Source organism: Synechococcus sp. PCC 6717 (assembly GCF_022698185.1).
Taxonomy (GTDB): domain Bacteria; phylum Cyanobacteriota; class Cyanobacteriia; order Thermosynechococcales; family Thermosynechococcaceae; genus Thermosynechococcus; species Thermosynechococcus lividus.
On the sequence record NZ_JAKLTV010000003.1, the window covers coordinates 114962 to 171138 of the forward strand.

Below are 56177 nucleotides of genomic sequence, written 5' to 3' on the forward strand. Positions count from 1 at the left end.
CCTCTAGGCCAAGTTTGCGAAAGATTGCGACGGAGCGGGGCATGTGGTAGGCCGAGGTCACCAGCAGTAGTTTGCCGGTGATGTTCTGCGCCGCTAGTAACTTTTTCACGTTCACAACGGGTAAGGCTGGAAGCCTCGTACTTCAGTACGGGGAAGAAAGCTCCTTTAGCAACTTTAGTTGCCTTAGGGTATAATAATACTGCGGACACCAGAAACGGTTGGTCAAGGCACTGGTAACGGTCGATTGGGGGTGTTGTAAACCACCCCAGAGGCTCGCGGTTGGCTTGCTAACTGCAGGGCTACTGAAAGCTCCCTGCTTTAGCTGGGAGTAGTTTACAGCATTCTCATAGGTGTTCAGTGAGGTGGAGTCGAGCAGAATTTGGCTGGCAGGTACCCCACAGGTCTGGGCAATTTCCGCCATGTCGGCGGCTTCTCCCCGTTGTGAGGTTTCCCCTAACCAGCCAATGCGGCCACCGCTCAAGATTAGATAGGGAGCATAGCCCTGTTGCTGTAAACGCGCACCATAGAGAATGCGATCGCCCTCTTCGGTCACTTCAACCCAAGGACGGGGGGTGGTTTGGGGCACAACAGCTCCCCCTAACACCACGATCGCCGCTGCTTGAGGCATCGGTTCCGGGGGCAGATGTTGCTGCTCTAGAGATTTCATCAGGGCAGCGGCCACATAGTCATTGCCACTCAGCACCAGAATCAAAAAGCCAATGGCGAGGGCGATCGCCGCCTGTTGAGGGGCACGCCAAAAGCACACCATTGTAAAGATTAATGCCCAACAGACCAGTGACAGCGGGTAAAAAAGGGGGGGCAAGAGCTTTGAAAGTAAAAGTAATAGATCGACCAAGCGCACCTGTCACAATCGAGCACAGCGGAAAAGCAGTCAATGCTAGCCATTGTACACCCCTCTCTTTTCAAGCAGCGTTAACTGCACCGCTCTCGGAGGTTTTTGCTCCTTTTTTTTGTTGGCAACGTGGGCAAATCGCCTCGGTTGTCTTTGCTTCCACTATAAGAATCAATTCTCCCGCAACATCGGTATAATCTTCAACCTCAATTCCAGGTAGGTTGAGTAGATCAGTTAGAAGTAGCTGCATATCTCAGATTTCGTATAGCATGTTACATTAGCATACCAAGTCCGATAGACCCTGCCTTCTAGTAAGACTTCTGTAAGATTGTAGAGTGCAGGTGCGATTAGATTGCCGATAAATCGATGGGGGCGAGTCGCCGCTTGGCGCGTCAACCAGTATGCCTGTATTGTCGTCAGTTCTTCATATTCGTGGTACACCACCTCCCAGATTCCCGCTGCGGAAGTACCGATCTGCTGCAATTGTTGGTCAAATTGCTGTTGGCGATCGCGGGATACAAGGACGTAAATCACCGTTGCAAAAAAAACTAAAATTGCTGTAATGGCCAAAAAGTAAAACAGCAGCAAGCGGTTACGCAGGCGGTTAAACCGCAGATTGGAGAGTTGGGTTAAGTCGGTAGCCCAAGCCATACACTGTTTCAATTAAGTTGGGGGGTGCTCCTGCTAACTTCAGCTTCTGACGCAGACTGCGCAAGTGCGCTTTGACCGTGTCTTCCCCAGGCAGGTCATCAAATGTCCAGACTCGTTCTAGAATGAGCTGGCGTGACAAAATGCGGCTGCCGTTCTTCAAAAAAAGCTCAAGTAAAGCATATTCTTTAGGGGTTAAGCGCAGAATGATACCATCATAAAAGGTTTCGCAGGAGTCTACCCTGAGCAGGAGCTTTTCCCAAGTCAGTGTCTCTGCAAAGGGGAATGTACCCCGATCCGGCAAAGGCTCCCACCGCGGCTGCACACCAGATGGTGGCGGCAGTGTTCAGGCCACGGACGCTGGCTCCTTCCTTGAGGATCACGCCACCGGCCAAAAAGCCAATCCCCGATACCACTTGGGCCGCAATACGGGTCGGGCTGCTTTCATCAGGGGTGAGAACCGAGAGCATGACAAACAAAGCTGCACCCGTGGCCACCAAGGTGTTGGTGCGTAAGCCGGCCATACGCTGCCGCCACTGTCGCTCCAGGCCAATGAGGGATCCCAGGACAAAGGCAACGGCCAAACGCAAGGTGAAGTCAATCCAGGTCATGCTCCGGTTCTCGTGAAAGGATAAAGTTTAGCCATCCTCATCTGGGATCCCAAGGGCAGTGGCTTCCTGTTGCAAGGTTTGCCAGAGGGCTTCCAGTTGAGCAAAGGCGGATTCTGGGGCCAGCTTACCACCTGTTTCTAAAGCACAGGTTATGCCCACCCGATAGGCATACTGCTGCAGCCGTGACCGAAATTGAGCAGCAGCCAAGGGAGATAGAACTTTCAAGGTCATGGCACACCTCCTCAATAAGATATAGATTTGGACAAATTGAATGGAATGAGAATCTGAGAGACTTCCCTAGCTCGCTGCTTTCGTGGCCCCCCCGGAGGATCCCCTGAGGTCAGGGAAGCCCGGAATGGATTTGCACTGCCCACGGGAATAGCTATAGAGATGGTGGCCTTAAAACTCGACTTCAACGCCCACCAACCAACCTACCAACATGAAATACACCCAGAGTCCGGTGAAGTCTTTAATGGTGGTGATAAAAGGATCCGCTCCCGGAGCGTGGTCAAAGCCCAGCTTTAACATCACCCAGGGCAAAATGGCGCCCAAGATAGCCCCCAACGTGATCACTACGGCCAGAGCCAAGCCCACCGCTAGACCCAATTGTGGGATCCCATTGGGTGCCCCCTGCCAGAAGTAGGCAATCACCCCAGCCGTGGCCCCCAGGATCACACCGATAATGCCACCAATGCTGGCTTCCCGCAGCAAATAGGGGAAAAACTGCCGCACGTTGATGTGGTTCCAGGCCAGGCCACGGGCAAAAATCGTGGTGGATTGGGTACCGACATTACCGCCCATATCCATGACCAAGGGGATGAAAATAGCCGCTGCCGTCACCGCCTCCAACACCTCCTCAAAGGTTTCGATCACTCCCCCCACCAACATGCCGCCAATCAAGGTGATGATTAAAAACGTGATGCGCAGGCGGACGGCATACCAACGGGAGCCTTTAACCAGGCGCTCGCTCCAAACCTTGTCTCGGCTGAGCAAGCTGCCCACCCCTGCTTGGGCCAGAGCGGCGTCGGTGGCTTCTTCTTCCACCAAGTTGATGACATCTTCAAAGGTGATATCTCCCACCAAGCGCCCTTCCGTATCCACCACCGGAATGGCCGGCAAGCCGGAATCTTTGAGCAAACGGGCTGCCTGGAGATCCCGGTCGGTAACCCGAGCAACACTATCCGATCCCTCAATCAGCTCCCGAATGGGCAAATCCGGATCTGCTTTCACGAGGCGCACGGTGCGAACCAAACCTTTGTAGAACCGCTGATCGTCCACCACAAAAATCACATCCAGCTCATCGTCTCCCAGTTGAGAGTCCCGCACGCTGGCCAGAGCAGCCCCGACGGTGAGGGTATCCCGTACCGACAAGTAGCGCAGGTTCATCAGCCGACCGGCACTGCGCTCTGGATAACCCAGCAAGATATTCACTGCTTCCCGAGCTTCTGGGCTGAGGTTGGCAATGAGGCGCTTGGTTACTTTGGCCGGCAACTCCTCAAACAGACGCACCCGCTCATCCGGAGGTAAGGCTTCTACCAGCCGGATCACTTCTGGGCTTTCCATGCTGCGAATGAGATCGGCCTGCTCTTCGGGCCGCAGATACTCAAACACTGCAATGGCTTTGTCTTTTTCCAGCAAGCGGAAAGCCAAAACCCGCTGCCGAGGTGAAATCTCCATCAACTGCTGCACCAGCTCGGCAATGGGAGCGCGGTTGGCCTCTCGCTTGGCGGCTTCCAAGGAAGCAGGGGTTAGGAGATCGCGAAGAATGTTGTGCCGCATGATAAACCTCCGAACGTTGGGGTCAGCCGGGATGAAGAGAACCAGGAGGTCAACAGCCAACCGGTGCTCCGAGGCTCACAGGGAAGCCCTGAAACCCTTGGATGGCCGCGCAGCAAGCCGTAGGTCTAGCGCCAAGCCTCCAAGCCCAGCTTGGATCGCAAGCGCCCAAGCCGATAAAAGGGACTCCAAGGGATCCCCAGGCCTGCGGAAACCCCAAAACCCACAACGGGAAAGTCAAGGGGAATCCCCTCGGAATTACTCCTGATCTCCCCTTTTCTGAACAGGGCTGCACAAACCCATTGCTCAGGTAAGGCTCTGCTCAGCTCATCTGTTCGTCGCCGACTGAGAGAGCCACCCAAGTCAAAAGCTAGCCGGGAAAACTCTCCCACCCCTTCGCGTTGGCGAAACGGGATCCTCTCAAGCGACGACAGAAGCTGTCAGCGGGGAAAAGGAAGACACCAGTAAGAGCCCAATCTTCAAGAACGTGCTCCTCGAAGACCATCCACTGGTGGCTGGCGCTACGACTACCGGAAGCGTCCATGCTGTTGAACGTTTTCCTCCAAAAAGGTTAACCGAAACAACCCGGACAGCCAGAAGAGGATCTCTTCAGCCTCCTTTAGGCTAGTTGCAGGAGTGGGATCCCGTCAACCCTTTTTCTCCAGCTCATCCGGTGAACAATCGGCGGAGCAGCTTGAGGGTAAGATCGGGGTGAGCAGCAATAGCCCCCTTGTGGTTCCTCTCGTCTCGACATTGCCCTCAGCCTGACTCAGCAGAGTCTACATCTCGGTGGCTTGCGACCTTGAGCAACCCACGCCCTTCGCCGCCTCTGTTTTGTTAGTGGTTTTTGTTAGTGGTTTGTTGGTGGCCTTGCTTCAATGAGCTGCGCTTCCCATCTCCTACAGGTGCCGATGTCCTTGAGCTTATGGCCTCTCTTCCCCTCGTTGCCGTGATCTTGGGCACACGGCCCGAAGCCATTAAGCTGGCCCCGGTGATTCAAGCCCTGCGTGCCAGTCCCCATCTGCGCACCGAGCTGATCTTGACCGGACAACATCGGGAAATGGTGGATCAGGTGATGCGGCTATTCGGTCTGCAAGCGGATCGGGATCTGGCGATCATGCGCCCCCGCCAAAGCTTGACGGACATCACCGAAGCCACCTTGCGGGGCCTAGAACTCTACTTTCAAGAGCAACATCCTCAACTGGTTTTGGTGCAGGGAGATACCACCACCGCCTTCGCTGCCGCCTTGGCAGCTTTTTACCACCGGATCCCGGTTGGGCATGTGGAAGCCGGACTGCGCACCGATGATCTCTACAATCCTTTCCCCGAAGAGGTCAATCGCCGCCTGATCTCCCAGTTGGCCAGCCTGCACTTTGCCCCTACCCCCCAAGCCGTTGACAACCTGAAGCGAAGCCACGTGGTGGGATCCATCCACTGCACCGGCAACACTGTCATCGACGCCCTACTGCAGGTGGCCTCCCAAGGGATCCCCTGCCCCATTCCCGGCCTGGACTGGCAGCGCTACCGTGTCCTGCTGGTTACCGTGCACCGACGCGAAAATTGGGGGGATCCCTTAACTGCCATCGGCAAGGCTCTGCTGCAGATTTTGGCCGAGTTTCCCGATACCGCCCTTCTTTTGCCCCTCCATCCCAACCCCTTGGTGCGGGATCCCCTGCAAGCCCTGTTGGGATCCCATGAGCGGGCTTTTCTCACTGAGCCTCTGGACTATCCCCTCTGGGTGAGCGCCATGCAGCGCTGTACCCTCATTCTCAGCGACTCCGGCGGCATTCAAGAAGAAGCCCCTGCCCTGGGCAAACCGGTGCTGGTGCTGAGGCAGACCACCGAACGTCCTGAAGCGATTGCCGCCGGCACCGCCCGCTTGGTGGGCACCCATCCCGAAGGGATCCTGAAGGCAGCCCGAGAATTGCTCACAGACCCGCAAGCTTATGCCCGCATGGCCCAAGCCCAAAACCCCTTTGGCGATGGCACCGCCGCCCGGCAGATTTGCCACATCATCGAGCGGTGGTTTAATCCGCAAAGCCGCTCTGAAAGACTACGCAACACTGGTCGCTTTAGCGGGACGGAGTCCCTACGAAGCTGAACTTTGCCCAGCATGGAGAGGAGAGAGCAAAGAGAAGAGATTTCTTCCTCTCACTCCTCCCTTCTCACTCCTCGCCCCTCGGTACTCAAAAGGCTGGTTGTGAAGGACTGCACGGCCAAGTTCAGTCAGTTCGAGACCCAGTACGTGCCCCCCGACCAGAGACTTGGAGCTTTTGCCCTTCACATAGCCGATTGCTCCGCCCACCAAAAGCAGTGCCCCGTAGACCAGCAAGGTGATTTGTGCGGTCAGCATGATGGGGAAAACCTTGTCCTCTCCGGGCTTAATCCACAAGGATATCGCGAATCAAGGGCAGGCGAATGCTGATGTAGCGGTTGAGAATCGAAGCATCGACACTGCTGAGGGCCTGTTTTTTTTGACAAGCGCTCAGAAGCAGATTCACCAAGTCATCGTCACGCTTTGTGAGCCAATCTGGCCTGCCAATCTCGCTGACCAAAGACCAAAACTGGCGTACCATTTCAGGAGTCATGGCATCCATTTTGTGGAGATAGGGGCTGAACTGCAAAAGAATGGTCTAGGCCATCGATCTGATTCTAGAAAAAAGACGTCATCCACGAGGACAATATTTCGGCTCCGTCACAACTTAGGATAAGATGTCACGCTTTCCCACAAAGCTCAGCAAGCAGTGCCCCTTCCGGCTTTGTGAGGATCTTAGGAGGGTAAACCGGCAACTCCTGACGTGTATCAACATTCATTAGGCGTTAAAAAACGATGATTCCTGTCAAAATCTCGACATCAGCACCAGAAGATCCGCAAGCCCCCTTATCCAAGCTTCCAGATAGGGAGCAGATGCTAGCGCAAGGTGTACTGTAACCCATAGGCTCCTTCCTCTCCCGGCTTATGGGTGTTGGCCCGCAGGGTGTAGGTGCCGGTGCGGGGCAGAAAGGCAATCATGAGAGCATCGGTTCCACCACCTTGGTCATCATCCCAAGCCATACACTGTTTCAATCAAGTTGGGGGGTGCTCCTGCTAACTTCAGCTTCTGACGCAGACTGCGCAAGTGCGCTTTGACCGTGTCTTCCCCAGGCAGGTCATCAAACGTCCAGACTCGTTCTAGAATGTACTGGCGCGTCAAGATGCGGCTGCCATTCTTCAAAAAAAGCTCAAGTAAAGCATATTCTTTAGGGGTTAAGCGCAAAATAATACCATCATAAAAGGTTTCGCAGGAGTCTACCCTGAGCAGGAGCTTTTCCCAAGTCAGTGTCTCTGCAAAGGGGAGTGAACGCCGACGCAACAAGGCGCGCACCCTTGCCAGTAGCTCAGACATCTCGAAGGGCTTGATGATATAGTCATCGGCTCCTGCATCCAGACCCACGATCTTATCGGCAGTTTTKACACTCCCMCCGACTAAAGTCGGGGGATTCTTACGTAGTCCACAAACGAACTCGTAAAGGCGKGAGCAAACCGCCCCTACACAGTTCCTAGAGGCAAAGCCCCAAGGTTCTGCTTACTTGTAGCAACTGTCGCCGATTGGGTTTTTCACCAAGGATGGCGACCAAGTATAGTCTAGCACAGAGCAACTAAAGTTGCTTTAGGGCTTTTCCTCTCCGTACTTTAGTACGGAGCTACCAAGCTAACCCTCTGTGTGGAGGGAACCGCTCCCCACTATACCGTCTTTGGCGGTAGGGTTCCCCCTTGACTCTCCAGTGGACTGGAGACTGAAGGATAGAACTAACAGTAGGTATAACATGCCATGGAACTCAAACTCTACGTCCCTGATATGGCCTGTAGCGCCTGTCGTGACACCATTACCGCTGCTATTCAGGCCATTGATCCGGCGGTCACCGTGCGTGCCGATTTGGAAACAAAATGGCTCCAGATTGAGACCACTGCGCCCGAGCCAAGGGTTCGGCAGGTCATCCAGCGGGCAGGCTATACCATCAAGGAGGTGTGATGGCTCAGATTGCCTTTACCCTGCGGGGGATGCGTTGTGCTGCCTGTGGGAATATCGTTGCTACAGCGGTGCGGCAAGTGCCCGGCGTGAGTCAGTGCGATGTTAGCTTTGGTGCAGCTCAAGCAATGGTGACCTACGATCCACAGCGGGTCAGTTGGCAGGCGATCCAGCAGGCGATCGCCCAAGCGGGCTATGGGGCAGAACCGCTAGTGAATACCGACCTGTTAGCTGAGGCCACGGCTGAAGACAACGCCCAAGCGGTAACGATGCAGGAACTGCAACACCGCTTGTTCTTGGCAGGGGGGGCAACCTTAGTGCTGGTGGTGGGCAGCCTTCCCATGATGCTGGGGGTGTCTATCCCATGGCTCCCGATGTGGCTGCATCACCCGTGGCTGCAACTGGCACTGACAACACCAATTCAGTTTTGGAGTGGGGAGTCATTCTATGGGGGGGCGTGGAAAGCACTGCGCTACCGCAGCGCCACCATGGATACCCTCGTGGCCTTGGGAACCAGTGCTGCCTATTTTTATTCCCTGTTTGCCACACTCTTTCCCTCAAGGGTTGAGCAGCACGGCCATGCTCCCGATGTGTATTACGAGGTGTCTGCCGTTGTGATCACGCTGATTTTACTGGGGCGATGGCTAGAGCACCGCGCTAAGGGGGAAACCACCACTGCCCTTCGCAAGTTGATGGGGCTGCAACCGAGCACCGCCCGTGTTCTGCGCGATGGTATGGAGCAAGAGGTGCCAGTCAGCGCCGTTGGAGTGGGGGAGATTGTGGTGGTGCGTCCTGGGGAGAAAATTCCGGTGGATGGTGAGGTGATTGCCGGTGCTTCGACCGTGGATGAGGCGATGGTGACGGGGGAAAGTTTGCCGGTGGCTAAGGGAGTGGGGGACGAGGTGATTGGGGCGACCCTCAATCAAACAGGCAGCTTGCAGATCCGTGCCACCCGGGTGGGGCAAGAGACGTTTTTGGCTCAAATTGTCCGCTTAGTACGGCAAGCCCAAGGTTCAAAAGCGCCGATTCAACGGCTGGCAGATCAAATCACGGCGTGGTTTGTGCCTGTGGTGATTGCGATCGCCATCGTGACCTTTATCCTCTGGTACAGCGTTGCGGGCAATGCCACCTTGGCACTCCTCACGACCATTGGAGTGCTCATTATTGCCTGTCCCTGTGCTTTGGGGTTAGCCACCCCCACCTCGATTATCGTGGCCACTGGCAAGGGGGCAGAGTATGGTGTTTTGTTTAAGACTGCTGCCAGCCTAGAGCAAGCCCAAGCCATCCAAGTCCTTGTCCTAGATAAAACCGGCACCCTGACCCAAGGCCATCCCACCGTTACGGACGTTATCACCCATGGGGCAGAACCACTAGAGGTGCTCACCCTTGTGGCCTCTGTGGAATGGCACTCCGAACATCCCTTGGCAGTGGCAGTGGTGACCTACGCCCAATCCCAAGGGGTAACGCTGAAGGAGGTGACTGACTTTCAGGCGATCCCCGGCAGTGGCGTGGTTGCCACCGTGGCCACACAAACTGTCCATATCGGCACCCAGCGTTGGCTAGAGGAACTGGGGATGGCAACCCACGAGTTCGCCGCCGCAGTGCACACCCTAGAGGCACAGGGCAAAACGGTGATTTGGCTGGCGATCGCCCAAGGGGTGGTGGGGGTGATGGCCATTGCAGATACGGTCAAACCGGAGGCGGCAGAGGTTGTGCGTACCTTACACGCCCTAGGGCTAAGGGTTGTCATGCTCACCGGCGATCATCCCACCACAGCTGCGGCCATTGCCCGGCAAGTGGGAATTGATCAGGTCTGTGCCGGTGTTCGCCCTGATCAAAAAGCAGCTACCATTGCGCAACTGCAAGCAGAGGGCAAGCGAGTCGCCATGGTCGGAGATGGCATTAATGATGCCCCCGCCTTAGCCCAAGCAGATGTCGGTATTGCCATTGGCACCGGCACGGATGTGGCGATCGCCACCAGTGACATCACCCTCATCTCCGGAGACCTCCACGGCATTGTCACTGCGATTCAACTGAGCCGTGCCACAATGCGCAATATCCGCCAAAATCTCTTTTTTGCCTTTGTCTATAACGTGGCCGGCATTCCCATTGCCGCAGGCATTCTCTATCCCCTTTGGGGCTGGCTCCTGAATCCAATGGTGGCGGGGGCAGCGATGGCCTTTAGTTCGGTGTCCGTTGTCCTGAATGCCCTGCGCTTACGCCACTTTCGTCCCCAAGTCGTTTCCCTCAGGCATCCCTTATGACCCAGACAATCACATTTTGGGCCACGCTAGTTGGGCTTGGCTTTCTCCTTGGGGTCACCTCTGGCCTCTTGCTGGGCAGTTGAGGAGGGCTAGCCCCTAGCGCAACCGTACATAACCTGCTTGTTCGATGGCAGATTGCCCTTGATTGGTCAACAGTAGGGCAGCATAGGCACGCCCCGCTTGGGCATCGGCACTGCCATCCGCCTTCACAATAACGAACAGTCGCCGCGTGATTGGGTAGCTGCCATCTTGAAAAGCACGAGCATTCAGACGATTCCGCTGAGCTGGGCAGCGCGCCGGTTCAACGTAAGGCAGTTGATAGGGAGGCACAAAGGTATTAGCTTGACGACCCAAGGGTAAGGGGCGAATACTACACTGACCAACAATTTCCGGTGCAGAGCCGTAGTAAATCCCCCCAAGAGTGCTTGCAACGCGGCGAAGGCCATCGGTAGTGTCCCGCACCATAACCACATTGGAGCCTAGGAGCCGTTCCCCCAGCACCTCCTTGATAAAAAACTCGACCGTGCCGCCGTCCTCTGGTCGGCGCGAAAAGGCAGTAATGGCTAAGTTAGGTCCCCCCACTTGGCTCCAGTTGTTCACTTTACCGGTGTAGATGTCTATCACTTGATTAACGGTGAGACCGGCAAGGGGAAGGTTGTGGTTGACGGCGATCGCCAAGCCATCGATCGCCACTGGAATAGCGTCAAGGGGAGTGCCTTGGCTCTGGGACTGCTGCCGTTCCTGATCATTGAGGGGGCGCGACGACTGAGAAAAGGCCAGTTGATTATTCAAGAGCATCCGAATACCGCTGCCAGACCCTGGCGTACCCGTGGGCGGATCCACGTACCGCAGCCGAAAGTTAGGCCATACCGTTTGAATTAAGGGATCCACATCGCGGCGAATGGGTGCCCACGTGGTACTGCCCCCATAGTTAAAAACACCACTGGGCACCTCCCGAACTTCAGCAAAGGTCTCAACCATGACGTCCGGCGTGCTGGGGGTTGAGCCGTCTTGAGTGAGTAGCTCCCCAAGAGGATTTCCCGTCTGAGAATTCAGTAACCGCATCACCAACACCCCTGCCACCCCCACAATAGCGATCGTAAAGATGAGGGAGATTAGCAGCGGCAGCACATTATTGTTATTACCTTGGGACATAGGTAGGATCGGCAAACACTCTGCCCTTAGACTATCCCAACTTCAGCTAAAAACCGCAGGAGCCCTGCCCTTTGTCTGTAGGACAAGGGTCAGGAGGAATGTGGCTCTTGACTTTGATGATGTATCATAGCGCTACGGCTCAAGTCCTGAGTATCTCTTGCAAACTCAAGGTATCGCAGTCACAAGCCGCTAAGCTGGATGCCACGTTGTACTGGCAGGGGTTAACCTTGTGGTTGTGCCGCCGGCCTACACATTGCAGACTTGCCACAAGTGCCTGCATATTCATCCTGACCGGAGCAAATCCTATCGGTTGGGCAAGATGTTTACGTGCGGTCATTGTGGCTGGCAAGGGGATGCAGACTTTAACGGTGCGAATCTAATTGCGCTTTTGGAGCTGCCTGTAAACCAGCCTAGAGGTATGGCTGACGCCACCTACGGAGCGTGGTTGGCGTGCCAACTGCAGGGCTACCGAAAGCCCACGCTCTGTTCGTAGGAGGAGCGTCGGGTAGTTTACCAAGTACACTGAAGAATAGTGCTTGTACAGCCTAGTATTTATCGCGTTGTTAGGAAAGCTATGTTATGTCAGTGATTCAGGAGCTTCATCGGCAATTGGTTAAAAAAGAACGCTCCGCCACTGAAATTACCCAAGCCTATCTGGAGCGGATTCAGGCATTGGAGCCAACTCTGCACAGTTTTTTGACGGTGACTGGCGATCGCGCCCTTGAGCAAGCAGCAGCCGTGGATCGGCAGATTGCTGCCGGTGAGACGATTGGCCTTTTGAGTGGTATTCCTTTGGCCATTAAGGACAACCTCTGCACCTACGGAGTTCGTACCACCTGTGCGTCAAAAATGCTGGCTGACTTTGTGCCGCCTTACGAATCGACGGTGACGGCAAAACTGCACCAAGCGGGAGCGGTGATGCTGGGCAAAACCAATCTGGATGAGTTTGCCATGGGGAGCTCCACGGAAAACTCTGCCTTTGGCTTGACCGCCAATCCGTGGAACGTTGAATGCGTCCCCGGTGGCTCCTCGGGAGGCTCCGCTGCTGCCGTGGCTGCTGGAGAATGTGCCGCAGCCTTGGGGTCGGATACCGGCGGATCCATTCGCCAGCCGGCATCCTTTTGTGGGGTCGTCGGTCTCAAGCCCACCTATGGGTTGGTGTCGCGCTACGGCTTGGTAGCCTACGCCTCCTCCTTGGATCAAATTGGGCCGTTGGCACCCACTGTCACCGATGCCGCGATTTTATTGGGGGCGATCGCTGGCCACGATCCTCGCGATGCCACCAGCTTAAAGGTACCGGTTCCAGACTATACCCAAGCGCTGCGGCCAGATCTCAAAGGACTGCGGGTTGGAGTGATTCAAGAAACCGTTAGCGAGGGGCTACAGCCAGAGGTGAAAACCGCCATTGAAGCGGCGCTGCAAACCCTCAAAGAATTAGGAGCCAGCCTTCAGGAACTCTCCTGTCCCCGTTTTGCCTACGGCTTACCCACCTATTACATCATTGCGCCGTCAGAAGCCTCTGCTAACCTAGCGCGCTACGATGGCGTTAACTTTGGCTTCCGGGTTGAGGGGGCAGCGGATTTGCTAGAGATGTACACCCAAACCCGTGCCCAAGGCTTTGGGGCAGAGGTGAAGCGGCGGATCATGATTGGCACCTACGCCCTCTCGGCAGGCTACTACGATGCGTACTACCTGCGCGCGCAAAAAGTTCGCACCCTCATTAAAGAGGATTTTGCCAACGCTTTTGAGCAGGTGGATGTGTTGATTTGTCCGACCTCACCTACCACCGCCTTCAAAGCAGGCGAGAAAACTGCTGACCCCCTGAGTATGTACCTGTCGGATTTGATGACCATTCCCATTAATCTCGCGGGACTACCCGGCCTCAGCTTACCCTGCGGGTTTGATGCCACCGGTTTACCCATTGGCCTGCAACTCATTGGCAATGTCCTGCAGGAAGAAACCCTTTTCCGCGTTGCTTATGCTTACGAGCAAGCCACACCGTGGCACCAGCAGCAGCCCAGCTTAGCGATTTAGATTTTTGGCCAGAGCTTGGCTAAAATGGGTCAGGTTGATCGGCAATACTAGTGTTAACGTTAACGGTAGACATCTGCAATGACCACCTACTACTACGTTCTTGCGAGTAAGAAATTTCTCACCGAAGAAGAACCCCTTGAAGAAGTCTTTCGCGAGCGGCAGCGCAACTACCGCGAGCAGGGCAAGGAAATTGACTTTTGGCTGGTGCCCCAGCCCGCCTTCTTAGAACAGCCCCAGTTTGCTGAGCACAAGAGCCGCTGTCCCCAGCCCGCCGCTGCCATTATTTCCACCAACCAGCAATTTATCCAGTGGTTGAAGTTACGTTTGGAGTACGTTTTGATGGGGCAGTTCACCAGTGAAGAGGTGCCTCATCCTCTAGCCTCTTTGGCCGAGGTCTAGGGGCACGAGCGAGCCACGGCGGGGTTTTGCGTGCGGTAATCCTGTAGCCAGTCACAGGCAGCAGTTATCAACTCTGGCAACGAGGCAAGGGGCGTAACAATGACTTCGTCATCTTCGGTGCCGACGGCAATGTAGAGATTGCTTTGTCCTTGGATGTCAACGCTGTAGGGAATGGCTCGAATATCGTCGAGTAGGGTAATGAGTTGCCCTGAGCGGTTCCAGACGCGAACGCTGCGATCAGGGGAGGCGGTGGCAATGATTTGACCATCGGGGCTAAGGCTGAGGCTGACAATGCTGCGCTGGTGAGCACGAAACGAGCGGCGATCGCCCCCCTGAGACGTCCAGATATACACCGAGCCACTTTCACCCGCTGCCACAAGAGACTGACCATCAGCGCTAAACAGAACGCTTGCCAACCACCCCTGTTGGGGATCAAGGCGATAGGCCAAGCGATCGCGACGGATATTCCAGACTTCGATGACGCCAGCTTGCCCAGCACTGGCGAGTAGTGGCCGCTCTGGATGAAAACTTAAGCTCCAGATTTCCCCTTCGGCTTGCCATTGACGGATGTGCTCTGGCTGTTGCAGGTCTAAAAGATAAATGATGCCCTTAGCGTCCCCCGCTGCGAAATACCGCTGCTGGGGGTCAAGGGCAATGGCGTACAGCGGGGCTTTGATGGGCAGTGTCCACGTTTGCAGTGAGTCCTCTTTAAGGTTCCAGAGCGCCAGTTTACCGCCCTTAGTGGCGATCGCCACCCGCTGCTGATCGGCAGTAAATCGCACCTGATTAATTCCCTCCGAATCGAGGACAGGGGTTTGGGCAAGGAGGTGGCCATCGCGCTGCCAATACTTAACCCGGCCATCTTTGCCACCGGTGACTAGGGTCTGTGCCTGAGGATCTAGGGCTAAAGTCCACACACTGTCCTGTTGCGCCAGCCATTGTACGAGGCGGTTATGGTTGAGGTACCACAGGGTCATCTGACCTCCGCGATCGCTACTCAAGAGGGTGCTGCCACTGGCATCAAAGCTGACAGTGTTCACCAACCGCTCATGGCCTTGCAACTCACCGAGGAGTTCCCCTGCGGCTGACCATAGGCGCATACTATTGTCGGTGCTGAGGGTGAGGAGTTCTTCGGGGTGGGGAGTGGTTCCCACAAAATAAACGGGGGCTGAACTCACCTGCCATTGGTTGACCTGCTGCCCATTGCGGTTCCAAAGGCGCAGAATCCCGTCTTTTCCGGCACTGGCCAGCTTGCCATTCCCTAGATAGGCTAAACTCGTCTGCGGAACGGGGACATCCGTTTGCACCCGCCATGCCTGCAATGGCTCTCCCGCCAGCGACCAGATGCGAATCCACCCAGCTTCATCGGCAGTGGCTAGGCGATCGTGACCATAGCTAAGGCTGTTGATCTGTTGACTGGGAGTCGCAATGACATCCAGCAACTCGCCACTGGTGCGCCAGCGAAAAATTTTGCCCGTTGTTGTGGTGGCGGCAATTTCGCGACTGTCGGGGCTGAAGCGCAAATTACCAATTTCAGCATCCACTGGCGTTAAGCGGTTCTCCAGCACAACCTGCTGCTTCTCAATTCGCCAGACAGAGAGTTGCCCCTGACGGTTAAGCACCGCGAGGCGATCGCCCCCAGGGTTGATGCGCACTAGAGCCACAGAGCCAATATTCAAGGAGTGACTGGCGGTTGCCTCCCCCYGCACCGTCCAAAACTGTACGGTGCCGTCTTCACTAATACTCAGCTGTTGGCCATCATGGCTGATCAGGGCGGCCACAAGGGGGGAGCGCTCACTCCGCCACTGATTGCGAGCTTGAATGCGATCCAACAGGGTATTCAGGACAAACAGGGGGCGCGTGGTGGGGTACTCGCTCAGCGGGCGATCGCCCACCAGTGTTTGCAACCGCCGTCCCGCCTCTATCGCCGCTAATAATGCCGCCAGTTCTTGGGTTTGGAACTGCTCCAAAATATCATCGCTGGTTTGTTCAAGGGCTAAACTCTGCTCTGTAGTTCGTAGCTCCCCATAGGTTTTAACCAGAATGGTTGCAACTCCAAGGGACATCACCGAGACCACCCCCAAGGCCAAAAGGGCACGTTGGGTAAGGCGACTGGCTTTGCGGCGAGCAGCGTCTAGAATGCGGTTAGCGGCACTGATGGCTTCCTTTTCCTGTCGCTCTAACAGGAGTGTATCTTGAATCGCCTTTTGGTTGGCCTCCTGACTAGCGGACAGGTATTGATAATCTAGATMACACTGCCCGTTGCTTTTGCCCTTGCCACAATAGTCTTAGAAATGCAGTGGTTCACCCATGCCTGAAAGCGTCTCTCCCTGCCAGATAGCCGTTTCACCAGTTCTAGGCGTAGATGTTGGGAACTGGTGAAACGGCTATCTGGCAGGGAGAGACGCTTTCAGGCATGGGTAAACCACTGCATTTCTAAGACTATTGTGGCAAGGGCAAAAGCAACGGGCAGTGTTATTGCTTTGGAAGACCTGACAGGGATATGGGAGCGCACTAATCAAGTACCTCGTTCTAAAACAGAGCGTAGGCGTGCCAACAGTTGGGCGTTTTACCAACTGCGTAGCTTCATTAGCTACAAGGCACTCAAAGCAGGTGTGGGAATAGTGCTAGTTAATCCTCGCTACAGTAGTCAAACTTGCCACAGATGCCTGCATATTTACCCCGACCCAAAGCAGTCCTATCGCACTGGGAAGCAGTTTAAGTGCAGGCATTGTGGCTGGACAGGAGACGCAGATTTCAATGGTGCTAGTGTAATTGCGCTTTTGGGGGCTGTTGTAAACCAGCCTAGAGGTTCGGGCTTGTCTTGTTCTCTTGCAGAACATAACAGGCTCAGGGCTACTGAAAGCCCCTGACTTCAGTCAGGGGAAGTTTACTGGCAATCTATGATGGAAGTATCTATAGATTGAAGCGCGAGATAAGTTGTAGCGATAGCCCATGGTACCATATCTTTTTCGCTGAAGCCTGAGCCATTCTGTTGCCAGCACCAAAGCGATATTGCCGTTTGTAGTGGCCGCATTTAGTGAGCCTCTAGCCGTAACAGAGCAGTTGGAGTGAGGGCTGATGCGATCGTTGACGGTCAAGGTGAATCTGATTGGTATTGAGCCGCTGTCTGATAGGGGCACGGGTTTTACGCTGCGTGTAGTGATTTTTCTCAATACAATACAGATCTAAATGGAGGCACTCAGCTATGGAACCTGAAGTTAAGGCTAAACCCACGTCACTATACGATGAAGATTACCAACGTTGGTTAGATCAAACGGTTGCTCAATTGAAAGCGCGCAACTTTAGTGATCTTGACTTGGAAAATTTAATTGAGGAGATTGAGAGCTTGGGCAGAAGTGAGAAACATGCAATTTCAAGCTATCTCATGCGCTTATGTGAGCATCTCCTCAAAATTAAGTATTGGGAATCTGAACGAGAGATGTGCTTGCGAGGTTGGAAACGTGAGGTCATCAACTTCAGATTGCAAATTCAGGAGGAGTTGGAAGTCAGTCCTAGCTTGAAGTCGTTTTTACAGGATGTTTTCCGTAAACAATATAAAAATGGTAGAAAGCTTTTTCTCAATGCAAGTGAGTTGAATGCCTACTTGATTCCTGAAGAGCCGGTATTTTCATTGGAGCAAGCCCTAGATGAAGACTGGCTCCCTTGGCCGCCAGAATCGTCTTCTCGTTCGTAGCGATCTCAACAACAAATAAAGGTGTTACTACAACCTTTTGCCTTAATCATGTCTCAACTCACATGCCCAACTGTCCAATGCGCACGGGGCAAGGATGGTGTCCACGAGATGGATATTGTGGGGTCTGCGATGCCGATCCAAGAGTGTCAGGGCAAGGTAGATTTGATTTATATCGACCCGCTGTTTGATGTAGGTGCAGATTTTTCGAGGCGTGTGATATTGGCAATCAATACAATGAAGCAACTGATGGAGGTGAGGCACTATGGAACCTCAAGTTAAAACTAAACTCACGTCACTATACGATGAAGATTATCAACGTTGGTTGGATGAAACGGTTGCTCAATTGAAAGCACAGGATTTTAGCAGTCTTGATCTGGAAAATTTAATTGAGGAGATTGAGAGCTTGGGGAGAAGTGATAAACGAGCCATTTCCAGCTACCTGATGCGATTATGTGAGCATTTTCTAAAGCTCCGGTATTGGAAATCCGAGCGAGAGATGTGTTTTAGAGGGTGGGATCTAGAGATTACTAATTTTCGTTTGCAGATTCAAGCCATTCTCGAAGATAGTCCCAGCCTCAAAAATTACCTCAATGACCAGTTTTTATCTGCCTATGGCAATGCTAGAAAGCTTTTTCTGAAAGCAAGCCAACTGGAGTCCCAAGAAGTTCCTGATGAGCCAGAATTTTCGTTGGAGCAAGCCCTAGATGAAGACTGGCTCCCTTGGTCACCAGAATCGTCTTCTCATTCGTAGCGATCTCAACAACGAAATTACAGGGTCTGCGTTGATGTTGAACTGAAGTAGTGGCCTCAAAGCAAGTTGCTAGGTCTCTAATTCCATCAGGCTATGTTAGGGGGAAGGCTCAACGTGCTGCGAACTTGAGCTAGCAGTGACTCACGACTGACTTCCCAACCCTGCTCGCCATTGGGAGGCTCTAACACAATCAGGCTATCTACGGGGTCGGCAGCTAAGAGTTGGAACAGCAGTGGAATAATGGGCATTTCGACAACAACGAGTTGGCGATCGCCCTCACTATGGGCATTTGCCATCTCAGCACTACCGTAGGCGTGAATGACCACCTTTTGGTGGTAGGGGGGATGGCGCTCTTCAAGGGTAATAATCTGCCACTGGCCATCCTCGGTTTGCAGCACATAGTACATGGTCTGCTGGTAGCGTTGGGCTTCCTCTAGGAGGATAGGGGCGATCGCCTGTACCGCCGCAATTGTTGCCGGGTCGTCTGGGGCGTTGGCAATTAATTGGTTAACTTGGGTGGCTAAATCCACACCGCCTCCTTGGATCGAGTGGCACGACCTACTTTTTCGCGTCAAGGGCATCAAGGTCAAGGGCTTGGGAGCCACCCGTACCCAAAATGGTCAGCAGCTTGCCCAGTTGGTACCACACTAAAATGGCCGTGGCAACCGTCAGCCCAAGGGCGATCGCTATGCTCAGCCGTGCAGGAAAGCCATAGGTCCATAGCCCTGCGCTCAAAAATAACCAAATTCCTAAACAAATACCTAAGTAAGGTACCTGTAGCTGGGAACCGCGAAGCTGACTGAGAATACGCGTTGAGCGACTACGGTTCCACTCCTGCACACTTTGTTTCAGGGTGGCCTCAAAAGCCTTGCCACTGGCCAACCCTATAAAAATTCCGGCAAGCAGCACTACAATGGGTGGATCAAACACAACAATAACCTGTCCTTACTGCATTAGCGAGCAACCGACAACCGCCCGAGCCCACGCTCTAGCGGGCAACCACTAAGGACTCCTCTTCTTTAGGAAGCGCTTGGGACACTGAAGCTTTGAGGGCTTCCCACGCCACATCAATGAAAAAGAGTGGCCGCAGGTCAGATTTCACCAAGTTCCAGAGCCGTTGCACCTCTTCGGTGTGGAGTCGGTCATCTTCGGTTAACGCTAGCACAATTTGCCGCCGTAAATACTGCCCCTCGTCTGAAAAGAGATACTGTAGGCCAAGGGTGGCTGTAGGTGCAAGGTTAAAATGACCATCTTGACGGGCGATCGTAATCAAGTTCTCAAGCCGCTGCCATTGCAGACGACCGTCTTTGAACAGTACATCCAATAATCGCCGCCGCAGTTGGGGCGATTCACCTTGCAGCAAGCGTCGCGCCACATAGGGATAGCTAACATCCACAATCCGAAACTCAGGGTTTAAGCAAAGGGCAATCCCTTCTTGGGTGACGAGGGAGCGAATAATCAAGGCAAACTTGGCTGGCACCCGAAATGGATAAGCATACATCAACTCTGAAAAGCGATCGGTAATAACCTTAAAGTTAAATTCTTGGACACTCGAGCCAATCACTTCCTCAAACACCGACTCAAGGGCAGGGATGATGGGCGTAATGTCGGTATCTGGGGTCAGGAAGCCTAGCTTGACAAAGTCTGCCGCTAATTGTGGGTAGTCCTTATTAACAAGGTGAACCACCGCATCTACCAAGGATTCTTTGGTGGTGTCTTCTAACTGATCCATCATGCCAAAGTCAATGTAGGCCATACGGCCATCCGCCATGGCAAACAGGTTGCCGGGGTGGGGATCCGCGTGGAAGAAGCCAAATTCCAGTAATTGGCGCAGACCAGAAATCACACCGACACGAATGAGATTGTCTGGATCAACCCCCGCCGCCACCATACAATCGGTACGGGTGAGCTTAATTCCGTGGATCCACTCCAGCGTTAGGACGTGCTGGCTGGTGAACTCCCAATAAATTTGCGGCACTTTTACCGTTGGGTCATCCCGGAAGTTGGCGGCAAATTTTTCAGCATTGCGCCCCTCATTTAAGTAGTCGATTTCCTCAAAGAGCTTCCGGCCAAACTCATCGACAATATCGCGCAGATCATGGCAAAGGTTAATGGGCAGCAAGGGCTTCACCCACTGCACTAACAGCCGAATTAAAAACAAGTCGCGGGTAATTACCGGCAACAAGTTGGGTCGCTGTACCTTCACTGCCACCTCTTCGCCGGTGTGCAGCTTGGCACGATACMCCTGACCAAGGCTGGCAGCCGCCACTGGCTGGGGTGAAAATTCTGCAAAGATATCCCCTAAGTTCAATCGCAAATCTCGTTCAATAATGGCGATCGCAATTTCGGTGGGGAAAGGAGGCAGCTTATCTTGCAGTAAGGTGAGCTGCTCAAGATAATCGGGACACACCAGATCGGGACGGGTGGACAGGGCTTGGCCTATTTTAATAAATGTTGGCCCCAAACGAATTAAGAGCTTGCGTAGCTGCATGGCTCGCAGTGGGATGTTAACCTCCTGTTGGCCGATCAATTTATCCCATTGCAACAGCAGCCAAAATGTAAAGAAGGATACAAAAATATTACAGAACCGCCCTATCACCTGCCATGGTCGAAACAGGAAGTAGCGGGCAATAGCCTCGGGATCGTAGCGACGATGACCAGCAGATGGAGCAGCGGGAACGAGGGGAGTCACAGTTTTTTCTCACCTTTTACCTGAACCCACGTTACTACAAGCATGTTGTCCTGCCATGAGTGCTTTTACGGATACGAAAAGGTACCAACGTAAGCAACCATCGCATTTATGAGGATTTTATTGATCCCCACTGAGTAAGCGCATGATTCTTTAGGGTTTGCTTAAATATACTATACTTATAGTATAGAAAACTACACATTATCCTTGCTAATTTCAGGAATTCTTAACAAAACTTTAATATTGGTGTGCTTGTGAGGCTCCTGTTAACGCAGCAGCTAGTCGAACATCCGCAGTGTCAGAGAGTATGTCAAAGTGAAAGTGTTGGTTTATGAGCAGGTAATGTCCACAGATTTGCAGCATCCCCAACACTCCTTTCAGCAATTTCTCAAAGACTGTAGCCGTTTAGGACTGCTACGCCTTGTTGTTACGAACGATACAGCAGTTCTTGAGGTGCGATCGCCCCTTGAAAAGGTGTTCTACGCTGAGCTACCCAAAGGTCGGTATGCCAATATGCACAGCGATGACTTTGAGTTTCATCTCAATATGGATCAGGTTGCCACCATTCGCTTTGAGGAAGGCCAAGCTAAGCGGGGGAACTTTACCACCTACGCGATTCGCTTTCTTGATGGCAATGACAAATCGGTGCTGAGTGCCTTTTTGCAGTGGGGCAACCCCGGGGAATACGCCAACGGCCAAGTGGAGGCTTGGTACGCCCTGCAAGAGCAGTACGGTCGCCAATGGCATCCCATTGTGGAGGCTGTATGAGAGTTGTTGTCACCGGTGCAACGGGCTTTGTTGGGCGGCAGGTAGTACGGGCACTTGTGGAGCGCGGCGATCAGGTGGTGGCCTTAGTCCGCAGGGTATCCAAGACGTTTGCCACTACCCCGCAGGTTACCGTGGTGCCCTACACCCCTAAAGCCCAGGGAGACTGGTATCAGGTGCTTGAGGGTGCGGATGCAGTGATTCATCTGGCGGGGGAACCCCTAGCCAATGGCCGCTGGACTCCCAGCCGCAAGCAAGAAATTTACGATAGTCGTGTTATTGGTACCCAGCAACTGGTGCAGGCGATCGCCGCAGCTCAGGCGCGTCCTAAAGTCCTGGTTTCCACCTCGGCGGTTGGCTACTATGGCACGAGTGAAACGGAAACCTTTATTGAAATAAACACTGCTGGCACAGATTTCCTCGCCCATGTTTGCCAAGACTGGGAAGCCGCTGCCCGCGCCGTCATTCCCCTTGGGGTACGGCTGGTGATTCTGCGGTTTGGGATTGTCCTAGGAGATCAAGGGGCACTGGCCAAACTTCTCCCGATGTTTAAGCTCTATCTGGGAGGGCCTTTAGGCTCAGGGCAACAGTGGTTTTCATGGATTCATCAGCAGGATTTAGTCCGGCTTATTCTGACCGCCCTCGATCAAGACACCCTGCAGGGAGTGTACAATGCCACTGCTCCGGAACCGCTGACCATGGCGGAATTCTGCCGCATCTTAGGAGAGGTACTGCAGCGTCCCTCTTGGTTGCCCGTGCCTGCCATTGCTCTGCAACTGTTACTGGGGGAAGCCGCAGAAGTTGTGCTGAAGGGGCAGCGAGTGTTGCCGGAGCGCACCTTAGCCAGTGGATTTGAGTTTGAGTACCCGAGTGCAAAAGCAGCCCTGACAGACCTTCTCAACAATACCGCTGTTCGTTCCTGTGGTGGCACGTTAGTGGATGGGGAGCAGCGGAGGTGGTATAGTCCAGATTAATTAACAAATGTTAAGGCTGCTATCGTGAATAGCCATAGCAGTGTGATAGAAAATGTGACTATCTGTGTGGCGTGAGGACTCCATGATGAGTGTGCAGCAACCGATTCGTTTTGGCACCGACGGTATTCGTGGGCGTGTAGGCCAATTACTCACCCCCAATCTGGCATTGCATTTAGGCTATTGGGTCGGTCAAGTGCTGCGCGAGGGAACAGATTTCCCCCATCCTGCCTTTGTTATTGGTCAAGATTCCCGCAATTCTAGTGATATGCTCGCCACTGCCCTAGCAGCAGGCTTGACCGCAGCCGGCGTTGATGTTTGGAATGTGGGGTTGTGCCCAACCCCCTGCATTGCTTACCTGACGGCCCATACCGAGGCCATCGGCGGAGCAATGATCTCGGCGAGCCATAACCCCCCCGCCGATAATGGCATTAAAATTTTTGGCAGCGATGGTAGCAAATTAGCACCAGCTCTGCAACAGCAGATTGAAGCTCGCCTCAATGAAGGATCGGTACTGTCACCAACGCACCAGTGGGGTCGCCTGCGCCATCGCCCCGAGCTGTTGCAGCGATATCGCCATGCCCTCCAAGCTCCCCTAGAGGAGCGTCAACCCTTGCGGGGGTTACGGGTGGTGCTGGACTTGGCATGGGGGGCTGCTGTATCGATCGCGCCGACGGTGTTCCATGCCCTAGGGGCTGAAGTGATTCCGCTACACGATCAACCCGATGGCGATCGCATCAATGTGGCGTGTGGCTCAACTCATCTAGAGCCATTGCGCCAAGCAGTGAGTGAAACGAAGGCTGCGATGGGCTTTGCCTTTGATGGGGATGCCGATCGCGTCCTTGCGGTGGACAATGAAGGCCGCACGGTCGATGGTGATCATATCCTTTACTTTTGGGGACAGACCCTACAGGCACAGGCGCAGTTGCCCAAGGATTTAATTGTGGCGACGGTGATGTCTAACCTTGGGTTTGAGCGGGCGTGGCAGGCACGAGGCGGCCAACTGGTACGGGCCGCTGTTGGGGATCGGTACGTCCATGCCGAAATGGTGCGCCATGGCGCAATGCTGGGGGGTGAACAATCGGGACATATTTTGTGTCGGCACTATGGCGTGGGGGGGGACGGCCTCCTAACCGCCATTCACCTCGCTACATTAGTACAGGATGCAGGCTGCCCCTTAGCCCAACTGCGGAATAACAGTTTTACGGCGTATCCACAGATTTTGCGTAATGTTCGGGTGGAGGATCGGCACCGCCGCCTCCAGTGGCACGAGTGTGAGCCACTGCAACAGATGATTGCTAAAGCACAGCAGGATATGGGCGATCGCGGTCGCGTCTTGGTGCGCGCGTCCGGTACTGAGCCTGTGATTCGGGTAATGGTTGAGGCCGAACAGCAGCCTGTTGCCGACTACTGGACTGAAACCCTTGTTAAAACCGTAGCCCACTATTTGGCAGCATGACATCACAGTGGCGGCTTCTCTACCCCCSACCCCCCTCAGCTAAGAGTTAGCATCCTCTCCGACCAAACCTTGAGCAACTGCGGATCTGCTACCTCAGTGCCGCCTAGGAGAGGATCACAATGGGCTGTACCATAGGTAGCTAAGGGCAATTAAAGATGGCTGAAACCGCTGTGGTGAACTCCCAACTGCCAACAACATCTGTTTCTACATGGCGGGCGATCGCCCAGTTGCTTCGCTGGCACAAACCCGCAGGCCGCCTTATTTTATTAATTCCAGCCCTGTGGTCGCTGGTGCTGGCCAGTAACGGGCTGCCCTCTGTCACGCTCCTCGGCATTATTATTGTCGGCACAATCACCACCAGTGCCGCAGGCTGTATCATTAATGACATTTGGGATCGCAATATTGATCCCCACGTCCAACGCACCCAGCACCGTCCTTTAGCCAGTCGGCGACTCTCGCTGAGTCTAGCGCTTGGCCTCATGGTGATTGCGTTTGGGTGTGCTTGGGGCTTAACCTTTTATCTCACACCTTTGGGCTATGGGCTGGCGATCGCTGCGGTGCCAGTCATTATCCTTTACCCTTTAGCAAAACGGGTGTTTCCTATTCCCCAACTTGTGCTTGCCTTAGCATGGGGGTTTGCGGTTTTAATTCCATGGGCAGCGGTTCAAGGTCGCTTAACGCTGACAACGGCGTGGCTATGGGGGGCAGTGGTGGTGTGGACGCTGGCCTTTGATACGGTCTATGCCATGCCCGATCGCCCCGACGATCGTCGCTTGGGGGTGCATTCCAGCGCCCTGTTTTTTGGTGCCTATGCCCCGTTGGCGATCGCGCTCCTCTATGGCTGCACCATCCTACTGCTTGTAGGCGTAGGGTACAGCGCTAATTTGAGCTGGCGATTCTGGCTGGCCTTAGGGGTTACCAGTTACTTTTGGCTGCGGCAGTCTCTACAAATTTACAGCCACGAGCGCCGCGACATCCAAACCACAACATTACCGATCCAGACCTATGGTCGCTACTTTAATGAAAATGTCTGGCTAGGGTTTCTGCTGTGGGTGGGAATGTGGTGCCCTAGGCCTTAGTCAATACTTTGGCAGCAATCTGCCACGGCACAATCTCAAGAATATCGGTCTGAGCACAGTACTTAAGATCCGCCTCATTGCCAAGATTGAGGAGGCGCTGGCCATGGCTAGAGTGGTGAAACAGAGTCAGTAGATCCTCTTGATAGTAGCGGTAGAGTGCTGTGGCCGCTATCGTCTCATCATTTCCGGCCAAGGTTTCAAGGGAGACATCCTGTTGCCCCCACAGGCAGTGGACCAGTGCACCAGCGCAGACCGTATCCTCTAGCGAATAGCTCCCCTGCCAACCCGACCCCACGACCCAAATCGTTTCGGGCTGATGTTTATGGACAAATTCAGCCACCGCAGCACGGTTCACTAAGGCCGCCGCCAGCACCAGAGGACTGGCTTGAATTCGCTCTAGAGAACGGGTACCATTCGTTGTACTCATAAACAGCCGCCGCCCCTGCACCCGCTCGGGCACGCACTCGCTCGGCGAGTTGCCCATATCAAAGCCAGCAACTTTCTTGCCACCGCGCTCTCCGACCCGCACCCGTTTTGCCGCCGGCCACTGCTGGCTGGTGCGCTCTAGCTCTTCAAGATCACTAAAGACCTGTACCGCCTCGGCTCCGGCAGCAAGGGCAGCCGCAATGGTGGTAGTGGCACGTAATACATCAACTGCGATCGCGCAGTCGGGCTGCCAATCGGCGGGAACACGCTCCGGCGTGTGGTAGGTATAGATTTTCATAAATAATAAAGGCGGTTGGCTACGATGATCCTTGATAGATAAAGTATGTCACCATTGGAATCACTGTAGCGGCAATTAAGAGCATCACGACAATAATTGTGGCAGAGCGGTCATCGGTTTCGCTTTTACTTTTATAGGTCTTTTCCGTAATCACTTCACGAATGACGGGGGGGCCTGGGTCGGGTTCTCCTTGGAGCACCTTACTGAGGCGATCGCCCGCATCTAAGACTGATTGATTGTAGTTGCCATCGCGCAGCGGTACCCGCATGGTTTCTTGGACGATGCTGTCGGCAGTTTCTGGGCTGAGGGTTTGGGCAACGGCATCGCCGTAACGAATAGCCGTACCATTGGTCACCGTATCAAGGGCAACAATCACTTGGTTGGCTTGGGCAGCCGCATCGGGAAACCATTCGGTAAACAACGTATCCACAAAGGTTTGCGGTGTTTCCCCATAGTCCAGTCGATGCACCGTGACAAAGTGAACATTAAAGCCAGTCTTCTTGGCAACCTCTTGCAGAAGCCGACCGAGGCTGCTTTGGGTAATGGGGCTGAGCACATTCCCTTCGTCAATCACTCCGCTGTCGCCAGCGGGGAAAGGAATCTCTGCGGCACTGGTGGCCCACACCGGCATCGCCATGAGGGCGATCGCAATCACACCCAGCCCCACACAGCCAACAAAGCGTTTCCAAACCACTTGCCAATTCATTCTTAGCTCATCCTAAGAGTCTCAATGCAATTTTCCCAGATTTTGCTTGAGTAAATGAGTTAACTCTCAACAAATCTTAAAAACTCGCTGCATAGGCCACACGGGCAGTTAGGCTTCCACAGGCTCCAAATTAAACAGCGCCTGGAGGGTCTGCATGGCTCGCTGGCGACTTTCTAAATCTTGCTGGGATTGCAATTGTACCGTGGGGTCGTGGAGGATTTTGTTAATAATGGTTCGGGTCATCGCCTCAATCACCCCTTGGTGCTTATCGGCAAACTCACTGCCGAGGCGCGAGAGGGCTTTGTCGAGTTCTTGGGTGCGAATTAGCTCCATTTTTTCCCGCAGGCAACGAATGGTTGGGATGGTTTCCAGAGCGTGCCACCATGCGAGGAAGGTGTCTAATTCCTTTTCAAGAATGGCTTCAGCTTCTTGCGCCAGTTGGCGGCGGGCTTCTTGGTTTTGAGCCACCACCGCTTCTAGATCGTCCACATTGTAGAGCTGCACGGCTGCTAGTTCCGTAACGTTGGCGTGAACATTTCGGGGCACGGAAATATCAATGATAGATAGGGGGCGATCGCCCGTGAGCACTGCGCCTAGGTTATCCCGATCCAAGAGGGGCTGCGTTGCGGCGGTGCCGGTAAAAATTAAATCCATCGCGGCCACAATCGGCAGCAAATCAGTCATGGTAAAAAGTTCAAATCGTACATCCGGAAACTGCTGTGCGAGGTCTTGGGCGCGCTCCACAGAGCGGTTAATAATACGTAGCTCCTTGACTCCGCGGGCAATCAGGTGTTGTACCACCAAACGCGACATTTTACCCGCACCCACAATTGCAATGCGGCAGTGTTGCAGGTTGGGGATTCGCAAATCCGCTAGCTCCACTGCTGCGGAACTAATGGAGACTGCCCCGGTACCAATACTGGTTTCAGTACGCACCCGCTTCCCCGCAGCGATCGCCGTAGTGAACAGCCGATTCAGAATTGACCCAATAGCTTTATACTGCTGCCCCAACTGGTGGCACCGCTTGACTTGGGAGAGAATTTGGCCTTCGCCAATCACGAGGCTATCTAACCCCGAAGCGACTCGCATCAGGTGCATCACAGCATCTTGGTGCAGCAAAATAAACAGGAATGGCCGCAACTGCCGCAAGGGAATATGGCTCCATTCACTGAGGAATTGGTGTACCTCCCGTACCCCAGCTTCCGTGTCGCTGGCCACAATGTAGATTTCCAGACGATTGCAGGTACTCAGAATCGTTGCTTCTTGGATATGGGCATAGCCACAGAGGTGCTGTAGTGCTCGCTCCCGCACATCCTCTGGCACGCTGAGTTTTTCGCGAACCTCTACGGGGGCGGTTTTATGGCTTAATCCAATGACAGCAATATTCATAACAGCGTGTTCTCGTGGTTTTTAGCGGCAACTCCATAGATTGTTGTATCAAGATTCTTGAACCCCCTTCACGCTTGTTTGCAAGTCTTTACTTTTTGGTGTGCTGGTTTTGCGAGTATCTGAAGGAGCTTGGGCTACAAGGCTGCCACCCTTTGCCCCTAGGCCGATGCCTCGGTCATGTCCGATAAGGCCTGTAGGCGGTAAAGATTGGCATAGACCCCATTGCGTTCCAAGAGTTCAGTGTGGGTGCCCTGCTCCACCAGTTTGCCGCGCTTGAGCACTAAAATGCGATCCACATAGCGAATAGTGGCGAGGCGGTGGGCAATGATAATGGCTGTGCGATTCACCAAAAGGCGGTTCAAGGCTGCCTGAATCATGACCTCGGTACCCACATCAAGATTGGCTGTGGCTTCGTCCAGTACCAGAATTTGTGGATTGCGGATGGCAACCCGCGCAAAGGCGAGAAGTTGCCGTTGCCCTGCCGATAGATTTGTGCCGCGTTGCCGTAGAAGGGTGTCGTAACCTGCGGGCAATTGCTCAATAAACTCAGCAATGTTCATCTCCCTTGCGACCCGCTGAATCTCCTCGAGGGTGTAGGCATCACCAAGGGTAATGTTGCTTTTCACATCCCCGGAAAACAAAAAGCTATCCTGCAAAATTACGCCAATGTGGTGCCGCAGTTCCGCTTGGGTGAACTCGCGAACATTACGACCATCCACAAAAACATCGCCGCGACTGGGTTCGTAAAGACGGCAGAGTAAGCGAATAATGGAGCTTTTACCAGCCCCTGTGGGGCCAACGATAGCTACCTTCTCACCGGCCGCAATCTGAAAGGATACCTGTTGGAGGATATAGTCATCGTCTTTGTAGGCCAGCCAAACATCACGAAACTCGACGGCTCCTCGCTCAGGGCTGTGTGGCGCGATCTGTACAACGGTGGGATCGGGGTCTTGGATATCAATTGGCTCTGTCAGCAGATCGGTGATGCGCTCAATGGCCGTTAGCCCCGCCTGCAGGGTAGTAAATTTCTCAGCCAGTTGCCGGAGTGGATCAAACACGCGCTGCGAAAAGAGAATAAATGTGGCTAGGGTACCAAAGTCAATCGTGCGCTGCTCTACTAAGGCACCCCCTAACCACAGCACCCCAGCGATCGCCACAAAGGCAATCCACTCTAGGGTGGCCGAAACCGCTGAATCGTAAAAAATCGTGCGATCCACTTCAGCAACGTAGCGTTGATTACGCCGCCGGAATAAGTCACTATTAAAGGCCTCGCGCCGAAACAACTGCACTACGCTAATGCCAATAATATTTTCCTGTAGGTTGGCATTCAGGAGCGATAACTCTTCGCGGGATTTGTAATTGGCCACCCGATAGCGATTCTGAAAATAAATAATGAGCGCCGTAATGGGCAACACCAGTGCTAGCAACAGGGTAGCTAGGGTGCGATCAATAAAAAACATGGTGAGGATCACCACCACCATGGAAAAGACATCGCTGATCACCCCCACCGCACCAGTGGCAAACACATCGCCGAGGGCATCTACATCACTGGTCAAGCGGGTAATCAGCTTACCCACTGGTGTGCGATCAAAGAAGCGAGAGGACAACCGCAATACATGGTTAAACAAGTCGTGGCGAATATCTGCGGTAATCTGCTGACCAATTTTCTGAATCCAATACCCTTGGGCCGCCTGCATCGTAAACCGCAATAACACGGTGATCAGCAGCGCCATACTCAGAACATCAATGCCTTGGGTCAGCGACAGGGGCTTGAGAAAAGCGTAGGTGCTCTCCTCACCCTTAAGGAAGGCGATCGCCTGCCCAATGATAATGGGCTGTAGGGCGGCGGCAGCGGCCAAGGGCACTAGCAGTAAACCACTGCCTAAGAGCGCCCAACGGTAAGGCCGTAGGTAGGGGATCAATTGCTGTAACAATTGCCAGTCAGTGGCGCGGGATGCAGATACCATGCTGTCTAAGAACGAGACTGTACTCTACCAACAACGCCAAAGCACGGCCTGGCGATACAACTTGGTTAAATGCTCGGAGAACTTTTTTTGCAAATACAATAGCTCTATGATACCCCTGCCGCATAAAATAACCGAAAACCAGACTACGCCGTAGGCTCAACTGGGAAACCTGCCCATGGAGCAAAGGGCGAGTCTCGCTGGATAGTGATTTATAGAAAATGGAGGGCACGGGAACCAGATAAACCCCCTTGCTTCAGGTCGGGGATACAGAATGGTTCCCGCGCCGCTGCAAAGCGGCAGAGTTGATCAACCCTGGCACTCCTCGATATAGCGCTTAACGGTTTGAGCCGACACATTGCCACAGGTTCCCCAATAAAACGACCTGGCCCAAAGCGGATCTTTTTGGTAGAGCTGCTTCAGCCAGGGAAACTCCATCCTAAGATGCCGTGAACTGTAGCCTTTCAGGATGTTCACGACTTGAGACGCTGACATTCTAGGCGGGAAGGAAACGCGCCAGTTCAATAAGAATCAGTACAAGGTGATGCTGCCCGACTTGAAGCGGCAATTTGCGTGGCTGAAATACCCCAATTCACAGTCACTCCAAAGCGCCGTAGATAATCTGTATCCGAGCGCTGCACGTCTACACCACCTATAAGGGCAAGTGGTACGGAGCTGCCGTTCAATTCATTGAGGGCTGGTTCCCGTCCACCAAGCTTTCCTGGGATTGCGGGTCACTGAACGACAATTTGACGCTCAGCGACCGAGAGTGGACGTGCCCATCGTGCGGAAGGCAGCATGTTCGCGACGTGACCGCTGCATGGAATATCCTGCAAGAGGCGGTTCATATCCTGCAAGAGGCGGTTCGTCTTTTWCCGGGGAACCCGGAATTAAGCCCCTAACCGGGGTAGAAGCCTCGCCCTTCTAGGGCGGGGTTCAGTTCACCCATGGATTGCAGTACGCCCATGATTTGCTTGGCTCCACTAGCTGTTATCGGCTCACTCATGGTTATCTCCCTGAGGTTTACAGCCATGTGTCTTAAGCTTAGCTTCAGTAGCCTCCCCAGCAATGAACTACCCCGCCCTAAGCAGCGGGGTATCAGAATTGAAAACTAGAGCCTCTCATCCCGACGTCCTGCGGACAGAGGGCGGGGCTTCTCCGTAGATTAGCTAACCCTCCTAGGGCTGTTCTGAGTCCCTGAACAGGGTGTGACTATGCTTGAAAAGTGTAGTCGTTATGAGTATGATTTATATAGAAAGTCTAGAAAGTCATGCTGACTCCGATCCACCAAACCGGAGTTCATTGGTTGAGGGGTCAATCTAGACCGTCAGTAATCCTTTAGGAGATGACCATGCTCAACGTTCGACCTGCAGCAACCCGGAGCACGACTCAGTTTGATTGGCTAGAAAGTTACCACAGCTTTTCCTTTGGGCACTACTATGACCCCGACCACATGGGCTTTAGTGTGCAGGTCCATGGCCTGACCCTCAATACCGGTGATGGCCTCGCCATTGACCAAGAACCCCAACTCTTGGCTGAAGGGATCAGCAGCGCGGAGCTTCTCCTGTTTGACGTGCCTGCAAGCCCTGAGGGGTCACTGTAGAATGGGGCAAGATATAGCAACGCCACCCCTGAGTTCAAGACTACTCACACTGCCAACCTGTACTCATACTGAGTATGTTTCAAGAATATTACAACCCACCATAATGGAGGCTGAAATGACCACTACAACGACGTTGAAAGAGCAGGTCTTAATGACCCTCAAACGCCAACAAGCCAATGCCCTCGTCCTGTACTTAAACTACAAAAAGTATCACTGGCTTACCTATGGCCCACTGTTCCGTGAGTTGCACCTGCTGTTTGAGGAGCAAGGCGCAGCCGTATTTGCCAGCATCGATGAACTGGCAGAGCGCAGCTTGATCCTAGACGGTCAACCCGTGGCCGACCCAGCAGACTACTTGGGGACGGCAACTGTGACCCCTTCTAGTGGCCAATTAACGGTCAAGGCCATGATTGAAGAGGCGATCGCCAACCATGAGTTGATCATCACCGAAATGCACCAAGATGCGGATGTGGCCACAGAAGCCGGGGATATTGGCACTGCGGATCTCTATACCCGCTTGGTGCAAACCCACCAAAAACACCGTTGGTTTCTCAAGGAGCTACTCGCCAAGGGTGACGGTTTAGTGAGCTAGGATATGCATCGGCAGGAGCTGCCCTCAGGCCTCCTGCGGGTGCCAGTTAACTCGTGGCGGCTGGGTCTCAAGAGTTTTGGGGCGCCAAATAATAAGCCGATGATGAGATTCGAACTCACGACCGCTCGATTACGAATCGAGTGCTCTACCACTGAGCTACATCGGCTTGCAAAAGCATAGATCATCCTAACACGATCGCCCCGTGTCAACCAGATCAGTCCAAAAATCTGGCGATCGCTCCCTTGTTTCATCTTGCCCCAAGGGATACAATGGATGATTGTGTTAATTAACGAGTTAAGAAAATCACTTGGCAAACGTTGTCGTTGTTGGTGCCCAGTGGGGCGACGAAGGTAAGGGTAAAATTACCGATCTCCTGAGTAAGTCTGCCGATGTGGTGGTGCGCTATCAGGGGGGGGTAAACGCAGGTCATACCATTGTTGTCAATGACCAAACCCTGAAACTACACCTCATTCCCTCGGGAATTCTCTACCCCGATACCCAGTGCATTATTGGTGCTGGAACGGTTGTGGATCCGAAGGTCTTGCTCGAAGAGATTGAGCAACTCGAACGCCTAGGCGTAGCCACAGCAAATTTGCTCATTGCGGAAACAGCACACGTTACGATGCCCTACCATCGCCAACTGGATATTGCCGCCGAGGAGCGGCGCGGCTCCCGGCGCATTGGCACCACAGGGCGTGGCATTGGCCCCACCTATGCCGACAAGTCGGAACGTACTGGCTTGCGAATGCTCGATCTGCTGGATGCCGACCAGTTAGCTACCAAGTTAGAGTGGGCGATCGCCCAAAAGAACCTCATCCTTGAAAAGCTCTACGGCCTTGAGCCACTAGAGCCGCAACCCATCATTGAGGAGTATCTCGATTACGGTCAGCGGTTGCGGTCCCACATTATCGATGGCTCTTTGTACATCGATGATGCCATTCGCCGTAAGCGCAACATCCTGTTTGAAGGTGCCCAAGGGACGCTGCTTGACTTGGATCATGGAACGTATCCCTACGTCACCTCCTCCAACCCCGTTGCTGGGGGTGCCTGTGTCGGCGCAGGCATTGGCCCCACCATGGTGGATCGGGTGATTGGGGTGGCAAAGGCCTATACAACTCGTGTGGGGGAAGGGCCGTTTCCAACCGAGCTAGTGGATGAGGTGGGAGAATGCTTGGGCAAGCGCGGTGCAGAATTTGGCACCACCACTGGGCGGCCGCGGCGTTGTGGATGGTTTGATGCGGTCATTGGCCGCTATGCGGTTCGGATTAACGGCCTCGACTGCTTGGCCATTACCAAACTGGATGTATTAGACGAGCTGCCAGAAATTAAAGTGTGTGTGGCCTACGATATTGATGGCGAGCGCTGCGAACACTTTCCCAGTAATGCCGCAAAGTTTGCCCGCTGCCAACCGATTTATGAGACGTTGCCCGGGTGGCAGCAGTCCACGAGTCACTGCCGGTCCTTGGAGGATTTACCCAAGGCGGCACTGAACTATCTTAAGTTTTTGGCTGAGATTATGTCTGTGCCCATCGCTATTGTCTCGTTGGGGGCAGAGCGCAGCCAAACCATCATTGTTGAGGATCCGATTCACGGTCCGAAGCGGGCGCTCCTCAAAGATGATGGCACCCAAGTCAACTCTGTTCTCTCGTAAATAACCCTCCGGAGTGTACGTATGCCCCGTTCCTTAGCAATTGAATGCCATCTGCGGCCTGAACATAGCAAGCCTAATGCTCTGCGGCGATCGGGTAAAACCCCGGCAGTGCTCTACGGCCACAATGGGAGTGAGTCAGTGTCCTTGGTGGTGGATACTCGCGCCGCGGAATTTCTGGTGCGGGATGCCCGAGTTCAAAAAACTGCGATCGCCCTTTCTATTCCCGATCTGCAATGGCAAGGCACGGTTGTGTTGCAAGAGGTTCAAGCGCATCCAGCTCGCGATACCCTCTACCATCTGTCATTTTTTGCGAAGGCAGCAAACTAGCGCTCCAAGAGACTTTGCGGAATTTGCTATAGTGGAGGGTATGTTAAGTAATTGTTAACAATGCCAGCCACCCTTCTTCGTTCTGCGGAACTTGCCCAACTCAACTATACCCCGGACGGCGATCGCTTCGATGCCTCGTGGGAGGCTCTCCTTTCGACCCTCCTCGGCCTTGGACGGGCGGCAGGAGCCGATCTTGTCGAATTTTTTCTGGAGCGGAACCATTATTTAGGGGTATTGGTTGAAGATGATCGCCTTACCAGTGTGTCTCCCCGAGTGAGTTTAGGAGCAGGTATTCGCGTGTTTCGCGGCACCAGTGACTGTTACGTAAGCACCAATGATCTGAGTTTTCAGGGGTTACGGGTTGCCCTAGAAAAAGCCTTGGGGTTAATGGGGCTGCTGCTCCCCAGTGCCCATGCCTACGTGCCAGAAATTCACCTCGAGTTATTGCGGGACTACGGCCAAGGGGAAAAAGAAGGGTGGCGCAGTGGCTGTAGTCCGATGGCCGAAGTGGCCGAGGTGCTGCTGGCCGGTAGCGATCGCCTACGGCAGACCACGACCCATCTGCAATCTCGCCGCTTAAGCTATTTCCGGGATTGGCAGGAAGTGATGGTAGCCGCCAGTGATGGTACCTTTGCCCGTGATATTCGCCTCACGCAGTCAGCCGTTGCCTCGGTGCTCTGTGCCGATGGGGATCACCGCGCGTCCATTGGCGATCGCAGCGGCGATACAGGTAACCCCAACTTCCTGCGCCAGTGGGACTACAGCACCCTGGCCGAGAACGTGGCCGAAGCCGCAGGTAACATGCTCTACGCTAACTATGTCGAATCCGGCACCTATCCCGTCATCATGGCCAATCAGTTTGGGGGGGTCATTTTTCATGAAGCCTGTGGTCACCTGCTAGAAACCACTCAAATTGAGCGGGGCACCACCCCATTTGCACAGCAAAAAGGCCAGCGCATTGCCCACGAAAACCTAACAGCATGGGATGAGGGTATCTCCCTAGGAGCGTTTGGCAGTATCGCCATGGACGATGAAGGGATGCCCGCCCAGCGCACCCTCCTCATTGAAAACGGCATCCTCAAAAATTTCCTGAGTGATCGCGCTGGTTCCATGCGCACGGGGCACCCCCGCACTGGCAGCGGTCGCCGTCAAAGCTATGCCTACGCAGCGGCCTCACGGATGCGCAACACCTACATTGCTCCAGGGGAGGCCAGTGTTGCGGATCTAATTGCCTCTGTGGATCGCGGTATTTACTGTAAACGAATGGGGGGCGGCAGCGTTGGTGCCACCGGCCAGTTCAACTTTGCCGTTGATGAAGCCTACTGGATTGAAAATGGTACCATCAAACAGCCGCTCAAAGGGGCAACCCTCATTGGTGAGGCCAAAGAGATCCTGCAGCGAATTTCGATGTCCGCTAATGATTTAGCCCTAGCACCGGGATTTTGTGGCTCTGTGAGTGGCAGTATCTATGTCACTGTTGGGCAACCCCATATCAAAGTGGATGCGATTACCGTGGGGGGGCGTTAAGCTAGATTGATTACTCAGGGTTATTAGTCTGAGTAAAAATACCTAAAGATTTTATATGTGAATTTTTGTGACTCTGATTACATTATGATGAGATCAGAGAGGAAGTGATAGCGGCTCCTCAGTAGGCTCGACAACCCTCACCACGTGCTTAGCTGTTTTCACTTTCTTTCTGAGACAAAAATCATTGGACTGAATGACCAGTAGCTTACTGGTCTTTTTTTTGCCCTTCGACCAGAATGATGAGGTTCTTCCGATGCTCGCCTCTCTTTGGACGTGCTCCTCTGCATCGACTATAGTGAGAATGAGAGTGAGACTCAGCCATGATTTGCTGGCAACGACAGATTTATCGGCTAGGACTATCGGGCAGCGTCCTTGGCTTGCTACTGGCCACCAGCGCTCAGGCTCTACCGTTACCAGAGCATTTTTACCGAGCGATCGCCAACCAAGACTGGGGCAGCGCGATCGCAATTCTTGATCAAGTGATCCAGGCCAACCCACAGCAGGCCAGTGCCCTGCGGAGCTATCGCCAAGAATTGGTGCGTCTGCAACACCTACCGCGATCCGCCGCTGTGGGACACACAGCCGTGATGACTAGCCCCAGTGGCATTGCCCCCATCGTGCGGCGACAGAATGGCATTCCAGTGATTCAAGTCACGTTTAACCGGCGGTTGCGCTTTKAGATGATGGKGGACTCAGGTGCCAGCATGACAGTGATTACGCGACCCATGGCGCGTGCGTTGGGGATCACCCCTGCCCAAGTCATCGATAACTTGACATTTCATACGGCCAACGGAACGGTGGTGTTGCCCATTGTCTATGTTCAATCGATTAGTGTGGCTGGGCTGCACCGCAATCGTGTTCCTGTGGCGATCGCTGGGGCTGAGATGCCCCTAGGCTTACTAGGGCAAGATTTTCTGCAGAATTATGATGTCAGCTTACGGCAAGACCATATTTACTTTCAGCGACGTTAGGAGGTGCCAGTGCTGGATACAGTGGTTCTAGCTAGCCACAACAAAGGCAAAATTCATGAATTTCAGGTAGTTCTTAAGGAATGGATTGAGACAGTCCTGCCCCTMCCTGCCGGTATCGAGATTCCTGAAACCGCCGACTCATTCCATGGCAATGCCTGCCTCAAGGCGACTACCGCCGCTCAGCGCCTAGGACAATGGGCGATCGCCGACGACTCAGGGTTAGCGGTACACGCCCTTCAGGGTGCTCCCGGCATCTACTCTGCTCGTTACGGAGCAACGGATCACGAACGGATTGACCGCCTCCTCAACGAACTGGATGGGGTCAGCGATCGCCGCGCCGAGTTCATCTGCGTCATTGCCCTTGCTCGCCCCGATGGCACGATTGCTGTAACCACAGAAGGGCGCTGCCACGGCGAGATCCTGTGCACCCCCCAAGGTAGCGGTGGCTTTGGCTACGATCCTATTTTTTGGGTGCCGAGTCAACAGCGCACCTTTGCCCAACTCTCCACCGCCGAAAAGCAACAAATTAGTCATCGCGGCCAAGCCTTGCAGCAGTTGCGGACTTATTTTGCACGGCAGCTCCAGCAAACCCCGTAAATTTACGGTTGTGCCGTCTTCGTTGAAGTCATTACTGTAAAGAAAACCCTGCCTTGATCTGAGTACTTGATCTTAGTGGAGATATTCTTAATAGACATATAGCAATAGACATATAGCCTGCCTTAAGGTCTTTGCAGACTGACACAAGCAGGCATTGAGAGGATACAAAAACCTACTTGACATCAAGTCTATGCAGAACCTTCGCTCTTACGCCAAACTTGAATCGCTAATTCCATCGCAAGGAAGAAATCGATAGCAAGTATAATTTAGGTACATAGATATCTACGCTGTGCCCTCTGCTTTGGCAGTGCCTCCGCCGTTACTCAGTGCAAGATCATGGGCGATCGCGAACTTATTGAACAATTTGTAACAGATCTACTCCAGAAGAATTCGCGAATGCTCTCGAATCGGCACTTGCGGGTTGAGCTAACCTTTGACGAAGTGCAACTTATCTCCTACAAAGACGGCATGGTGGCACGGGTCAAAACCGATGCCCCTAATTTAGCCATTGAAGTACGAGATGCATCCCCTTTTCGCCCCCTACTCGAAGAAGTCATGGTAGGGCACAACATCTTTCAGGTGGGTATTTCGAAGTCTGCGGGCTTTTTGCGTTACGAACCCCGTACCATTCCCGAAGGCTACCTAGTGCAATATACAGAAGGGGGTGTGCTCTGGAAAGATCGCTGGGCTAGGGGAAAACGGCGCAGTGCCCTCAGTGGTGGGGGGAATTCTTTGGGGATGGATGCCATGATTCTGTATCGCGGCACATGGTATCCCATCCAGAGTGTGAATGCCGCCAATGGCTTTATATCCGTTCGTACCCTTGGCGGTGAGGCCACCTACAGCGCCTCAGACTTTGTGGTTTGGTTAAAAAAAGAAAAAAGCGAGAGCGAAGAGACCCCAAGCCAAATCACTGCCTATAAGATTGGTGAGCGACTCCCTGATGTGGACAGCGCCCCCACCCGTATTCTTGAAACAACAGAGATCGCTGCTCCAGCTACCCCTACAGTTGAGGAGAATACAGTTTTGCAACCAACACCCGCGGCTGCCGCCGATACGGACGACTACTCCATTATTGCCCCCCCACCAGTACCAGCAGTAGCTGCAACCACGAGTGCCCCACCGGTGGCACCCCAAGGGTATCCGCAGCAAAGCTATGAACAATCAGTGGGCTACCCCCACCCCGGCTACGAGTATTCCCAAGGGTATCCGCAGCAGAGCTATGAACAATCAGTGGGTTACCCCCATCCCAGCTACGAGTATTCCCAAGGGTATCCGCAGCAGGGCTATGAACAATCAGTGGGCTATCCCCATCCCAGCTATGCCGCGAACTACCCGCCGCAGGCCTATCAGCACATTGATCCGAATATCCAAATGGCACTCACGTACCTGCAATCGAGCTTAGCTTACCTATTGCAGGTGGAACCGAAAAGCCCCCATATCCATGCAGCGATTCGGGCAACTAGTATGGCGATTCAAAACTTACTTGGTATTCTCAACCATTAGCGACTTTCGGCAAGGGGGTGTAAGCGCAGCACGGCTTGCAGCATCGCCCATGCCGTTTTAATCTCCGGTACCCGGATTTCATCCCATTGGCCAGGCTGGCAGTAAAGGTACGGTATCAAGCGGCGTTGCTCTGCCAAGGAGAGTTCCACAAAGCAAATGCCCACCGCCACGGCGCGATCGCACCCCTGGCGCAGCGCCATTAATTGTTTGCAGTCGTACCAGCGCAATTCCGCCGCCAGCCACAAATCCCCTAGCTCACTGGGGGGACAAAACCGAAATTGGCCGCCGTCGGTAGCGACAGCCTTTACCTTACGGGAAGGTTTGCACCGTTCCAACATCAGCCGTGCGCCTCCTTCCGATAGATCAACGGTATGACCAAAATAGCGATCGCCCCCGAGGTATAACTCACAGGGTTCACGGCGCAGGAAGCGGATAAAGCGCCGTTGGGGTACATCAATGGCCACCAGCATACAGATCAGCAGCAGCGACAGGTTATACGCCGACCAAACCATATTCACCGCCAAACTGTCGGGATTCACAATCGTATCCTGTAAGCTGGAACTGCGATAGATGAGCCCCAAAATTGTAAGAACAGCAACAATCAAGAGGGGGGAAATCAATGGCCAATTGATGTGAATACGATGGGGATCCACAACCCCCTTCGGCGTGACCTTAAAGGTTTTACCACTAGGGCGGATGAGCGTCCGCACCACTGTTAAGGCCATGGGGAAGCAGATAATCGTCTCATAGACATCAGACCAAAAGGCAGATCTGCGCCCCTCCGTTAGCCACGAAAAGGCCATGATATTGCCAAGATAGTAGGGAACATAGAAATAGAGAATTTCATTGATGGTGGCTCGCAGAGGCGCTAAGCCAAAGATTAGAAAGGCGAGGGGTACCAGCAAAAACAACACCCGTGGGATAGAGAGAAGCCAGTAGATAAGGCTCAACGCGTGGGAGAGCCGTTGCAAAATCCCCAGATTGGGAGCTGTAAGAAAGTTCCCGCCCAAGAACAGCATTTGCAACGTCCCTTGTCCCCAGCGCAGTCGTTGGTTGATATAGGCACTAATGGTCTCAGGAGACATCCCTGCCGATAGGGCTTCATTGAGGTACTTTACCCGGTAGCCGAGAGCTTGCAGCTTGATGCTGGTCATGTAGTCCTCGGTGATGCTGTCGGTGGGAATGCCGCCAATTTCATCCAGTGCCGAGCGACGAATGACAAAACAGGTACCACAGCAGACCACTGAGTCAAAATAATCCCGACTGGGTTGAATGAAACGAAAGAAGAGGTTTTGCTCATTACTGAGGATGCCCTCTAACCCTAGGTTCACCGCCACTGGGTCTTCATTGAAGAAGTGTTGCGGGGTCTGCACCAAGGCTGTTTTGGCATCTTGGAAAAAGCCCACGGTACGGGTGAGGAAGTTACGGGTGGGCATAAAATCGGCATCAAACACCGCAATTAACTCACCGCTGAGGCTGGGAAGCGCATGGTTAATGTTACCCGCCTTGGCGTGGCGGTTATCGGGGCGATCGCGATACCCACAGCCTAATTCTGCTGCAAGGGCGCGCACCGCTGGCCGTCGGGTATCATCCAGTAAATAAATGCGTTTGTGGGGATAGTCCATGGCTTGGCAAGCAATGACGGAGCGCCGCAGAATATCCACCCCCTCATTGTAGGTGGGTAAAATCACATCGACCCACGGTACATACTCCCCCCGCAGCACCGCTTGGCTAAGACGATCCGCTTCGGGGCTGCGATCAATAGAAAAAATGCAGTGAAAGAAAAAAGCCACCGTATTGGTAACTGTGAGCAGTTCCGCTAGGAACAGCGCCACAGAGATGCTGCCATTGAGCAGATCATCCAGATTTAAGGTGGCAAATAACCGCCACAACTCGTAGCGAATACCGAGCAGGGCAAGGCCGGCACTGATGATCAGCCGCGACCAGAATGTGGGCTTGGGCGATAGCTCTTTGAGTAAAAAGGTAATCGCAAGCCAAACCAATGCTGGCATGAGCAGTGCTTCGGGGGTGGTGCCATCGACGCGAAACGTTGCTTGGCCACTATGCCAGAGACCAACGACGTTCGGCCAGAGGTTACGCCAGTCGAGTTGCAGGAGCAGCACCCCCAACAGGGATGCCGCACCAAGCCCAAGTAACCCATCCTCTACGGATAAAGATGACCTGCGCATCCTTAGGAGCCAAAGACGACTTCCACACTCTGACCAACGCCACAGAAGTTCTGGGCGCTTAGCTCTGGGGGCAAGGTGTCCAGTTGAACATCTACCGCTAGCTCGTTGCGCACTAGATCGGGAGGGGGCACAGCAATATTTTCCCCCACCTCTACTTTGCCAGGGCCACCACGAATGGCACGCACATATCCTTTAATGCGGCGATCGCTACCATCCAGTAGGCGCACTGTGGCGGCCTGACCGACTCGCAGTCGTGCATTATTCCGCTCTGCGACTAAGGCGGTTGCCCACACGTCCTGACAGTCTAGCAGTTTCACAATGGGATCGCCTGCTGCTAGCGGAATCCCTAGGGTGCCGGTTTTATGAATTACCGACCAAACCACACTGGTGGTGGGTACGGTAATGGCCGCGGTTCGTTGGAGTTGCAACTGCCGGTTAATGTTGGCAATTTCGCGCTGCAGTTGGGCAATGGTGGTCTCGCGCTCTAGAATCTCGACCTCCAGATCGACCACCTCTAACTGCAAATCAATGAGGCGAATTTGCGGAAAACTAAAGGTGCGAGAGGCATCTAGTTGCAGTCCTTGGCGTGCCGCTTGCAGGGCAATTTGTTGGCGCTGGAGTTCTGCTTGTTTACTCTCAACAATTTTGGCAGCCTGTTGGGCGCGGGAGACAGCATCATCCGCTAGCTGTCGTGCCACAGCCCCCGATTGGGCTAAACTGCTGTAGCGATCTGCCTCAATGCGGGCAAAGGCAAGGGCTTCTTGGGCTTGCCGTAGTTCGCCGAGACTGCGCCGCACCGCCTCTTGGCCATAGCGGACTTCTAGTGTCTGCTGGCTTTGTTGGTAGCGATCCATTGCCTGAATCAGAGCTTGACGGCTCTTACGTTTGCGCTCGAGGGCTTGGCGCTGACTGCGGGCAACCTGTAAACGGGTTTCTAGATTTTGGCGATCGGTTTCTAACTGTGGGTTGCGATCGTTGCGGATGATGCCAATTTTGGTGCCAGCGGTAAGGGAGTCGCCCGGACGCAGGAAATTTAAGGTTGCGGTTCCCGGAATGGTAGCGTAAAGGGTGATCACCGTACCGTTAAGATACCCGACACGACTGACCACATAGCGCTGCCGCCACCACAGTAAATAAATGGCTAAACCAATGAGGGTCACTCCCAGCCCAATACGTAAAATGCGAAAAACACGGCGGCGCTGGTTAAGCTCAGGCGGTTTAACTGGCGCGGAGGCAGGGGAGGGCAGCACTTCCATACAATATCTACAATATCAGGGAAACCGCACTTAGAGAGCTGTGTATGAAGAGCTCCCGACTGTCATCTTCATTGAGTCAACACAACTCAGTAGAAAGCGGGCTTTACGCTTCACACACTTGCCCGTACAGAGGCCTTGGCGTGCTGCCACCGTGCGACCCACAGCGGAGACACAGAGGGATAGCTTGGTAGCCCCGTACTTTAGTACAGGGAGGAAAAGCTACCTAGCAACTTTAGTTGCTCTGTGCTAATCTATACTTAATCGCCATCCTTGGTGAAAAACCCAATCGGCGACAGTTGTTACAAGTAAGCAGAACTTTGGGGCTTTGCCTCAAGGAACTGTGTAGGGGCGGTTTGCTCACGCCTTTACGAGTTCGTTTGTGGACTGCGTAAGAATCCCCCGACTTTAGTCGGTGGGAGTGTCAATATCGGGACTAATCCCCAAAATAGTGACGTTGCGTTGTGCTAACGCCGCTGCCACCTCTCGGTAACCGCAAGCTTCCTTAGTGCAGCCGGGCGTGTTATCACGGGGGTAGAAGTACAAAATAACCCATTGCCCTCGCAATTCCTCTAAGCTAACTAAGGTGCCACTGGCATCTGGCAGCGTAAACAAAGGGGCAAAACTACCAACCTCTAAAAACATTGACGCAACCTTTTCAAAATGTCTTGAGTGGACATACAACAAATAGACACAAACCTATTAGTGATTGATTCGACATTGAAAAACTCAATTTCAATCTTGCGATCACGGGAAAACCGTTGACTTATCTATGCTAATTCAATTCGGCTTAGATTTTGATCTATGAATGAAGTCCATGAGAGCTGCAAACGCCGGTCTAGTACCGCAAACATCGCAGTTGAATCAGGTTTCATAATAGTAGAAACTAGAAAATATTATCAAGGGTTATATTGTCAAAAGAAACCCCTAACCCTATGCTTGTCATAGAGATAAAAAGACGGTGATTAACGTAACGATAACAATCGGCCATCCCGTCATAAATTTCTGGGGCGATCAATTTGATTGCAACTGTAATTTTTGTACTGCTTACCCTTATTCTAATTAGGAGAGCTTACTCATGCCAATTGCTGTGGGAATGATTGAAACGCGCGGATTCCCCGCCGTCGTCGAAGCAGCAGACGCAATGGTAAAAGCCGCACGGGTCACCCTTGTGGGCTACGAAAAAATCGGCAGTGGTCGGGTCACGGTCATTGTCCGGGGCGATGTCTCCGAAGTGCAAGCCTCGGTGGCGGCAGGAGTTGACTCTGCCAAGCGAGTTAATGGTGGTGAGGTTCTTTCGACCCACATCATTGCCCGTCCCCACGAAAACCTTGAATACGTCTTGCCGATTCGTTACACGGAAGCGGTTGAACAGTTCCGTAACTAATACATTTCCCACAGGTCAATGTTCAGTTGCATCGCACCATCACTTTCTAATGTTTAGGAGCTATTACAATGGCAATTGCTGTCGGAATGATTGAAACGTTGGGCTTTCCTGCTGTCGTTGAAGCGGCAGACGCAATGGTAAAAGCTGCGCGGGTTACCCTTGTGGGCTACGAAAAAATTGGTAGTGGCCGAGTCACGGTTATTGTTCGGGGTGATGTCTCAGAAGTACAGGCCTCAGTGGCGGCTGGGGKAGAAAACGTGAAGCGAGTCAACGGTGGTCAAGTGCTCTCGACCCACATCATTGCCCGTCCCCACGAGAACCTTGAGTACGTCCTGCCCATTCGCTACACCGAAGCAGTGGAGCAGTTCCGTGAAAGTGTTAGTGGCATTCGTCCGATGGGTCGCCCATAGTGAAAATTGCACGAGTGTGCGGCACGGTTACCAGTACTCAAAAAGAAGACACCTTAGCGGGAGTCAAGTTTTTAGTCTTGCAATATTTGGGTGAGGACGGCGAATTTTTACCCGACTACGAAGTCGCTGCGGATACAGTGGGTGCAGGACAAGACGAATGGGTGCTGGTGAGTCGAGGGAGTGCCGCCCGCTACATCGTCAACAGTACTCAGCGACCCATTGATGCAGCCGTTGTGGCCATCATTGACACCGTAAGTCGGGATAACTATTTGCTGTATAGCAAGCGTACCCAGTATTAGCAGTTGGAGACTTCTCCCTATGGCGGTTCAAAGTTATGCGGCACCTCCTACGCCATGGTCACGGGATTTAGCGGAGCCAGACATTGCCAGTTCGGCTTACGTTCACTCCTTTAGTAACCTCATCGGAGATGTCCGCATCAAAGATTATGTGCACATTGCCCCCGGTACCTCGATTCGTGCCGACGAAGGGACACCCTTCCATATTGGTTCCTATACCAATGTTCAAGATGGCGTGGTCATTCACGGTTTACAGCAGGGGCGAGTCATTGGCGATGATGGTCAAGAGTATTCCGTGTGGATTGGCAACAATGCCTCGATTACTCACATGGCGCTCATCCATGGCCCCGCCTACATCGGTGATGGCTGCTTTATTGGCTTTCGCTCAACAGTATTTAATGCACGGGTGGGAGCAGGCTGTGTTGTCATGATGCATGCCCTGATTCAGGATGTTGAAATTCCACCCGGTAAATATATTCCTTCAGGAATGGTGATCACCAATCAACAACAGGCGGATCGCCTTCCCAACGTCGAGGAATCAGATATTCATTTTGCTCAGCATGTTGTGGGGATTAACAAGGCACTGCTGTCGGGCTATCGCTGTGCTGAAAATATTGCCTGTATTGCCCCCATTCGCAATGAGCAGCGGGGTCAGGCTGACCCACAGATGTTACAGGTTGAAACGCTTACCGGGGAAAATCGTACCATGACAACAGATTACGCGACTCACGTCCGCCAACTGTTGCAGCAGGGGTATCACATTGGGCTGGAGTATGCGGATGCGCGACGGTATCGCACCAGTTCTTGGCAGAGTTGCCCAACGCTGACAGCACAACAGGAATCGCAGGTATTAGCAGCCATAGCGCAGCTTCTGAATGAGCACGCGGGTGAATATGTGCGGCTCATTGGTGTTGATCAGCGAGCTAAGCGGCGTGTTTTTGAACAGGTGATTCAACGCCCAGGGGATGCGGCTCCTGCTAGCGATCGCCCCAGTGGGTCAGCACCCGTGGTGGGTGCGGTTCCTAGCGGCTCCCTTGATAGCTCCGTTACAGCGCAGGTGCGGCAGTTATTACAGCAGGGCTACCAAATTGGCACTGAGCACGCGGATGCCCGCCGCTACCGCACCAGCTCTTGGACCAGTTGTGCCCCTATTCAATCGCAGCGGGAGCCAGAGGTGATCGCTGCCCTTGAAGCCTGCCTTCAGGAACATGCGGGGGAGTATGTGCGCCTGATTGGCATTGACAAGACGCAAAAACGGCGGGTGTTCGAGCAAATTATTCAGCGACCGGACGGTGCCGTGGCGATCGCCCCCAAAGCAATGAATACCAGCATTAACAATGGCAGTGCCACCCCCAGTGATACAGTGTTGAGTGCCGATGTTCTGAACCAAGTACAGGATCTACTGCGGCAAGGGTGCGTGATCACCACTGAGTATGCTGATCAACGGCGGTTCCGTACCAGTTCATGGCAGAGTGGCATCAAAATTACCTCTGCCCAAGGTATCAACGATCTGAGCACCTTTTTAGCCGAGCATCCACGGGATTACGTTCGCCTTGTGGGGGTCAACCCACAGGCTAAACAGCGCGTCCTAGAAGTGATTATTCATCGCCCTAACGGTCACGCAGCAACTAATGGCAGTAGTACCCGCGGTAAAGGGTTTGCTCCTAGCAGCACGGCCAACCCGACACGCACTGCTAGCACAAGCCATGGCCTAGACTCAGAGGTGGTTCAGCGCGTGCAGCAGCTCCTGCAACAGGGACACCAGTTAGCCCTAGAGCATGTGGATGCCCGCCGTTATCGCACCAACTCGTGGCAGAGTGGCCCGCGTATTGAGGCCAAAACCCTGAATGAGGCACTTGCCGCCATTCAAGCCTGCCTGCAAGAGTATAGTGGCGAGTACGTCCGCCTCATTGGTGTGAACCCTGCCAGTAAGCAACGGGTGGCGCAGATTCTGCTGCAACAGGCCACTAAGTAGCCCTCCCAAGTGAGGTGCCCCGATGCCCCTGCCGCCCTTGGCCTTACCCCCGACTCCTGCCGTACGGATTGCTGGTGATGTGGTGGTACATCCCCAAGCTATTCTGGCACCGGGGGTCTTGCTCTGGGCTGAAGCGGGGGCAACCATTCGCATTGCTGCTGGGGTGTGTATTGGTATGGGCAGCGTTATTCATGCCCACGGCGGCGCAATTACAGTAAGCGAAGGGGTCAATATCGGGGCGGGGGTGTTACTCATTGGCCAAGTCACCATTGAACCCCATGCCTGTATTGGCACCAGTGCCACCCTGATCAACACCATCGTTCCTGCCGGAGCGGTGGTTGCTGCGGGATCACTCATGGGGGATAACAGTCGCCGCTGGCAACCGGAGCCAGCGCCAGAGACCAGCGATCCATGGCAAGAGGCGGCCTCCCCAGCCAGCCCTGCCCCTGATACCCCACATTCCCCAGATTCACCGCCAACAGACACAGAGCCAGCCCCTGTAGCGGCGGTTGAGAATGCAACCCCTACAGCCAAGCCTACGGTTGTCTATGGCCAAGCTTACGTGAGCCAGATGTTTGCGAAAATGTTTCGCACTGAGCCACTGACCAATGAACAGCCGTAATTTCTGGTGGCACCACCCGTGGCGGATGGTGGGGGTAGCACTGGTGCTCTTGGGTGGGCTGTTGTGGGGCTGGTTTTATCCCCACGCGTTGCAGACAGAGCTTGTGCGAATTCCGCGTCAACCCCATCAGGTATTAGTGAGTCGTTTGTATCTGCCCCTGACAGGCACCCCCCCTTACCCCACCCTGATGCTGTGGCATGGTGTTAAGAACTATTGGCTTAATGTTAAGCATTATTAACTTTGATTGATCAAATAAATAAGACTTATCACACTACTAGAAAGCGATCCTCGCGATCGCTCCTTGGCACAGTTGCAGGTTCTATAAAACACAGTTATTTGGGATATTGTACATGATGCATGGACTCTCGCTCGCCCCTCGATACCGCTTAGATGATACTGATCCATGGCTGTTGGGGATTGATCCCAGTCGGCAGTATTGGTTACAGATCAACGGCGATCCGCAGCAGTTGGCGACAATCCCGGGAGTGGTGGTGCAAAGTATTTCCGATCTGCGGGAGATCATGGAAACGGTGCGATCGCTCCTGCCGGGGCAGCGGGTGCAATTTCAGCGGGCTGCGACATGTTTAGAACTTCACTGCATTGGTGACAATTTATTGGCCATTGCGGATGAGGTGGCGGGGGCACCGGTTTGGCACCTGTTTGACCGCGAAACCCTCGAAAGTTTATTGATGAGCGCGCATCCCCACTGGCAATGCCGCCCAGAGGATGTGGAGTTAGGACGGCGACAGCTTTGGCACTCGTTTCAGTTACCCGTTGCGGCCTAAGCTTTGTCCAGCAATCCAGCCGGTGGTCCATGCACTTTGTAGGTTAAAGCCACCGGTCACGCCATCAATATCTAGCAGTTCTCCTGCCAAAAATAGGCCGGGGCAGCGGCGGCTAGCCATGGTCTTAAAATCCACGTCCTTGAGATCCACGCCGCCACAGGTGACAAACTCCTCTTTGAACACCCCTTTGCCGACAATGGCAAACTCACTGCGATGCAACAGTAATGCTAGTCGCTGGCTACTTTTTTTGGCCAGATGCGCCCAGGTCTGATCAACGGGAATACCCACTAATTCCAGCCAATAGCTCCACAGTCGTCGTGGCAGATCAAAGGGGCAATGGCTGGCGATCGCCCGTTTCGGCAGACGCACACGACACAGAGGGTTAGCTTGGTAGCTCCGTACTTTAGTACGGGGTGGAAAAGCCCTAAAGCAACTTTAGTTGCTCTGTGCTAAACTATACTTGGTCGCCATCCTTGGTGAAAAACCCAATCGGCGACAGTTGTTACAAGTAAGCAGAACTTTGGGGCTTTGCCTCAAGGAACTGTGTAGGGGCGGTTTGCTCACGCCTTTACGAGTTCGTTTKTGGACTGCGTAAGAATCCCCCGACTTTAGTCGGTGGGAGTGTCAATCAGGCCTGCCCGTTCATGCAGACGGGGATCTGCGACTTGGAAGGTAAAAAGGGAGGGCACCGGCGGCACAATAGTATGCCCTAACTGTGCAGCCAAGCGATATCCTTGGGGACTACTGCCTGTGGCCAGCAAGAGGCGATCGGCCACCAGTGGTTCAGGAGCTTGGCTGGTCATAACCTGAAATTCCCCTGCTACGTTGGCAATGCGCTTGACGGCAGCTTGGGTGCGAATGCGAACTCCCAAGGCTTTGGCTTCGGCGACTAAGCAATCAACGATCGTGCTGGAGTCATCAGAAACGGGAAACACGCGCCCATCCGCTTCGGTTTTTAGGGCAACCCCTCGCTCCTGAAACCACTGCATGGTATCCCGCGGCTGAAACCGGTTAAATGCCCCCCGCAGTTCTTTTCCGCCACGGGGATAGTGCTGTACCAAGAGTGCCGGATCAAAACAATGATGAGTCAGGTTACAGCGTCCACCGCCAGAGATGCGCACTTTGCCCAAAACCCTAGGGGCAGCCTCAAGCAGGGTAATCTGCGCCCGGGGATTGGCACTTGCACAGGCGATCGCCCCGAAGAAAGCGGCGGCTCCCCCACCCACAATAATGATGCGATCTGGTCGCTGACCTAGGACGGCAGATGACATCGCTACGGCTTAGGATTCCAACGCGGAGGCATCTGGCGACCCCCCATGGCCATTGACCTCCCGTACCAGATGAAGTTGCTGGTGCAAGCGCCCAATGGGAATACCGTTGGCAGCGAGGACATTCAGCATCCGGCGGCGGAATTCCCGCGCCACCGCCCACTGCTGGCCGGGTTGAGTTTTAATCCAAATACGCACCAACAGACCACTGGCGGTAATCTCATCAATGCCTAACACCTCGGGGGGGGCTAGGAGCTTTKAGTGCCACGCTGGCTCCTCATAGAACTCCTGACTCAGCGCCGCTAATAGACTTAGCATCGGATCTGGCGCAGTGGTGATATCCACCCACACCTCTAAGTTAACCCGGGACCACGTGCGGGTTAGGTTAGCCACCTTCGTAATGGTACTGTTGGGAATGGTAATTAAGCAGCCCTCAGCATTCCGCAGTTGGGTGACCCGCAGGTTCAGGTTTTCTACCATCCCCGCATAGGGTTCAATTTGCACCACATCCCCAATAGCGTACTGATCTTCCCAAACAATCAGCAGCCCGTTAATAATATCCTTAACAAGGTTCTGAGACCCTAGGGAAATGGCTAAGGCAAGGAAGCCCCCCACCGCCAAAATGGAGGAAATAGGCACTCCCAAGGAACTCAGAATCACCACAATCCGCGTCAAGTAGATCAACACGGTCTTGAGGCTGCGCAGCACTTCAATGGTAGTGCCAATGCGCAGGGTGGTTCGTTGGGCATCACTAAACTTGACGAGGTTATTTTGCTCCCAGAAGATGCGAAGGCGATCAAAGGCTAGGTCAGCAAGCTGATTGAGGAGGCCAGTGCCAAACCATACCGCCATCCAGAGAATCGGCAGACCGTAAACCTGTGAACTCCATCCGCGGGTGGCCGGAAATAATGCCAAGATCAACGCCAAGGCGTATAGCCAAAGGGCAATCTGCCCCCAGAGCAGTAAATAGCGCACGAGGCGGATGAGTTTTAGCCGCTGCTTGAGGAAAAATTCAGCCCCCAAGTTGGGCAACAGGGGCAGCGGGCGCTCCGGTTCGTTGGGTTGGGTGGTCGCGGCGATCGATGCCAACTGCCGTTGTATCGTGCGTCGCTGTTGCGCCAACAGGACTTGAAGTAAAAACATGAGGGTACTGGCAGCTAGGACTTTGAGGGCAATCCATGCCGCCGTTTGCAGTTGTGCCATCAGCGCTGTGTAGGTGCGCTCCTTAATGGCTTGGTTCATCTGGGTTTGCAAGATACTGCGCCAGTTTGCCGCAAGAGTGTCTGCCGGTAGTTGATGGTAGTCGCTATCGGCTTCGGTGATTGTAAGAATGCGGGTGGTGCGCTCGGAACGACCGAGACGGCCACTAATGACCAATTCATTATTGAGGCGAGCAACCCCAATATTGACGACCTCTGGGGAACCACGGCGGTTTTCAATGGCGCTATTGAGAATACGGCGCAGATTAGATTGAATGAGTTCAGCACGCAGCTCTACAGGAACGCGATCGCCAGGGTCATTGCGATCGCGCACGGTAGGTGCAGCGATGGTAAACAAGACCCGCCCATCAAAGCGCACCTCCGTTGTTTCCAGTTCGCCAATGCGACGAACGCCAGGGGGGGGCGGTGAAACTGTGGTCTGATTTAATCCCGGAATTGTTACTTGACTAAAGCCTGGAGCTGCCAACAATACCGCGAAACAAACGCTGAGAAGGGCGATCGCCCCCCAACGCCACGCTCGTTTACGGACATTGATCATGAGCCAGTTCATCGTAAACAGCAGATATTTTCTTTTTGAAAGAAAATTTAGACACAGAGGGTTAGCTTGGTAGCTCCGTACTTTAGTACGGGGTGGAAAAGCCCTAAAGCAACTTTAGTTGCTCTGTGCTAAACTATACTTGGTCGCCATCCTTGGTGAAAAACCCAATCGGCGACAGTTGTTACAAGTAAGCAGAACCTTGGGGCTTTGCCTCTAGGAACTGTGTAGGGGCGTCTTGACAACGCCTTTATGAGTTCGTTTATGGACTGCGTAAGAATCCCCCACCTTTAGGTGGTGAGAGTGTCAAATCCTATCCTATCATTCCCTTGAAGTGCTAGGCTGCCACAAGGCTCTATGGATTTGGGTGTTACTGAGTGTGGCTATGACTTGCCTTCATCCCCAACCCTTCTCCCTGGAGAGAAGGGAGCTAAGAGTCTTGTTCCCTCTCCCAAAGGAGAGGGCTAGGGTGAGGGCGGCATTAGGATTGATTGGTGGCCAACTTATGTTAACCCTGCGACTACAGTGCGAGCTTCCCGCCATAAAAAAATGACGTAGTGTCGCGGAATTCCCTATCCACCGATGCGGTGGGGTAGGTTATCTGCGCCGTCATGATTAAATAATGGCTATTTTTTGCAAAAAATTAGTTACTATTAGCGATTCCAATTATTAATTATTCTCAATAAGACTGCATTCTTGCAAATACTGCCGTTGGTCAGTTATCATGCGAATCATAACGGCGGATTGAGCGAATCTCCATATGCCCCTTTACACCGCAGCAGCCCTCAAAGCCGAACTGAACGATAAAGGATGGCGATTAACGCCACAGCGAGAAACCATTCTCAATATTTTCCAAAATTTGCCGAAGGGCAACCACCTGAGTGCCGAAGACTTACACCACGAGCTACGCAAGCAAGGGCACTCCATTAGTTTGTCCACCGTCTATCGGACTGTCAAGCTAATGTCGCGGATGGGCATTTTGCGAGAGTTGGAATTGGCCGAAGGTCATAAGCATTATGAACTGAATACGATGTCACCTCACCATCACCATCACATGGTGTGTGTGCAGTGCAACCGAACAACCGAGTTTGATAATGATTCGATTTTGAAGCAAGCCCTCAAGCAAACCGATAAGTACGGCTTGCAAATGATTGATTGCCAGCTTACCATCTATACCATTTGTCCGGAAGCGTTGCGGCGTGGTTATCCGGGGCTGCCTGAGAATTGGATGTGTAGTAGCGCGATCGCCCACAGTTCTGAACCGCCCCCCCGTGCAAAATGATCAAACGCACCAAATCTTTTTTCGTGGGAGTTGGCCTTGCCCTTAGTGCAGCGCCGTGGGTGGGGGCAGTGGAATTCCCTGATGGTCGCGTTGCCTTTGATCAACCGCCAATTTTTGCTGAAGCAAATACCCGCTATCCCCAAGTATTAATTCCCAGCCCTATCTACAACTTTATTTTGCGGGTGCCTGATACTGCCGGTGAACCCCTTGCCCGTCTAGAGATTCAGCAGTTACCAGCTCTAGAAACCCTTTATTTTCAACCGCAGCGTACCCGTGCCTTTGTTGGCACCCGACCTCGCCAACGCACTTCCCTTGCTGCGGCTGTGTTTGACCCCAGCGACCAAGTGCTACGCATCACCTTTGATCCGCCCATTCCTCCGGGAAGCTATTTGCGGGTGGAGATCTCCCCTGTGCGCAACCCTCAATGGGAGGGGGTGTATTTGTTTGGTGTGACGGCCTTTCCGCGGGGTGGCGATCGGGCGATTGGCCAGTATATTGGTACTGGGCGATTGCAGTTTTACCGTGGCTCAGACTTCCTGTGATCGGATGTGGATGAGATGACGCTGGCCATTCTGCCGCCCCCGTTGCAGCCGGGCGATCGCCTTGGCGTGGCCTTTCCCAGCGGCGTACTGCGACACCAAGAGGCGTTTTGGCAAGGGGTGGCCTGTTGGCAAGCCCAAGGCTACGAAGTGCTGGTGGACGAAGCGGCCTTTGACGGGTGGGGCTACCTTGCAGGCTCCGATGCCCAACGGCGCGAGCGCCTGCGCCACCTATTGCAAGATACTACTATTAAAGCCATTCTCTGTGGCCGCGGTGGGTTTGGTAGCACCCGCTTACTCGAAGCATGGCAATGGCTGCCCTGTGCCCCGAAGTGGCTGATTGGGTTTTCCGATATTACCGCCCTGCTGTGGAGCTATGCCGCCCAAGGCGTCGCAGGGGTGCATGGCCCAGTCCTGACAACGCTGGCCGCCGAACCTCTGTGGAGCCAAACTCGCCTGTTTAACTGCGTACAGCGACAGCCGCTGCCCCCCCTCTCAGGCACTGCTTGGGGAGGCGGCTGTGTCCAAGGACGGCTATTGGTGGGTAACCTGACGGTGGCAACCCATTTGCTAGGCACCCCCGACTGCCCCGACTTTAGCAACGTAATTTTAGCACTAGAGGATGTGGGGGAAGCCCCTTACCGCATTGACCGGATGCTGACCCAATGGCGACGCAGTGGTGTGCTCAAGCAAGTTAAGGGGATTGCCCTAGGGCGGTTTAGTCGCTGTGACGATGCTGCCACCCAACCAAACTTTCGTGTTCTGGAAGTTCTTGGCGATCGCCTAGGGGATTTAGGCATTCCCATTGTCAGTGATCTGCCCTTTGGCCATGAGGGGGTCAATGCCGCCTTACCGGTTGGCGTGCTTGCAGAACTGGATGGCGATCGCGGCCAGTTGCGCGTGCTGGCATCGTAAGGTTGCCGACAAATTCAGCTACTATCGCTTCATGCCTGATCTATAATGTGTCTAGCTTTAACCACCCTTGGCCTGCTAGCGCCAGTCTGGGGCACCCGCTATATATTGTTGCCCTGATGATGGCATTCCCGTTTAGTATGGAATTGATTTGCTGCCGTGAGGCTAACACTTGTTAGTTTGATATGACGAGCGCTAACTCTGGATATTTTTTGTCCTTGAGTTCATCGTGCTCGATCGTGCTCGAGGCATGCATTCGCTAAGTTCCGTTGTGTGTAAGTATTTGCATTAGATTAAGAGGTCAAGGGCTGTGCAGTATCTCGCGGAAGTCATTAAAAAAACGGGTTTCATGGGTACGAAATCCGAACTAAAACTTCTGATGCGTGAACAATCTGGGTACTGGCATCCTGTCTCCCAAAACGAAGACACCATCCCATTTGACAATAGCCGCGACTACGGTAATGGGGTGCTGGTCTTTGTTGAGATGGCTGCCAATCGTCAGATTCAGCATATAGATGAAGCTTCACGGCGACTGACGGGCATTTTACACGGCTTTACACGGATGCGCGAACGCTTCCAAAGCCAAGAAGAAGAAATTGAAGGCTGGAAGCAATCCCTGTCTTACCAAGCAGAAGCCCTCAACCAGAGAGAAGCAGAATTTGAAATTCGTCGTGAAGAGTTACAAGAGCTAGAAGAACAAATTGCCAACTATGAGCAACAACTGGCAGACCTCAATAAACTGCGCTCAGAACTAGGGAGTGAGGAAGAACGCATTCAAGCTGAGCGCCAAGCCCTCGAAAACCTACGCCACCAAGTTCACCAAGAGCAGCAACGGTGGGAGCAATTAAAGTCCAGTCATAGTGTTGGCCTCTCACCGGAGCAGATTCGTCAAGTCGATGGCATCCTGCAACAACTGAGCGATAGCCTCAACAGCAGTAGCACTAATCAGGTTAACGACTGTTTGCAGGTTCTGGAGCAGCAGCAAGCCCTGTTAACCCAATACTGGCAGCAGTTAGAGCAAATTGACCAAGAAGTGGCTCAGCGGCAAGCAGCCCTTGAGCAGCAACTCCACGCATTTCGTGAGCAAGAGCAGGTATGGCATGCAGCCCAAGAACAATTTTGGCAAGATAGCCGGGCGATCGCCCTGCAGGAAGAACTTTGCCGCTACAAGCAATCGGTTCTCGAAAAAGAGCGCCAGCTCCTTGCCCAACAAGAAGAGATGATCCAACAAATGCGGCAGGCCATGGTGAGTGACTTAACCGAAGCGGTAGATGTCAATGCCTTGATGAAAATGGCCATAGAAGATCTAGAAAAAGAAGTGGCTAATCGTGGTAACGATCTCAAGCGAGCCTCCGCCTTTGTCAACGATCAAGAAGAAGAGTTAAAAATGGCGCTGGAGTCCTTGATGGAACTTGAGCAAAAAGCAAAAGATGCCAGTGACTTTGATCGCCTCCAACTAGCTGGTGAAGTGGAAGACGAGCGGCAGCGGTGTAACCTCCTCAACCAAGCCCTTGAAGGTCAGCGCCAACATATCCGTGAAAAAGAAGCGGCCTATAAAATTTACCTGCAAGTTCTCGAAGCCCGTCGAGATCCCGCTTCACAGCAGGGGATTAGTCTGATTCCAATTCTCAGTGAGCTAGAAAAACAGTTTCATGAGTACGGCGTTGCTGTTAACCAACTGGCGGAAGAACTCCAGCACGCCTACACCGATCTCGAAAGTCTGCGCCACGACATTGAAGAGCGCCGCAAACGGCAACAGCAGCAGCGAGATCAGTTGACACAGCAAGAGCAGACGCTGATCGAAGAGCAACGCTTGATTGCGGCCAAACGCGGCCAAGCAGATCTACTACGGGAATTTTTGCAGCCTGTACAGGATCGGCTCAACCAACTGCGGCAAGTACTGGAGAGCTTAGGAGACAACCAAATGAATGGCCGTCCTAGGGCGTTAATTTCTGAGCTTCAGCAAGTGGTGATGAATCTGGGGCAAGGAACGGCGTGACATCCTCCCGACGCTGACCCTACAGTTACAGTGCGGGACGTATTGCTCCCCGAACCCCTCATTAGTTAAAAGTTAAACTAAACTCGCTCCAGTGTGGCTTCCAACAGTTGTTTTAGTTTATGGCTACGGTAAATGCCACTTAAGAGGGTGTAGTGATTGGCATCCACCTGCCAGTAATGCTCAAATCCTGTGCAACGACTTGCATCTCCCAATAGAATAAACTGCTGCACAATGCTATGGGGGGTAATCCAGCCTTCCCCTTCGAGGCGGCCTAACAAACTGTGTTGCAGCACATAGGTAAACATCATTTCGTCTAGTTCTAGCTTACCCCGTGACTGTAAAATCAAGTCTGGTTTAGCTTGTTCAGCGAATGTTACCTTTGCCGCCATAGAAAACCAGTCATCCTGCCCATAGGACACAAGAATCTTGCCAGAGATGGCGATCGCCTCTTGAGGTGGCTCCAGCCAGTAGCCATTCAGGAGCCATCGTCCCGCATCCACTAAGAATGTATGATTCACGCTGAACTTGTCCGAAACAAATGTACTGATTTTATCCACTGAAGGCCGAACTGTACCACGCCCCTTCGCAACCTCTACCGGGGGCAGCCATCAGTGAATTGCGCCACCACCCATAGGCTTAGGCGTGCTGGAGTTCCTCTAAGCGCGCGAGAACTTCTTTACTGTGGGTTGCTGGATTCACCTTGACGTAGCGCTCTCGCAAAATACCGTCGGGGTCAATGATAAAGCTATGGCGTAGGGAGACAAACCCTAACCACGAGCCATAGGCT

At 53.5% G+C, this 56177-nt stretch carries 59 protein-coding genes, 1 tRNA gene and 3 pseudogenes (2 of these 63 running past the window's edge); 33 read left to right on the plus strand and 30 right to left on the minus strand.

Annotated features, from left to right (window positions below; genetic code table 11):
- From L5470_RS04755 to mgtE, 7 genes and pseudogenes are all read right to left on the minus strand, one after another.
- Positions 1 to 115: the 5' end (the start) of a YdcF family protein gene (locus L5470_RS04755; protein WP_499498485.1), read on the minus strand. Its footprint begins 167 nt before the window's first position; 115 of the gene's 282 nt are visible here — the first part of the coding sequence; its start codon is at positions 113 to 115; the stop codon falls past the left edge of the window.
- Between the two features lie 27 nt (positions 116 to 142).
- On the minus strand, positions 143 to 769 hold the full coding sequence (locus L5470_RS04760; RefSeq protein ID WP_499498487.1) for a YdcF family protein: 627 nt from the start codon (positions 767 to 769) through the stop codon (positions 143 to 145).
- A gap of 318 nt (positions 770 to 1087) precedes the next feature.
- Positions 1088 to 1504, minus strand: coding sequence for a hypothetical protein (locus tag L5470_RS04765; protein ID WP_499498489.1), 417 nt, complete (start codon positions 1502 to 1504; stop codon positions 1088 to 1090).
- A complete protein-coding gene (locus tag L5470_RS04770) occupies positions 1458 to 1826 on the minus strand; it encodes a winged helix-turn-helix domain-containing protein (protein ID WP_499498491.1) in 369 nt (122 codons plus the stop codon). Before L5470_RS04770 ends, L5470_RS04765 begins: the two co-directional genes overlap by 47 nt.
- A pseudogene (locus L5470_RS04775) lies at positions 1792 to 2112 on the minus strand (MgtC/SapB family protein); the annotation flags it as partial. The pseudogene L5470_RS04775 and the gene L5470_RS04770, both read right to left, overlap by 35 nt.
- A 27-nt stretch (positions 2113 to 2139) precedes the next feature.
- The gene (locus L5470_RS04780; protein ID WP_238376758.1) at positions 2140 to 2343 is read right to left on the minus strand and encodes a DUF7219 family protein; all 204 of its coding nucleotides are present in this window, start codon (positions 2341 to 2343) and stop codon (positions 2140 to 2142) included.
- 168 nt (positions 2344 to 2511) lie between these two features.
- Positions 2512 to 3891, minus strand: coding sequence for a magnesium transporter (mgtE, locus tag L5470_RS04785; protein WP_499498493.1), 1380 nt, complete (start codon positions 3889 to 3891; stop codon positions 2512 to 2514).
- A gap of 922 nt (positions 3892 to 4813) precedes the next feature.
- Here mgtE and wecB point away from each other — a divergent pair.
- Positions 4814 to 5989 carry a non-hydrolyzing UDP-N-acetylglucosamine 2-epimerase gene (gene wecB, locus L5470_RS04790; protein WP_499498495.1) on the plus strand — a complete coding sequence of 392 codons (1176 nt, stop codon included), beginning with the start codon at positions 4814 to 4816 and terminating at the stop codon, positions 5987 to 5989.
- Here the strand turns inward: wecB and L5470_RS04795 are convergent.
- From L5470_RS04795 to L5470_RS04810, 4 genes are all read right to left on the minus strand, one after another.
- On the minus strand, positions 5978 to 6241 hold the full coding sequence (locus tag L5470_RS04795; RefSeq protein WP_414358080.1) for a TMEM14 family protein: 264 nt from the start codon (positions 6239 to 6241) through the stop codon (positions 5978 to 5980). The two genes, wecB and L5470_RS04795, sit on opposite strands and share 12 nt — an antisense overlap.
- A 28-nt stretch (positions 6242 to 6269) precedes the next feature.
- Positions 6270 to 6512 carry a hypothetical protein gene (locus L5470_RS04800; protein WP_499498497.1) on the minus strand — a complete coding sequence of 81 codons (243 nt, stop codon included), beginning with the start codon at positions 6510 to 6512 and terminating at the stop codon, positions 6270 to 6272.
- A 287-nt stretch (positions 6513 to 6799) separates the two neighbouring features.
- Positions 6800 to 6943 carry a hypothetical protein gene (locus L5470_RS04805; RefSeq protein WP_499498499.1) on the minus strand — a complete coding sequence of 48 codons (144 nt, stop codon included), beginning with the start codon at positions 6941 to 6943 and terminating at the stop codon, positions 6800 to 6802.
- On the minus strand, positions 6930 to 7322 hold the full coding sequence (locus tag L5470_RS04810) for a winged helix-turn-helix domain-containing protein (RefSeq protein WP_499498501.1): 393 nt from the start codon (positions 7320 to 7322) through the stop codon (positions 6930 to 6932). The genes L5470_RS04805 and L5470_RS04810 overlap by 14 nt, the downstream gene beginning before the upstream one ends.
- Positions 7323 to 7700: 378 nt before the next feature.
- On the opposite strand from L5470_RS04810, the gene L5470_RS04815 reads away from it, so the two are divergent.
- A complete protein-coding gene (locus L5470_RS04815) occupies positions 7701 to 7901 on the plus strand; it encodes a heavy-metal-associated domain-containing protein (protein WP_099799391.1) in 201 nt (66 codons plus the stop codon).
- Complete coding sequence (locus tag L5470_RS04820; protein WP_499498503.1) at positions 7901 to 10162, plus strand: heavy metal translocating P-type ATPase; 2262 nt, start codon at positions 7901 to 7903, stop codon at positions 10160 to 10162. The genes L5470_RS04815 and L5470_RS04820 overlap by 1 nt, the downstream gene beginning before the upstream one ends.
- Before the next feature lie 96 nt (positions 10163 to 10258).
- Here the strand turns inward: L5470_RS04820 and L5470_RS04825 are convergent, their stop codons facing one another.
- The gene (locus L5470_RS04825) at positions 10259 to 11317 is read right to left on the minus strand and encodes a PstS family phosphate ABC transporter substrate-binding protein (RefSeq protein ID WP_499498505.1); all 1059 of its coding nucleotides are present in this window, start codon (positions 11315 to 11317) and stop codon (positions 10259 to 10261) included.
- 211 nt (positions 11318 to 11528) lie between these two features.
- Between L5470_RS04825 and L5470_RS04830 the strand changes: the two are divergent.
- The 3 genes and pseudogenes from L5470_RS04830 to L5470_RS04840 form a co-directional block, all read left to right on the plus strand.
- Positions 11529 to 11810, plus strand: a pseudogene (locus L5470_RS04830) (zinc ribbon domain-containing protein); the annotation flags it as partial.
- Positions 11811 to 11896: 86 nt separating this feature from the next.
- Positions 11897 to 13351: an Asp-tRNA(Asn)/Glu-tRNA(Gln) amidotransferase subunit GatA gene (gene gatA / locus L5470_RS04835; RefSeq protein ID WP_499498507.1), complete on the plus strand. Its 1455-nt coding sequence runs from the start codon at positions 11897 to 11899 to the stop codon at positions 13349 to 13351.
- Positions 13352 to 13429: 78 nt separating this feature from the next.
- Positions 13430 to 13750: an MgPME-cyclase complex family protein gene (locus tag L5470_RS04840; protein WP_099799394.1), complete on the plus strand. Its 321-nt coding sequence runs from the start codon at positions 13430 to 13432 to the stop codon at positions 13748 to 13750.
- On the opposite strand, the gene L5470_RS04845 is transcribed toward L5470_RS04840, so the two are convergent.
- Entirely contained in the window at positions 13747 to 15816 is a 2070-nt protein-coding gene (locus L5470_RS04845; RefSeq protein WP_499498510.1) for a WD40 repeat domain-containing protein, read from the minus strand. The two genes, L5470_RS04840 and L5470_RS04845, sit on opposite strands and share 4 nt — an antisense overlap.
- Positions 15817 to 16101: 285 nt before the next feature.
- Between L5470_RS04845 and L5470_RS04850 the strand changes: the two are divergent.
- From L5470_RS04850 to L5470_RS04860, 3 genes and pseudogenes are all read left to right on the plus strand, one after another.
- Positions 16102 to 16623: pseudogene (locus L5470_RS04850) on the plus strand (RNA-guided endonuclease TnpB family protein); the annotation flags it as partial.
- Positions 16624 to 16958: 335 nt separating this feature from the next.
- Positions 16959 to 17447 (plus strand): DUF29 domain-containing protein, encoded by a 489-nt coding sequence (locus L5470_RS04855; protein WP_499498512.1) that lies wholly within the window; start codon positions 16959 to 16961, stop codon positions 17445 to 17447.
- A 262-nt stretch (positions 17448 to 17709) separates the two neighbouring features.
- Positions 17710 to 18198, plus strand: a complete 489-nt coding sequence (locus L5470_RS04860) for a DUF29 domain-containing protein (RefSeq protein WP_099799722.1) — start codon at positions 17710 to 17712, stop codon at positions 18196 to 18198.
- 86 nt (positions 18199 to 18284) lie between these two features.
- On the opposite strand, the gene L5470_RS04865 is transcribed toward L5470_RS04860, so the two are convergent.
- From L5470_RS04865 to L5470_RS04875, 3 genes are read right to left on the minus strand one after another with little or no spacing between them, the layout of a single operon-like run.
- Positions 18285 to 18728, minus strand: coding sequence for a hypothetical protein (locus tag L5470_RS04865; RefSeq protein WP_099799723.1), 444 nt, complete (start codon positions 18726 to 18728; stop codon positions 18285 to 18287).
- Positions 18729 to 18756: 28 nt separating this feature from the next.
- Complete coding sequence (locus tag L5470_RS04870; protein WP_448524798.1) at positions 18757 to 19128, minus strand: hypothetical protein; 372 nt, start codon at positions 19126 to 19128, stop codon at positions 18757 to 18759.
- A 58-nt stretch (positions 19129 to 19186) separates the two neighbouring features.
- Positions 19187 to 20890, minus strand: coding sequence for an ABC1 kinase family protein (locus tag L5470_RS04875; protein WP_499498515.1), 1704 nt, complete (start codon positions 20888 to 20890; stop codon positions 19187 to 19189).
- Between the two features lie 339 nt (positions 20891 to 21229).
- On the opposite strand from L5470_RS04875, the gene L5470_RS04880 reads away from it, so the two are divergent.
- From L5470_RS04880 to L5470_RS04895, 4 genes are all read left to right on the plus strand, one after another.
- A complete protein-coding gene (locus L5470_RS04880; RefSeq protein ID WP_099799963.1) occupies positions 21230 to 21655 on the plus strand; it encodes a ChuX/HutX family heme-like substrate-binding protein in 426 nt (141 codons plus the stop codon).
- Entirely contained in the window at positions 21652 to 22626 is a 975-nt protein-coding gene (gene thyD, locus L5470_RS04885) for a thylakoid membrane protein ThyD (RefSeq protein ID WP_499498518.1), read from the plus strand. Before L5470_RS04880 ends, thyD begins: the two co-directional genes overlap by 4 nt.
- An 82-nt stretch (positions 22627 to 22708) precedes the next feature.
- Complete coding sequence (gene glmM / locus L5470_RS04890) at positions 22709 to 24082, plus strand: phosphoglucosamine mutase (protein WP_499498520.1); 1374 nt, start codon at positions 22709 to 22711, stop codon at positions 24080 to 24082.
- A gap of 155 nt (positions 24083 to 24237) precedes the next feature.
- Positions 24238 to 25161: a 4-hydroxybenzoate solanesyltransferase gene (locus L5470_RS04895; protein ID WP_499498522.1), complete on the plus strand. Its 924-nt coding sequence runs from the start codon at positions 24238 to 24240 to the stop codon at positions 25159 to 25161.
- On the opposite strand, the gene L5470_RS04900 is transcribed toward L5470_RS04895, so the two are convergent.
- From L5470_RS04900 to tnpA, 5 genes are all read right to left on the minus strand, one after another.
- On the minus strand, positions 25151 to 25885 hold the full coding sequence (locus tag L5470_RS04900) for a 2-phosphosulfolactate phosphatase family protein (protein WP_099799726.1): 735 nt from the start codon (positions 25883 to 25885) through the stop codon (positions 25151 to 25153). The genes L5470_RS04895 and L5470_RS04900 overlap by 11 nt on opposite strands.
- Positions 25886 to 25904: 19 nt before the next feature.
- Entirely contained in the window at positions 25905 to 26591 is a 687-nt protein-coding gene (gene psb32, locus L5470_RS04905; protein ID WP_448513746.1) for a photosystem II repair protein Psb32, read from the minus strand.
- Between the two features lie 108 nt (positions 26592 to 26699).
- Positions 26700 to 27980, minus strand: a complete 1281-nt coding sequence (locus L5470_RS04910) for a glutamyl-tRNA reductase (protein ID WP_099799727.1) — start codon at positions 27978 to 27980, stop codon at positions 26700 to 26702.
- Between the two features lie 158 nt (positions 27981 to 28138).
- Positions 28139 to 29947, minus strand: coding sequence for an ABC transporter ATP-binding protein (locus tag L5470_RS04915; protein ID WP_099799728.1), 1809 nt, complete (start codon positions 29945 to 29947; stop codon positions 28139 to 28141).
- Positions 29948 to 30253: 306 nt separating this feature from the next.
- The gene (gene tnpA / locus L5470_RS04920; protein WP_499498526.1) at positions 30254 to 30469 is read right to left on the minus strand and encodes an IS200/IS605 family transposase; all 216 of its coding nucleotides are present in this window, start codon (positions 30467 to 30469) and stop codon (positions 30254 to 30256) included.
- A 110-nt stretch (positions 30470 to 30579) separates the two neighbouring features.
- On the opposite strand from tnpA, the gene L5470_RS04925 reads away from it, so the two are divergent.
- From L5470_RS04925 to L5470_RS04935, 3 genes are all read left to right on the plus strand, one after another.
- On the plus strand, positions 30580 to 30846 hold the full coding sequence (locus L5470_RS04925; RefSeq protein ID WP_499498586.1) for a zinc ribbon domain-containing protein: 267 nt from the start codon (positions 30580 to 30582) through the stop codon (positions 30844 to 30846).
- Positions 30847 to 31295: 449 nt separating this feature from the next.
- Complete coding sequence (locus L5470_RS04930; protein WP_499498528.1) at positions 31296 to 31547, plus strand: pirin family protein; 252 nt, start codon at positions 31296 to 31298, stop codon at positions 31545 to 31547.
- Between the two features lie 115 nt (positions 31548 to 31662).
- Complete coding sequence (locus tag L5470_RS04935) at positions 31663 to 32139, plus strand: Dps family protein (protein WP_099799908.1); 477 nt, start codon at positions 31663 to 31665, stop codon at positions 32137 to 32139.
- Between the two features lie 94 nt (positions 32140 to 32233).
- Here L5470_RS04935 and L5470_RS04940 read toward each other — a convergent pair.
- Positions 32234 to 32305: transfer RNA gene (locus L5470_RS04940), tRNA-Thr, on the minus strand.
- 141 nt (positions 32306 to 32446) lie between these two features.
- On the opposite strand from L5470_RS04940, the gene L5470_RS04945 reads away from it, so the two are divergent.
- The 6 genes from L5470_RS04945 to L5470_RS04970 all read left to right on the plus strand — a co-directional run bounded on the left by L5470_RS04945 (position 32447) and on the right by L5470_RS04970 (position 38718).
- On the plus strand, positions 32447 to 33790 hold the full coding sequence (locus tag L5470_RS04945) for an adenylosuccinate synthase (protein ID WP_448533138.1): 1344 nt from the start codon (positions 32447 to 32449) through the stop codon (positions 33788 to 33790).
- A 21-nt stretch (positions 33791 to 33811) separates the two neighbouring features.
- Complete coding sequence (rplY, locus tag L5470_RS04950) at positions 33812 to 34117, plus strand: 50S ribosomal protein L25 (protein WP_099799164.1); 306 nt, start codon at positions 33812 to 33814, stop codon at positions 34115 to 34117.
- Between the two features lie 60 nt (positions 34118 to 34177).
- Positions 34178 to 35644, plus strand: coding sequence for a TldD/PmbA family protein (locus tag L5470_RS04955; RefSeq protein ID WP_499498531.1), 1467 nt, complete (start codon positions 34178 to 34180; stop codon positions 35642 to 35644).
- A 320-nt stretch (positions 35645 to 35964) separates the two neighbouring features.
- Positions 35965 to 36615 carry a retropepsin-like aspartic protease family protein gene (locus L5470_RS04960; RefSeq protein WP_499498533.1) on the plus strand — a complete coding sequence of 217 codons (651 nt, stop codon included), beginning with the start codon at positions 35965 to 35967 and terminating at the stop codon, positions 36613 to 36615.
- A 12-nt stretch (positions 36616 to 36627) separates the two neighbouring features.
- On the plus strand, positions 36628 to 37212 hold the full coding sequence (gene rdgB / locus L5470_RS04965) for an RdgB/HAM1 family non-canonical purine NTP pyrophosphatase (protein WP_448526935.1): 585 nt from the start codon (positions 36628 to 36630) through the stop codon (positions 37210 to 37212).
- A 336-nt stretch (positions 37213 to 37548) separates the two neighbouring features.
- Positions 37549 to 38718: a proline-rich domain-containing protein gene (locus L5470_RS04970; RefSeq protein WP_499498535.1), complete on the plus strand. Its 1170-nt coding sequence runs from the start codon at positions 37549 to 37551 to the stop codon at positions 38716 to 38718.
- Here the strand turns inward: L5470_RS04970 and L5470_RS04975 are convergent.
- The 3 genes from L5470_RS04975 to L5470_RS04985 form a co-directional block, all read right to left on the minus strand.
- Positions 38715 to 40907: a glycosyltransferase family 2 protein gene (locus L5470_RS04975; protein ID WP_499498537.1), complete on the minus strand. Its 2193-nt coding sequence runs from the start codon at positions 40905 to 40907 to the stop codon at positions 38715 to 38717. The genes L5470_RS04970 and L5470_RS04975 overlap by 4 nt on opposite strands.
- A 2-nt stretch (positions 40908 to 40909) precedes the next feature.
- Positions 40910 to 42163: an HlyD family secretion protein gene (locus tag L5470_RS04980; protein ID WP_499498539.1), complete on the minus strand. Its 1254-nt coding sequence runs from the start codon at positions 42161 to 42163 to the stop codon at positions 40910 to 40912.
- Between the two features lie 405 nt (positions 42164 to 42568).
- Complete coding sequence (locus L5470_RS04985; RefSeq protein WP_499498541.1) at positions 42569 to 42805, minus strand: peroxiredoxin; 237 nt, start codon at positions 42803 to 42805, stop codon at positions 42569 to 42571.
- Between the two features lie 433 nt (positions 42806 to 43238).
- Here L5470_RS04985 and L5470_RS04990 point away from each other — a divergent pair, with 433 nt between their 5' ends.
- From L5470_RS04990 to L5470_RS05020, 7 genes are all read left to right on the plus strand, one after another.
- Positions 43239 to 43547: a carbon dioxide-concentrating mechanism protein CcmK gene (locus L5470_RS04990; protein WP_011056791.1), complete on the plus strand. Its 309-nt coding sequence runs from the start codon at positions 43239 to 43241 to the stop codon at positions 43545 to 43547.
- A 68-nt stretch (positions 43548 to 43615) separates the two neighbouring features.
- Entirely contained in the window at positions 43616 to 43957 is a 342-nt protein-coding gene (locus L5470_RS04995; RefSeq protein ID WP_499498545.1) for a carbon dioxide-concentrating mechanism protein CcmK, read from the plus strand.
- Positions 43957 to 44256 carry a beta-carboxysome shell vertex protein CcmL gene (gene ccmL, locus L5470_RS05000; RefSeq protein WP_099798420.1) on the plus strand — a complete coding sequence of 100 codons (300 nt, stop codon included), beginning with the start codon at positions 43957 to 43959 and terminating at the stop codon, positions 44254 to 44256. The genes L5470_RS04995 and ccmL overlap by 1 nt, the downstream gene beginning before the upstream one ends.
- 19 nt (positions 44257 to 44275) lie before the next feature.
- Positions 44276 to 46228, plus strand: a complete 1953-nt coding sequence (ccmM, locus tag L5470_RS05005) for a beta-carboxysome scaffolding protein CcmM (RefSeq protein ID WP_499498547.1) — start codon at positions 44276 to 44278, stop codon at positions 46226 to 46228.
- A gap of 22 nt (positions 46229 to 46250) precedes the next feature.
- Positions 46251 to 46850: a beta-carboxysome scaffolding protein CcmN gene (gene ccmN / locus L5470_RS05010; protein WP_499498549.1), complete on the plus strand. Its 600-nt coding sequence runs from the start codon at positions 46251 to 46253 to the stop codon at positions 46848 to 46850.
- Positions 46837 to 47088: a hypothetical protein gene (locus L5470_RS05015; protein WP_099798423.1), complete on the plus strand. Its 252-nt coding sequence runs from the start codon at positions 46837 to 46839 to the stop codon at positions 47086 to 47088. The genes ccmN and L5470_RS05015 overlap by 14 nt, the downstream gene beginning before the upstream one ends.
- A 112-nt stretch (positions 47089 to 47200) precedes the next feature.
- Positions 47201 to 47635 carry a hypothetical protein gene (locus tag L5470_RS05020; RefSeq protein WP_099798424.1) on the plus strand — a complete coding sequence of 145 codons (435 nt, stop codon included), beginning with the start codon at positions 47201 to 47203 and terminating at the stop codon, positions 47633 to 47635.
- Here L5470_RS05020 and L5470_RS05025 read toward each other — a convergent pair.
- The 3 genes from L5470_RS05025 to L5470_RS05035 form a co-directional block, all read right to left on the minus strand.
- The gene (locus tag L5470_RS05025) at positions 47618 to 48004 is read right to left on the minus strand and encodes an NAD(P)/FAD-dependent oxidoreductase (protein WP_227517565.1); all 387 of its coding nucleotides are present in this window, start codon (positions 48002 to 48004) and stop codon (positions 47618 to 47620) included. The two genes, L5470_RS05020 and L5470_RS05025, sit on opposite strands and share 18 nt — an antisense overlap.
- Before the next feature lie 239 nt (positions 48005 to 48243).
- On the minus strand, positions 48244 to 48906 hold the full coding sequence (locus tag L5470_RS05030) for an aminoacetone oxidase family FAD-binding enzyme (protein WP_099798426.1): 663 nt from the start codon (positions 48904 to 48906) through the stop codon (positions 48244 to 48246).
- Positions 48907 to 48915: 9 nt separating this feature from the next.
- Entirely contained in the window at positions 48916 to 50661 is a 1746-nt protein-coding gene (locus L5470_RS05035) for a mechanosensitive ion channel family protein (protein WP_499498552.1), read from the minus strand.
- A 757-nt stretch (positions 50662 to 51418) separates the two neighbouring features.
- Here L5470_RS05035 and L5470_RS05040 point away from each other — a divergent pair.
- The 4 genes from L5470_RS05040 to hmpF all read left to right on the plus strand — a co-directional run bounded on the left by L5470_RS05040 (position 51419) and on the right by hmpF (position 55390).
- Positions 51419 to 51940, plus strand: coding sequence for a ferric uptake regulation protein (locus L5470_RS05040; protein ID WP_499498554.1), 522 nt, complete (start codon positions 51419 to 51421; stop codon positions 51938 to 51940).
- Positions 51937 to 52482, plus strand: a complete 546-nt coding sequence (locus L5470_RS05045) for a DUF2808 domain-containing protein (RefSeq protein ID WP_499498556.1) — start codon at positions 51937 to 51939, stop codon at positions 52480 to 52482. Before L5470_RS05040 ends, L5470_RS05045 begins: the two co-directional genes overlap by 4 nt.
- A gap of 15 nt (positions 52483 to 52497) precedes the next feature.
- Entirely contained in the window at positions 52498 to 53394 is an 897-nt protein-coding gene (locus L5470_RS05050) for a S66 peptidase family protein (protein ID WP_499498558.1), read from the plus strand.
- Between the two features lie 307 nt (positions 53395 to 53701).
- A complete protein-coding gene (gene hmpF / locus L5470_RS05055; protein WP_499498560.1) occupies positions 53702 to 55390 on the plus strand; it encodes a pilus motility taxis protein HmpF in 1689 nt (562 codons plus the stop codon).
- 77 nt (positions 55391 to 55467) lie between these two features.
- On the opposite strand, the gene L5470_RS05060 is transcribed toward hmpF, so the two are convergent.
- Together L5470_RS05060 and L5470_RS05065 are read right to left on the minus strand one after the other, a co-directional pair.
- The gene (locus L5470_RS05060) at positions 55468 to 55908 is read right to left on the minus strand and encodes a hypothetical protein (protein WP_099799825.1); all 441 of its coding nucleotides are present in this window, start codon (positions 55906 to 55908) and stop codon (positions 55468 to 55470) included.
- Positions 55909 to 56026: 118 nt separating this feature from the next.
- A protein-coding gene (locus tag L5470_RS05065; protein WP_499498562.1) for a peroxiredoxin crosses the window boundary here: on the minus strand, positions 56027 to 56177 show its 3' end. It continues 368 nt past the right edge of the window; 151 of the gene's 519 nt are visible here — the last part of the coding sequence; its start codon lies beyond the right edge, outside the window; it ends in the stop codon at positions 56027 to 56029.

Excerpts from the sequence above, each read along its gene's own strand:
- L5470_RS04760 (WP_499498487.1), bottom strand. The coding sequence starts at position 769 with ATGGTGTGCTTTTGGCGTGCCCCTCAACAGGCGGCGATCGCCCTCGCC.
- L5470_RS04765 (WP_499498489.1), bottom strand. The coding sequence starts at position 1,504 with ATGGCTTGGGCTACCGACTTAACCCAACTCTCCAATCTGCGGTTTAAC.
- L5470_RS04780 (WP_238376758.1), bottom strand. The coding sequence starts at position 2,343 with ATGACCTTGAAAGTTCTATCTCCCTTGGCTGCTGCTCAATTTCGGTCA.
- mgtE (WP_499498493.1), bottom strand. The coding sequence starts at position 3,891 with ATGCGGCACAACATTCTTCGCGATCTCCTAACCCCTGCTTCCTTGGAA.
- wecB (WP_499498495.1), top strand. The coding sequence starts at position 4,814 with ATGGCCTCTCTTCCCCTCGTTGCCGTGATCTTGGGCACACGGCCCGAA.
- L5470_RS04795 (WP_414358080.1), bottom strand. The coding sequence starts at position 6,241 with ATGCTGACCGCACAAATCACCTTGCTGGTCTACGGGGCACTGCTTTTG.
- L5470_RS04805 (WP_499498499.1), bottom strand. The coding sequence starts at position 6,943 with ATGGCTTGGGATGATGACCAAGGTGGTGGAACCGATGCTCTCATGATT.
- L5470_RS04815 (WP_099799391.1), top strand. The coding sequence starts at position 7,701 with ATGGAACTCAAACTCTACGTCCCTGATATGGCCTGTAGCGCCTGTCGT.
- L5470_RS04820 (WP_499498503.1), top strand. The coding sequence starts at position 7,901 with ATGGCTCAGATTGCCTTTACCCTGCGGGGGATGCGTTGTGCTGCCTGT.
- L5470_RS04825 (WP_499498505.1), bottom strand. The coding sequence starts at position 11,317 with ATGTCCCAAGGTAATAACAATAATGTGCTGCCGCTGCTAATCTCCCTC.
- gatA (WP_499498507.1), top strand. The coding sequence starts at position 11,897 with ATGTCAGTGATTCAGGAGCTTCATCGGCAATTGGTTAAAAAAGAACGC.
- L5470_RS04840 (WP_099799394.1), top strand. The coding sequence starts at position 13,430 with ATGACCACCTACTACTACGTTCTTGCGAGTAAGAAATTTCTCACCGAA.
- L5470_RS04855 (WP_499498512.1), top strand. The coding sequence starts at position 16,959 with ATGGAACCTGAAGTTAAGGCTAAACCCACGTCACTATACGATGAAGAT.
- L5470_RS04860 (WP_099799722.1), top strand. The coding sequence starts at position 17,710 with ATGGAACCTCAAGTTAAAACTAAACTCACGTCACTATACGATGAAGAT.
- L5470_RS04880 (WP_099799963.1), top strand. The coding sequence starts at position 21,230 with ATGTCCACAGATTTGCAGCATCCCCAACACTCCTTTCAGCAATTTCTC.
- thyD (WP_499498518.1), top strand. The coding sequence starts at position 21,652 with ATGAGAGTTGTTGTCACCGGTGCAACGGGCTTTGTTGGGCGGCAGGTA.
- glmM (WP_499498520.1), top strand. The coding sequence starts at position 22,709 with ATGATGAGTGTGCAGCAACCGATTCGTTTTGGCACCGACGGTATTCGT.
- L5470_RS04895 (WP_499498522.1), top strand. The coding sequence starts at position 24,238 with ATGGCTGAAACCGCTGTGGTGAACTCCCAACTGCCAACAACATCTGTT.
- L5470_RS04900 (WP_099799726.1), bottom strand. The coding sequence starts at position 25,885 with ATGAAAATCTATACCTACCACACGCCGGAGCGTGTTCCCGCCGATTGG.
- psb32 (WP_448513746.1), bottom strand. The coding sequence starts at position 26,591 with ATGAATTGGCAAGTGGTTTGGAAACGCTTTGTTGGCTGTGTGGGGCTG.
- L5470_RS04910 (WP_099799727.1), bottom strand. The coding sequence starts at position 27,980 with ATGAATATTGCTGTCATTGGATTAAGCCATAAAACCGCCCCCGTAGAG.
- L5470_RS04915 (WP_099799728.1), bottom strand. The coding sequence starts at position 29,947 with ATGGTATCTGCATCCCGCGCCACTGACTGGCAATTGTTACAGCAATTG.
- L5470_RS04930 (WP_499498528.1), top strand. The coding sequence starts at position 31,296 with ATGCTCAACGTTCGACCTGCAGCAACCCGGAGCACGACTCAGTTTGAT.
- L5470_RS04935 (WP_099799908.1), top strand. The coding sequence starts at position 31,663 with ATGACCACTACAACGACGTTGAAAGAGCAGGTCTTAATGACCCTCAAA.
- rplY (WP_099799164.1), top strand. The coding sequence starts at position 33,812 with ATGCCCCGTTCCTTAGCAATTGAATGCCATCTGCGGCCTGAACATAGC.
- L5470_RS04955 (WP_499498531.1), top strand. The coding sequence starts at position 34,178 with ATGCCAGCCACCCTTCTTCGTTCTGCGGAACTTGCCCAACTCAACTAT.
- L5470_RS04970 (WP_499498535.1), top strand. The coding sequence starts at position 37,549 with ATGGGCGATCGCGAACTTATTGAACAATTTGTAACAGATCTACTCCAG.
- L5470_RS04975 (WP_499498537.1), bottom strand. The coding sequence starts at position 40,907 with ATGCGCAGGTCATCTTTATCCGTAGAGGATGGGTTACTTGGGCTTGGT.
- L5470_RS04980 (WP_499498539.1), bottom strand. The coding sequence starts at position 42,163 with ATGGAAGTGCTGCCCTCCCCTGCCTCCGCGCCAGTTAAACCGCCTGAG.
- L5470_RS04985 (WP_499498541.1), bottom strand. The coding sequence starts at position 42,805 with ATGTTTTTAGAGGTTGGTAGTTTTGCCCCTTTGTTTACGCTGCCAGAT.
- L5470_RS04990 (WP_011056791.1), top strand. The coding sequence starts at position 43,239 with ATGCCAATTGCTGTGGGAATGATTGAAACGCGCGGATTCCCCGCCGTC.
- ccmM (WP_499498547.1), top strand. The coding sequence starts at position 44,276 with ATGGCGGTTCAAAGTTATGCGGCACCTCCTACGCCATGGTCACGGGAT.
- ccmN (WP_499498549.1), top strand. The coding sequence starts at position 46,251 with ATGCCCCTGCCGCCCTTGGCCTTACCCCCGACTCCTGCCGTACGGATT.
- L5470_RS05015 (WP_099798423.1), top strand. The coding sequence starts at position 46,837 with ATGAACAGCCGTAATTTCTGGTGGCACCACCCGTGGCGGATGGTGGGG.
- L5470_RS05020 (WP_099798424.1), top strand. The coding sequence starts at position 47,201 with ATGATGCATGGACTCTCGCTCGCCCCTCGATACCGCTTAGATGATACT.
- L5470_RS05030 (WP_099798426.1), bottom strand. The coding sequence starts at position 48,906 with ATGTCATCTGCCGTCCTAGGTCAGCGACCAGATCGCATCATTATTGTG.
- L5470_RS05040 (WP_499498554.1), top strand. The coding sequence starts at position 51,419 with ATGCCCCTTTACACCGCAGCAGCCCTCAAAGCCGAACTGAACGATAAA.
- L5470_RS05045 (WP_499498556.1), top strand. The coding sequence starts at position 51,937 with ATGATCAAACGCACCAAATCTTTTTTCGTGGGAGTTGGCCTTGCCCTT.
- L5470_RS05050 (WP_499498558.1), top strand. The coding sequence starts at position 52,498 with ATGACGCTGGCCATTCTGCCGCCCCCGTTGCAGCCGGGCGATCGCCTT.